Consider the following 57,671-nt stretch of genomic DNA (forward strand, 5'->3'; position numbering starts at 1 on the left):
CAATCGAGTAGGAGGTAATTAATTATTTTAATTACCGTCCTCTCACACCACCAAGCATACCGTTCGGTACTTGGCGGTTCATTAAGACAGTCTGAATTTCTCATACTGTGAAGTTAAACTTTTAAAACCATGATTAATCAGTTTCTGATTAGTTATGGTTTTATTTAGTATTGGACTTTTGGATATTCTCCAGTAGCTTTTCCTAGTGTTGGCATATTCCCATGCCTTACCTTTAGGAACTCCTAGTTTCATTAGGTTTTTAAATCTAGTTCTGACTAATTTCCATGTCTTCCAGACCACGGCTCTAAGTCGCCTCCGAATCCATTGGTCCAGCTCCTTTAGTTTGGTCTTCATATCTGCTAATTTAAAATAATTTACCCAACCTACGACTATTTCATTTAGTTTCTTAATTCTATGATTGAAATTCATGCTTACATTTCTGTTAGTTATATTTCTAATCTTTTCCTTAAGTCTGTCATAACTTTTGTCATGGACTCTAAATTTTATTCCACCTTTTCCATAGTAGAAACTATATCCTAAGAATTTTCTTTTTGTTGGTGAAGATACTGCCGACTTTTCAGTATTTACTTTCAGTTTTAGCTCTTTCTCTAGGAATTTTGTGATATTTTCGAGGGCTCTTTCTCCTGCCCTTTTGCTTTTAACATAAACATTACAATCATCAGCATAACGGCAGAATCTATGTCCCCTTCTTTCTAGTTCTTTGTCTAATTCATCTAGTAATATATTACTTAATAGTGGACTTAGTGGGCCACCTTGAGGTGCTCCTTCTTCTGATTTAACCTGCATACCTTTTAACATTATCCCTGATTTTAAATACTTTCGTATTAATTTAAGCACTCTTTTGTCTTCTATCTTTCTTGACACTAGATGCATTAAAAGGTCATGATTTATATTATCAAAGAATTTCTCTAAATCCATATCTATTACGTATCTGTATCCTTCATCGATATATTTCTGTGCTTGTTTTAGAGCCATATGTGTACTTCTTTTGGGTCTAAAACCATAGCTACTATCTGAAAACTCCTTATCGAATATGGGATTGATTACTTGGTTTATTGCTTGTTGAATCAATCTATCTATTACGGTTGGTATTCCTAGGAGTCTTACCCCGCCATTTGGTTTGGGTATTTCTTTTCGTCTTACTGGCTGTGGTTTATATTTTCCACTTAGCAGACTTGTCTTCAAAGTTTCGTAATGTTCTTGTAGGAAAGGTAGAAGTTCATCTACCTTCATTCCATCAATTCCATGGCTTCCTTTGTTAGATACTACTTTCTTGTACGCTTCAAAGATATTTCTCTTATCCACTATTCTTTCGAGTAGATGTTCAGTATTAAATTCCGACTTGGTTTTCAGATTTGACATCGCCGACAAATCACTGTACACTCCTTGTTTACCTCGAGTTTCCAACCCTACTTCCACAAGCCAGTCCAAGTCCTTGGTTTTCTGTATTCTTTTCATGTTTGTTGAGATTGCCAATCCTACTCACCTCCTTAATGTTCAGCCCTTCCAAGGTTATTCATGACTAACCTTGTACTATGGCTTCTGCTGACTTCTGATAGTTCAGCCACACATCACTGCATGGGTTACCATTTAGATATTTCATCTTTTAATGGTGTATCTACCAGACCTCCCCAGGTAAGAACGTAAACTTTCACTCCATATATCTGCTACATCTACTTTCCCTGTTTCGGATAGTTTTGGACTTTGACTTGTTTAGCAGCCTCATCCACAGGGTTAAGCCTCAAATGTAGTTCGTGTACCTCAGACCAGAGCTTTGCCGCCGACTTCCTTCAGATTCCACCTCACGATGGACACCCTTGTCTTGAGCTAACGGTTGGCACTATCAACCCCCGTATCGGACTTGCACCGACTAGTTTATGCCCATGCTGGGCGCACTAAGAAAAACTAAGACTAAGAATGTTCTTAGTCTTAGTTTATATGTTCTGTTTTAGATGTATTCTCTATTCACTCATGTACATTTCCTCATCCATCATTGGCATAATGGGGTACATTGAGTCCATAGGCATCATTGGATAAATTGGGTACATAGGATACATAGGATACATGCAGTCCCCTTCTTCTCCAGCCATGTCGTATCCCCAATTTGACATACACATCATCATGCATCTCATCATCATTGGATTATTCATTATAGGGCAAGTGCCCATTGGAGGATACATTGGATATGTGGGGCATTTTGGTTTTTCTGGATATGTTGGTTTTGGACACTCTTCTGGTTTTGAAGGAGGCATATATCGACCTCTTGGCCTTCTAATCAACTCAGTTCAACTCCTTTATTCTAAAATAAATTGCTTAGTATCATTATATGAACTATGTTGTTAACCGTTACTTTTTGTATACTAAAGTTGTAATCCAGAACTATCTATAGGCATATACTCTAAATATACCGAGCTATAAAGGACTCTTAACTATATAATTTTAAGCGATTAGAGGTAATTAATATGCTAAGCTATATTTGGTTTTTTTTAATATTCACAGGAATAGTAATTGGAGCTTTCACTGGTAATCTCCAGGCTATAAACACAGCTATTGTAGAAGATACCTCTGAGGCTGTTAAGTTTGTCATAGGCCTTATGGGTGTTATGTCTCTATGGCTTGGTCTTATGAATGTGGCAGAAAGGTCTGGATTGATTAAGAGTTTTAGTAAGCTCCTAGCTCCTATTACAGGGGTATTATTTCCCGGTATACCTAAAGGGCATCCAGCCATGAGCTCTATAGTCATGAATATGGTCACTAACATGTTTGGAGCAGGTAATTCTGCAACTGCAATAGGATTAAAGGCTATGGAGGAAATGAATAGCTTAAATAAAAATAAAGCTAAGGCAACTAATGCAATGTGTATGTTTTTAGTAATCAATATGTCTTCAATACAAATTGTTCCTCTTACAGTATTGAAAATTCGGGCAGATACAGGTTCAATGAATGTGACAGAGATCATAGGTACTTCTTTAATTGCAACTACAATATCAACTGTTGTAGGTATTTTAAGTGTTAAAATATTAGAGAAAAGGGAATGATTTTGCATGGTTGAAGCATTAAATCTATTATCTATTGCAATTATTCCAGCCATCATGAGTATAATATTAATACATGGCTACATAAAGGAAATAAATATTTATGATGCTTTTGTTCAAGGTGCTAAAGACGGTTTTAAGGCATCTTTAAGAATATTGCCTTATCTAATTGCAATTTTTCTGGCCATTGGTGTGTTTAAAAGATCTGGTGCAATGGATATCCTAGTTAGTCTTATGGAGCCTATTGCCAAGATTTTTGGAATACCAAAGGAAGTAGTTCCTCTAGCTCTTATGCGTCCTATTTCTGGAAGTGGCTCTTTGGTCATAGTTAAGGAAATAATCTCTGGGTATGGACCTGATTCTTTTGTTGGAAGGGTAGCTTCTACTATGATGGGATCTGCAGAGACTATATTTTATACTATGGCTGTATATTTTGGAGCTATTGGGATTAAAGATTCTAGACATACCCTATCTGCTGCTCTCATATCCCATTTAGCTTCTATTATTGCTTCTGTGGTTGTGTGTAGCTTTGTGTTTAGAGGATAATGGAAAATAAAATGGAAATGAAATATAAACCCTTGACATTTTTAAACTATTTATGTATAGTTTTTATTAATATAGTTAAATATATTAAAAAGCGATGCTGAGAAGAGTAGGCTTGTATGTCTATCTATAGAGAGCTAGATTAGGTGAAAGCTAGCGTTAGATGTTAAGCTGAATATGGTCTCGAAGCTATATAGCTGAGCTGAATAAGTTAGGCTATGTCGGATTTGTATCCGTTATATTTACAATGGTTTAAAAGAACCTACTAAGGTCTAAGTCGTGAGGCTTAGATAAATTAGAGTGGTAACACGAGGAAGCAGCCTTCGTCTCTATCTGGAGATGAGGGCTTTTTTTATTTAATTAAGCAATAACGATAGGGGAACGATGGTTTAACGATAGTTTAACGATAGTTAAACAATTGTTTAACGATAGTTTAACGATAGTTTAACGATGGTTTAACTACTGTTTAACAATTGTTCAACTACTGTTCAACTACTGTTCAACTACTGTTCAACTACTGTTCAACTACTGTTCAACTACTGTTCAACTACTGTTCAACTAACAACTAATAACAGGAGGTTTTAAATATGGGTAAAAAATTTTATGTGACAACGCCTATTTATTATCCGAGCGACAATCTTCATATAGGCCATACATATTGTACTGTAGCTGCAGATACAATAGCAAGATTTAAGAGATTGCTTGGATATGATGTAAAGTTTCTAACAGGAACTGATGAGCATGGTCAAAAAATTCAAAATGTGGCAAAGGAAAAAGGAGTTGAACCTAAGGAATATTTAGACGGGATTGTTTCTAATATAAAGGAGCTATGGAAAACTCTAGATATTTCTTATGATAGGCTTATAAGAACTACTGATGAGGATCACAAGGAAATAGTGCAAAAAATATTTAGCAAGCTTTATGAGCAGGGGGATATTTACAAAAGCCAATACGAGGGTCATTACTGTACTCCTTGCGAGTCCTTTTGGACTGAAAGTCAGCTAGTAGAAGGAAAATGCCCAGACTGCAATAGAGAAGTAAAGCTGGCAAAGGAAGAGGCTTATTTCTTTAAGCTTTCTAAATATCAGGATAGACTTTTAAAGCTATATGAAGAAAATCCAAGCTTCCTACTCCCTGATGCGAGAAGAAATGAAATGCTGAATAATTTCTTGAAGCCAGGACTAGAAGACTTATGTGTTTCAAGATCTACCTTTGATTGGGGAGTTAAGGTTCCCTTCGATGATAAGCATGTTATTTATGTTTGGATTGATGCTTTGAGCAACTATATCACAGCATTAGGTTATCTTACAGATAATGATGAGGAGTTTAAAAAGTACTGGCCTGCAAATGTTCATTTAGTAGGTAAGGAAATAGTGCGATTCCATGCTATTATCTGGCCTGCTATTTTAATGGCCTTAGATATAGATTTACCTAAAACAGTTTTTGGGCATGGATGGATATTGTTTGAAAATGACAAAATGTCAAAATCAAAGGGTAATGTAATCTATCCTGAGCCTTTAATAGAGCTATATGGAGTAGATGCTTTAAAATATTTCTTGTTAAGAGAATTTTCCTTTGGCCAGGATGGTTCTTTTTCTAAAGAAAAATTCTTGATTAGAGTAAACTCTGACCTTGCAAATGATTTAGGGAACTTAGTAAGCAGAACAGTGGCTATGATAGATAAATATAATGGTGGAATCATACCTGAAGGTAATGTGAGGGAGGATATTGATAATAGCCTAATAGAATTAGGAGTTTCTACAGCCAAGAAGGTAGAAAACCATATGGACAATTTAAGCTTTGGAAATGCACTTGAGGAAATATGGAAGCTTGTAGGTAGAGCTAATAAATATGTAGATGAAACTACTCCTTGGATATTGGCAAAGGAGGAAGACAAAAAAGGTAGATTAGATACTGTATTATATAATTTAGCTGAATCTCTAAGAATAGTATCTGTACTCATTAGACCTTTTATGGAAAAAACCTCTAATGGTATATGGAGTCAGTTGGGAATAGAGCTTGGTCAAGGAACAGATTGGAGTGACCTATGGGAATGGGGAAAATTACCTACAGGTGTCAAGGTTAAAAAAGAAAATCCACTATTCCCAAGACTTGATGTTAAGGTAGAGCTCCAAAAAATAAATGAAGCTAACGAAGCATTTATCCAAAAAAGATATGGAAAAACAGAAGAGCCTCAGGGTAATTCTAAGGAAAATGAAGAGCTCCAAGATTTTATTACTATAGAAGATGTAGATAAAGTAGATTTGAGAGTAGCTAAGGTAGTGTCAGCTGAAAAGCATCCTGATGCAGATAAGCTTTTAGTTCTTCAGCTAGAGGTAGGAGATGAAAAAAGACAGGTTGTCTCTGGTATTGCTAAGTATTATAAGCCTGAAGAATTAATTGGGAAAAATGTAATCCTTGTCTATAATCTTAAGCCTATCAAGCTAAGAGGTGTAGAATCTCACGGAATGATACTTGCTGCAGATAAGGGTAAAAGCCTTACTCTAGCTACCGTAATGGATGATATAGGTAGTGGAGCAAAGGTAAAATAAGGAGGAAATATAATGCTTATTGATAGCCATGCACATTTAGATGATAAAAGGTTTGATAAGGACAGGGATAAAATAATTAAAGATTTAAAAAATCATGGAGTGCAAATTGTAATAAATCCCGGTGCCGATGTTGCGTCATCTGTAAAGGCAGTATCTATGGCGAAAGAATATGAAAATATATATGCAGCTGTTGGTGTACATCCCCATGATGCTAAAACTATGGATAATACGACCATACAGCTGCTAAGCTCCCTTGCTAATAATGAAAAGGTTATTGCAATAGGAGAAATAGGCTTAGATTATCATTATGATAATTCACCTCGAGATGTACAAAAAGAATGGTTTGTAGAGCAAATACGACTTGCTAAAAAGCTCAAGCTCCCAATAATCATACATGAAAGAGAAGCAAGTCAGGATATGTATAATATTTTAAAGCAGGAAACTGATGAAAACTTAACAGGAGTACTGCACTGCTATTCTGGAAGCCTTGAAATGGCAAGAGAATACTTAAAGATGGGATATTATATATCCTTTGCAGGTCCTATAACCTTTAATAATGCTAGGATATCAAAGGAGGTTGCTAAAAGTATACCTTTAGATAGGATATTGATAGAAACTGATTCTCCATATTTGTCTCCAGAACCTAGAAGGGGTAGAAGAAATGAACCTCTTAACGTAAGATATGTGGCAGCTATGATAGCAGAGCTTAGAGGTATTTCATTTGATGAAGTAGCAAGGGTAACAAGTGCAAATACAAAAAAATTATTCCAGATTTAATATGTTGACTTTAAATGGAATATATGGTACAATTTAATTTGTAAATTCAAGTCGAATTTTGACATGTAGAATAGGAGGATGTAAAATGAAATCAACAGGAATTGTAAGAAAGGTAGACGAGCTAGGTAGAGTTGTTATACCAATAGAATTAAGAAGAACACTTGACATAGCTGAAAAAGATGCTCTTGAAATTTATGTAGATGGAGAGCAAATTATACTTAAGAAATATGCTCCTGCTTGTATTTTCTGTGGACAAGCTAAGAACATAACTGTTTTTAAAGGCAAAAATATTTGCCCTCAATGCCAAAACGAATTAAGCAAATAATTTCCCTATAGTATAAAATTGATTAAAGAGATTCTTTATGTAAGAATCTCTTTTTCGCATTTTAATTCATATTTCTATGCTTTCCTTATACACTTCATTTTTAGCTATTCCTCTCTCTTCAGCTACTTTTTTTACTGCATCTTTTTTTGACATGCCTTCATTAATATACATGTTCAAATGAGCCTTTATGGATATTTCCCACTCTTTTTCCTCTATATCTTCTTCCTTAGAGTTGCCTTGAATTATTACTACAAATTCGCCCTTTGGCTCTTCCTCATTATATTTGTCTATTGCCTCTTTTACACTTCCTCTAAAAACCTCTTCATACTTTTTAGTTAGCTCTCTACATAAGGCTATATTCCTATCTCCAAGGACCTCAAGCATAAGGTCTAACAATGCTTTTATTCTATATGGGGATTCATATAATATTATAGTTCTTCTTTCTAACTTTATATTTAATAATGCTTCTCTTCTTTCTTTACCCTTAGATGGCAAAAATCCTTCAAATACAAATTTCCCAGTAGGTAAGCCTGATAATACTAATGCTAAAATTGAAGCTGTAGCTCCAGGAAGTGCTGTAACTTCTATATTGTTTTCGATGGCTAGTTTTATCAAATCCTCTCCAGGGTCTGATATGCCTGGCATTCCTGCATCTGATACTAATGCAATGCTTTCTCCATTTAATATTTTTTGTATTATTACTTCTCCTTTTTCTCTTTTATTATGCTCATGGTAGCTAGTAAGAGGCTTTTTAATCTGGAAGTGATTTAGGAGCTTTATAGTATGCCTAGTATCTTCTGCTGCTATAAGGTCTACTTCCTTCAATGTGTTTAATACTCTTAAGGTTATGTCTTCTAAATTGCCTATAGGTGTGGGGCAAATATATAGTTTACCTATATCTCTCAAGGATGTCTCACCTCTTTTCCATTCCGTATATTTTATATATTTCTTCTGTATATGTACCGTCATCATTATATACATAAAGTGGTTTTTCAAATTTCAGCTCTGGTTTAGATGCTTTTACGCTCTTGATGAGTACTAGATTAGGCTTATCCTCTACTTTTGGATGTACAAATCTAATCTTCTTTGGTTCAAGCTTATATTCTCTTAGCAAGCAAAAGATGTCCACTATCCTATGAGGTCTATGTACCATAAAAAAGCTTCCATTATGCTTTAGTAATCTACTCCCTGTCCTTATGACATCCTCTAGGGTGCAAGTTATCTCATGTCTAGATATAGCCTTTTTATCTTCTGGATTTATTATACCTCCTCCTTGAAGCATGTAAGGGGGATTTGAAATTACTGTGTCAAAGATATTTATGCCTAGCTTTTCGGGAGCATTATTTAAATCCATGTTTATTATCTGGATACTGTCCTCAAGGTTATTCATTTCTACAGTTCTTTTAGCCATTTGGGCAACTTCTTCTTGTATTTCTATTCCATATATTTTTTTAACCTGATTTTTTCCCCATATGAGAAGTGGTATAATTCCAGTGCCTGTGCCTAAATCCACTATAGTTGCATTTTTTCTTATTTCACAAAAGCTTGACAACAGAACAGCATCCATTCCAAAGCAAAAGCCATCTGTGTTTTGAATTATTTTAAGCCCTTTTAATTTCAAATCATCTATTCTTTCATTTTCTTTCAATACTACATTTTTCATAAAACCGCTCCTCATTTTATCATTTGATAAACAATCTATATTAGTATTATATCATTTTACTTAATGATACAACAAAAGCTTCTATCAGAGTATTTGGTAGCAAAAAAAGACCCTTTCAGGTCTCTTTTTTAAGTATTTATTAGTCTGGTATTGGTGCGTCAACTGGGCAAACATTTGCGCAAGCACCACAATCAATGCAACCATCTTGATTTATTACGTACTTATCATCTCCTGCGCTTATAACGCCTACAGGACATTCTGGTTCACATGCTCCACAGCTTATACATGCATCTGTTATTTTATATGCCATAGGGTTCACCTCCTTAAGAAAATGACACTTCGTATATCCTTTAATATTGTACCACTTATCTTTTTTAAATAAAAGTACTTTTATAAATATTTAACATTTAATCTTCTTTCATAAGCTTTTCTAATTCTTTAATGTCCTCTACGTCATCTATTTGCAGGTTAATGTCATCTTCCTTAGGTAAAGCCGGCTTTTCTATTTCATTTATATCGTTGATTGAAAAAGGTATTAGCTCTTCTGTATTATCTGGTAACTTAACCTTCACCTTAGCCATCTCAAGAAGGGTATTTGTTTCTATAACTACACCTTTTCCTTGTGGTGTCTTTACTATTGAGCCTACACATGGAAGTCTTTCTAATATTTCCTCATAAACCTCATGCTCGTACTTTAGACAGCACATAAGCCTTCCACATATGCCTGATATTTTTGTTGGATTTAATGATAGGCTTTGTTCCTTTGCCATTTTAATAGATACTGGAGCAAATTCACCTAAAAATGTAGAACAGCAAAGTGAACGTCCACAAGGGCCTAATCCACCTATCATTTTTGATTCATCTCTTACCCCAATTTGTCTTAGTTCTATTCTTGTCTTGAATATAGCTGCTAAGTCCTTTACAAGCTCTCTAAAGTCAACTCTTCCATCAGCTGTAAAATAAAAAATTACTTTGTTATTATCAAAGGTATATTCCACATCTATTAGCTTCATATTTAGGTTATGGCACTCTATTTTTTTAAAGCATATATCAAATGCTTCTTTTTCCTTATTCACATTCTCTTGATGAGTATTTATATCTTCAGCAGTAGCTACCCTTAGAACCTTTTTCAGCGGAGGAACTATTTCCTCCTCCTTTACTTCTTTTATGCCAACTACAGCTTGACCAAACTCTATGCCTCTAGCAGTCTCTACTATTACATAATCATCCTTTAATATATCTATATTATCAGGGTCAAAATAGTATATTTTCCCTGCTTTCTTAAATCTTACTCCTACAACAGTTACCATATTTCTACCTCCTGGATTTTTAAAAGCATTACTTCGATTGCAAGCTGATAATTTACATTTGCATGAATATCATCTTTTGTTTTTACTACTGTATCTATTATATCATTAATTTTCATTCTTGATAGATTTTTACATTGTGAAATAATTATGTCAATTTTATCCCTATTAATTATAAAATCTATATTCTCAGTTTCCTTATATACAATTAAGTCTCTGTACCATATTAAAACAATATCCATGATTTCGTCAATATTTTCTTTGTTCTTTTCAAAAAAATCACTTCCAAAATAAACCTTTAGTTTATCTCCCTTAGTAACAGTATCTAAAATTTCTATTGTTTCATCTCTAAGGCTTTTAAAGCTGTCAGACTTTGATAATTCTATTGCTCTTCCAACAATTCCATTTGAAAATGAGGTTATAAATCTAGCTTGTTCTTCTGTTTTGTCATAAATGCTTATTAATGCCTTTTCTATTATGGTCTTATCTACTGAGTTAAATTTTATTAATTGACATCTGGAAACTATGGTAGGGAGCAGACTATAGCTGTTTATTCCTAGTAGTATTAGTACAGCATATCTAGGAGGCTCTTCTAAGGTTTTAAGAAAGCTATTTTGAGCAGATTGTGTCATCTTATCTACATGGTCTAAAATATAAACTTTCCTATCTGATTCTAACGGTATTTTAATGATTGATCTCTGAAGCTCGTCTATTTGCTCTTTTTTAAATGAATTCCCATCAGGATATTCTATATGAAAATCAGGATGATTTCCTGAATCAAACTTAATACAGGATGAGCATTTATTGCATGGGCTATCCCCACCCCTTTGGCATAATAGGGTTTTAGCTAGACTCTTAGCAAGTCTTTCTTTTCCAATGGATTTAGGTCCTTCAAAAAGGTAGCTATGAGATACTAAATCATTTCTTATTGCATTTTTTAAGCCCTCAATAATATTTTCATGACCTATTATATCTTCAAAATCCATAAAAACCTCCACTACATATATATATCAAGGATTAAACCTCTTATATCGTCTAGTCTCTTTAATATTTTAATATTATCCTTTTCTTGAGATAATACATCTTTAGTTAGTGCTTCTAGCTCCTGATCTACTTTTTTTATAATTCCATATACTCTATGTCTGCCTCTGCTGTCAAGAAAGCTGTCCTTCTTAAATTTGACCATGGAATCTACTGACTCTTTCATAAATTCAGAAATAAGCTTTTTATATGCTAAAACCTCTTTGATTGTAATATTTTTTGATAGGCGACTGGCCTGCTTGTCTATTCTTTGGAGCAGGTTTTCTAATCTCTCTTTTGCTGTAAGCTCGTCTGACCTCTTCATCTCTTCTGAAAATGTTAATCTAGAAGTGCCTTTCTTGTTCCCTCCCTGGTTGCTTAATATATCAACAGATTGGGTTGATTTGTTCATTATATCGTTTATCTTCATAATAGATCTCACCTATACTTTCTCGAATCTATTTATATCTACTACAAATATGGTTGCACCTCCAACCTGGACCTCCACTGGGTATGCCATGTATACTCCAGAAGACCATGCAACAGGAGGTGGTGGCGTAGTGATCATCTTTCGAGAGCTGCATAATTCTTCAATTATTTTAATCACATTATCTACTTCTTCTTTTTTTACACCTGTCAATATAGTTGTATTACCTGATTTTAAAAAGCCTCCTGTAGATGCTAGCTTAGTAACACTATATCCTGTTTTCATTAATTTATCAACAAGTTTTGAAGCATCGTCATCTTGAACTATGGCTATTACAAGTTTCATTGATTTGCCTCCCTTCACATTGTATTAGGATAACTTATTCTATATTCTTTCATACCTATCTACATCTAATATAAATACTGTTGCTCCTCCTATTTTTATATTATACGGATATGGAATAAATGTGTCTTCTACTACTGGAATTGTAGATACTGTAGCTGTAATGTCCCTTGGCTTACATACTTTTTCTATTATTTTAACCACATCTTCAACTCTTTCATCATCTACTCCTATTAGAAGAGTTGTATTGCCAGACTTTAAGAATCCACCTGTAGATGCTAGCTTAGTAACTCTAAATTCTTCTTCTGTAAGCTTTGAGATTAAATTGGTAGTGTCCTCATCTTGAATTATGGCTATTACAAGCTTCATGCTTTATTCCTCCTTCTTTTTTTCTAACAAATTGTCTACTATAGCTCTAACCTGTTCAAAGGTATTCTCCTTTGTTTTAGTAGCATCTATTACTTTAATTTTACCCTCATAGATTTCTATCAAACTTAGATATCCCTCATATACTTTCTGATGGAAATCTAGCTTTTCTCGTTCTAATCTATCGCCTTGGTTTCTTCTAGTTTTCCTTTTGAGTGCAATCTCTGGTGATATATCAAAAAATAATATTAAGTCAGGCTCTACTCCTTGGATAGCAAAATCGTTTATGGCTTTAATCTTATCTACTCCAAGCCCTCTACCTATGCCTTGGTATACAAGGCTCGATAAAACAAATCTATCACAAATAATTATCTTACCTTCTTCTATAGCTGGTGCTATTTTCTGTGAAACATGCTGTGCTCGTGAAGCAGCATACAAAAGTGCCTCTGTTACATTAGACATACTTGTGTTTTTGCTATCAAGTATAATCGTTCTTATGTCTTCACTTATTTTTGTTCCACCAGGCTCTCTAGTAGTGACTACATCCTGCCCCTTTTCCTTTAAATATTCTGATAGCAATCTGGTTATTGTGCTTTTCCCAGAACCATCAGGTCCCTCTAATGTTATGAAAATCCCTTTCATCTTTATCATCCTTTCCCTAAGCTCTTACACGTTGGTCTATTTAACTACCCTTATCTTCTCTCTATTATAATCTAAAAAGCCTAATATTTGCATATTATTTTTCTTTAAGGCCTGGATATATTGAATAATTTCCTCTGTTATAATCTCACCAGGACATAGTATTGGAATACCAGGAGGATAAGGTATGATAAAGTCCGCCGCTATTCTGCCACTGCTTTTGATTAGTTCTATTTCAGTTTTATCACTATAAAAGCCATCTTTTAAGGTTGTATGTAGCTTTGGTTTAATCTGCCTTATATCTATTTTATTCTGGTCTTCTTCAATATAGGAGTACCTTTTACATATATACTCAATAGAATATGCAAGTTTTTCTAGGTCCTCATCCTCGTCTAATACGGAAGTTAGTGCAACTCCATAATAATAATCGCTCATTTCTAGCTGTATATTATATTTTTCTCTTAACATATCTTCTACAGACTTTCCGGTGACACCATGAACCTTAAGAAGTATTTTTGTATTGTCAAAGTCATGGATTTCGTTATTCTTTGAGTCTTTGTTAAGTATAGTAAGGTTTTGAATATCCTTCATATATGATGTCCATTTTTCAATATTGTCCAGTAAGCATCCTAGCTTGTACTCTCCATGCATTTCCATATAGGCTACTGCAAAATCTATGGAGGACATAAGTATATAGGATGGACTTGTGGTTTGTAGCATAGAAATAAAGGTTCTTAATCTGTGAATGTCTACTCTATCTGAGCCTACATGTACTATGGAGCTTTGGGTAAATGCAGGTAAGGTTTTATGTGTGCTTTGTACTACTATGTCTGCTCCTGCTTCTAATGCAGATACAGGGAGTCTTTTGCTAAATTTTAAATGGCTTCCATGAGCCTCATCTACTATTAAAATCTTATTATGCTTGTGTACTATCTCGGCTATCTTCTTTATATCTGAGCATATTCCATAGTATGAAGGATAAGTAATTATTACAGCTTCTATTTCACTATCCTCTGTAAGCTCCTTTTCTATATCATCTGGATTTAGTGTTGTAACTATATTATATTCATGACTATATCTAGGATATATGTATTTTGGTGTTATCCCTCCAAGTATTAGTGCATTGTATACTGCTCTATGACAATCTCTTTGTATTAAAGCCTTGCCTCCTGGCCTAATGCAGGCCATAATTGCTGCATGTAATCCGCCAGTAGTTCCATTTACTGAATAAATGCTTTCCTTTGCTCCAAAAGCTTTTGCTGAAAGCTTTTGACTTTCATAGATTATGCCCTCAGGATTATGAAGATTATCTGTCCCTCCTACTTCTGTTACGTCTATATATGGTATTAGACCTCCTAAAAAGCTTAGACTATCTTTTCCCTTATGTCCAGGCATATGAAATCTTGTATTGTTTTCTAAAATATATTTTTTTAAACCATTTATAATTGGTGTGTTCATAGCATTCCTCCTGATGTATTATTTCTACTTTTAGAGTCAATTTCCTTTATTTTAATTAAGTAAAAAAGATATAGAGTCTGCCTCTATATCTTTTTTTGTTAACTGTATTCAATTATGTAATTAAGCCAAGTTTTTTTTATTATTGATTTGTAATATTCATATTCTATGTCATCTATATCTGTTTTTGATATTCTATTTAAACAATTCGTACATAAATGTGCTCCCAACAAGTTAATTCCGTCTTTTTCTATTCCATTGCATATCTGGCATATGTTAGGGTTCATTAGACCAACTCCTTAAACTAGTTTATCTTAATTATTGCCCTTATATTATATTCTATTCGCATTGCATGGCCATTGTTCTTGATTTTATTCATATGACCTAAGATTCTCTAAAGCTAGTACAGCTACAGGCTACCAAAGCTATACACATGGAACTAATATAAATAATTTACGTCTAAAATCATAAGAAAGTAGACTTATCCTATGGCAAATTATATTAAGGAGGTATTTACAGAGATGAAGAATAAAAAAATTATTGTGTTTTTCATGATAATGGCTCTAAGCATATCATTATTTACTGCTTGTTCAAGAGGGAAAAGCACATCTGCTACTATAGGAAATATTGATTTTGAAATGGTAGGTTCAGATGCTTTAACAGATAGCCAGCTGGAAGAATGGTTTAATGAAAATTACAAGAAGGAGGATTTATCTTCTTTTAATTTTAAGGATTACACTTATATCTTAGTAGGTGCTGGTGAAAAGCCTTCTGGAGGGTACTCTGTGGAGATTTCTTCAGTAGTAGGAGAAGAAGGTTCTATTATAATAAATGGTCAGGTTAATGCTCCTAAGCCTGATGAAATGGTTACTACAGCCTTAACCTATCCTAATGCCTTAATTAGAATTCCCAAGGATTCTAGAAGCATAAGCTTTGGTGAATTTACAAACACATCTATTGTAGAAGATTCTGATGAAGCTATGGAGGAAGAAGGAGTTTTTGTTGGTCTTGCAGATAGTAATTCCTGTGAGATAATTGTAAATAATGAACCTTTAGTTTATAGGCTGTCTGATGATGTTAAGGAAACGGTAGCAGAATTAAATCAAAATGACCAGGTTAAATTCTCTTACAACTTGAATGAATATGACCAGATGGTTATTATAAGTATACAAAAAATAAAAGGTGAGTAATTCACCTTTTATTTTTACTCTAAGCTTTTATTTATAACCTCTAGCATTTTTTCTGTAGGCTTGAAGATAAACCTATATTTTTTTGACTCCCTTTCAAATTCTCCTGCGTAGTACTCGTCATGTTCTCTAGAGCATACAAATTTGTAGGTCAATGCAATTTCTTTATCCTTTTTTTTCACTTCTTTATAAGGCTTTAAGCTAGTTATCTCGTCTAGCTTGAGCGTTAAAGCTATGTTTCTTTTTTTCCCTATTATTCTTTCAAATACTAGTGTATCCTCTTCTATTGAGTATACAAAATGTGACATTAGCTTCATGATTATTAGAGTACAAATCCCAATGGAAGCAATGAGTACTACTACACTTGCAATACCAGCATACTTTTCGCCTAAATAGTTACATAAGGTTATTAAATAGTTTATGAAGATTATTCCTAGTAGTATAGATAAAACGATCTGCCAAAAGGGTCTTTCTTTTTTTTCTACAACTACTATTGATGAAATTCTCATATAATTATTTCCTTTCTAACATAGATTTTTGTCATGTGTCAGTTTCTGATTCTCTATATTGAAAACAATTTAACTTATATACTATAATACATCCTTTCTACTATGCTTTTCAAGACTTAGTATAGTAACTACAATAAATATTTTACATTTTTCCTTATTATTAGTTCTTATTATCTATATAAAAACACATTTTTTATGATATAATGTAAAAACAAAGACTTATTTTATATTGTTTTGTAAATTTTTGTAATGGAGATGATAATATGAAGGTCATCCTATTGAGTATTTTGCTAATTCCTGTCTTAATATTTCAGATTTTTATTTTCGTAGATATTATTAGTACTATTAAAGTACCTACAAACTCTGCACCGGTAGGTATGGGAAGGATTCATTTTAACAATGAAAAATCTTCAAAGAAGTCTAGGATAAGAGTAGTTAAATAGTTATAGCCCAGGATAATCCTGGGCTATATTTTATTCTTCTTCTAAAATACTTTTTTCACTCTCATAAATAGGTACTTCTGTTTCTTCTTCAGGCTCTTCAACCTTACTACTAGCAGTTAAGGATACTATTACTTCACTTAGCTCAGTAAATATTTCATAGTTTTCATCTTTTGCAATATCAAGATCAGAAAGAACTATGTTTTGACCAAAATCAAGAGAAGATACATCTACTGCTACATATTGAGGTATATACTTAGGCAAGCATTGTACCTCTATTTCCATTAGCTGCTGCTCTACAACTCCTCTTGTTGCCTCTTCTACTGATTCTCTTCCTTGAATAGCTATTGGTACACGGATTCTAACCGGTACATCTGCTGATAGTCTTTGGAAGTCTGCATGTAATACTGTGGCCATTACTGGATCTCTTTGAACTTCTTTAATTAATGCAGATACTGCTTCTCCCTCTAGTTCAATTTCAATTCTTCCAGTTTCCCCATACCGGTTAAGAAGTTTGTTTAATTCTAGGGTTTCAAGCCTAATGGTTTGTGTGTCTTCACCATGGCTATATATAACTCCAGGTGTATATCCTGAAGCCCTAAGCTTTTTTGAATTTATTCCACCTAATTCTTTTCTGTTTTCCGCTTTTATTTTTGGTACTCCCATTAAAATTCCTCCTTTAGTTTTTATGGTATATATATATTAAACCAGAAATTTAAGAAAATTTCAAATGAGGCTAATTTCGGATTGTTTTTTTATGCTTTAGATATGTAATTCAGCTCTTACAATATCTATAATATATATTGCAATACGATAAGCAGAATAACCCCTGGAACTCCTAAAAATCCTGCTATAAGTGCTGTTACAGGATTAATAGCTACTGATATACCTACAAATCCTCCTAAAAGATTTACTAGCAGCAAAAGGATTCCTCCTGTTATTCCATTAATAATTAATTTTAATAAATATTTAATTGGAATTATAAGAAGCCATCCTAAGAAATATAAAAGGATTAGCCCACCTGCGTAAGCAAGTATTACACTGATTTCTATTCCCAATCCCATTTTCTCACCTCTATGTATGGAATATTAGCTCTTCATAAAAACAATAGGAATATTATCTTTCATAATATTCCTGTTGTATTTCTAATATATGGAGTTTTGAGGACAAATATTACAAGCTATTATTTAAATTTTCTGCTCTTATACCCTTTTCTCTTGCGTTCTTCAGTAAATAAAGATATTTTGTTCTAGAAGCCTCCATATTATGTATTGCGTAATCTATTAGTCCAGGCTCTACTACACTTTGAAAATACAGTTCTGCATTTTCCCATTCCTCAAGAGCTTTATTTAGTTCAGTTAGAAGCCTTTCATCTTCAGTTATTTCATTTGTTCCTAAATTATTTTTTAGTTTACTAAAAAAGCTATTAATATTTACATTCATCCCCATAGTCTTTACTGTTTTGTTTTTCGATTTATCCACATTCATACCCCTTTCTTTCAAGCTTTACGGTATGATTATTAACTTTTTGTGGATAAGTTATACATTTTTGCATATAGTCTATAGTATTTGATTATCTATCTTTGGGTATACATATAATGCATATATAAATTATAAAAGGAAGGGTATCCCTTCTTTTAATTGGAGAAAGGAGGTTGGCTAATGAATGAGCTTTCATCAAAAAAATGTATTCCCTGTAGCATTGGTGCTGAGCCTCTAACAAAAGATGAAATAATCCAGTTTCATAAATCTCTAGATAAGGAATGGAAGGTAATTGATTATCAAAGATTAGAAAGAAGTTATAAATTTAAAAACTTTAAAGAAGCCTTAGATTTTACTAACCAAGTGGGTGAACTAGCAGAAAAGGAAGGCCATCACCCTGATATTTACCTTTCATGGGGAAAGGTCCTAGTAAAATTGTGGACTCACAAAATAAATGGGCTCCATGAAAATGACTTTATTTTAGCTGCAAAAATTGACGAGCTTACTAAGGCTTAAGAAACAAGGGATAGAATACTACCTTTCAATCAAATAAGGAAAGCTGTTCTAATTTTAATGTAATAAGATTAGATGCAGTTAAACCTATTAGTCTAATATCTTGTGTTAATCTAATTTCGTCTAGAAGATTAACTGCCAGCTCAAATATATCATTATAGCTACTAATATAGTTGTTTAAGGTTTTACTTTTTGTTTGAGTTCTAAATTGGATATCCTTTATCTTTAATGTTATTGTCTTGGCTTGAAGATTTTTACTTTGTAGGGATGCTTCTATCTCTAATGCAAATCTATGAAGATAGTCTTTAAGTATTTCTTTATCCTTTGTGTATTTTGAAAAGGTACGTTCTGTCCCTAGAGATTTTCTTTCACGAGTTGTATTTACCTCTCTCGAATCAATACCACGGATTCGATTATATATTTCTATGCCTGATTTCCCAAAAAATTCTACCATAAATTCTTCTGAAAGCCTCATCAAATCTTCGACTGTATATATGCCTATGTTATTTAACCTTTTTGAAGTTTTTTTCCCGATTCCGTAGACAGATTTAACTGGAAGTGGTAATAAAATACTAGGCACCATGTCTTCTGTAATAATTTTTAACCCATTAGGTTTATTCCAATCTGAGGCTAGCTTTGCTAAGAACTTATTATAGGAAATACCTATGGACATGGTTAAGCCAGTTTTTTTCATTACCTCTTCTTTTATTTTTTGGGCTATTTCAATAGGATTTATTTCTATGTTTGAAACATCTAAATAAGCCTCATCTATAGATAAAGGCTCGACTAAATCAGTAATACCGTATAAAATATGGAAAACCTGTCTGGAAACCTCCTTGTACCTCTCCATTCTAACAGGCAGAAAACACGCCCTTGGACATTTTTGTTTAGCCATAAAAATAGGCATGGCAGAATGAACTCCGTATTTTCTAGCTATGTAGTTTGCAGTAGTTACTATGCCATGATTGCTTAAGCCTCCTACTATAATAGGTAAGCCCTTTAATTTAGGATTATCATGCTCTTCAACAGATGCATAAAATGCATCCATGTCTACATGAATAATATGGAGTTTCTCAGCTTGACCTAAGTATTTAGAAGTATAGATAGGAATCACTCCTTAATAAAGCCTATTTTATACTTATATTATAATAGAACATAAGTTCTGTGTAAAGCTTAAGAATAATTAAAGAGCCTAGAATAATCTAGACTCTAAAGCTAATCTTTTCGTGAAAATTCAACCTTCCATATACCATCTTTATTCTTTGCTAATCTAAAGTTAATTCTGCTTCCTGGTGAATTTGAAGGATCATTTTTTATTTTAATATCCTCCCATGATAATGTTGCTCTTGTACGGTCTCTAAAATAATCTATTTCTATATTTACGGGATTCTCAAAGTACCTACTAAAATCTATTTCCTCTTCTTTCTTACGCATGGCTATGTGTTCTTTTTTATCCCAGCCAAATTCTGTATCTTCTTTGGTGTATAATTCCCACTGTGCTTCAAAATTGCCTTCCTTATGGCAATGAAGATAAAGCTTTAATATACTTATGACACTTAGTCCATTTAGCTCTTTTTCATCAAAATTTTGTATAAATCTTTCATATGCTTCTTTTTCATTGTCATTAAGAACTAAAAAACCTCCCCTGCCTACAACTGGCAATGGTCTATAATCATCTATACTAATGTATTGAACAAGTCTATTGTCTACTCTATAGGATATGGTTATGGTATAATCCCCTGCATAATAATATGCCTTAGGATGAATATCCCCTTCTGGGTCCTTCCATTCCTCATCATAGACTTGCCATCCGTCAGGCTCACCTAAAACACCCATTACCATATCTGTAGTCATGGCTCCTGCTTTAATGCCATAGCTTTCTCTTGTATCTATTCTACCTATGGTTCCATAGGTATAGCTGTTGTCGTTTTTCATATATCCATCTGTATAAAATACTACATCCTCATATGCTAAATAAAGTCCTCCATATAGATAGCCTATGTCTAGTGGCTCTCCCCAATTTTTAACTACTTCCTCCGCTGGAGAATTTAGCCCAAATTCTACTCCATCTACAAAGCCTTCATATGCTGATTTTAGATTTTCATTATATGCATATCTATCATTACCAGGCTCTATAATCTCTATAGATTCCCTTATCTTAGAGGCTGCTTCAGTAGTCCTTTCATAGGATTTTTTTAGCTCCTCATTATCATGGGGATATGCTATATCCGTTGGATACGCCCACCCAAAATAAAACTTATTATTTTCGCCTATATATTCTAAATTATATATAGAATTTAGCTCCTCTAAATCATCTCTAGTAATTCTCTCCTTTTGATATGCTTCAATTCTAAATACTGTTCCTATCTTGTCATAAGGATAAGCTCCGTAAACATCTTTGTTGATGAAAAATACTCCACTGCTTTCCTCAAGGATTTTAAATTTATCAAATATTTTTTTATCCATAGTAAGTACAAATCCAAAGTTTTCATTTCTATATATTATCTGTTCTTTTTTATTAGTCAATGTGAATATAGTTGTAGCTCCTAGAAGTATAATTGCAATCGGTGTAATCAGAAGCTTTGGCTTTTTGAACTTCATAACATTTTTAACTCTAGCTTTGATGTTGCTTTCACCAAAGAAAAGAAAGTTTCCCTGCAATGTATGGCTTTGCTTATCTGCAATATTTATTAAAGAGCTAGCATAAGCTTTTCTAATATCATCTTCCCAAGCCTTTACTACCTTCTCGTCACAGGATAGCTCCATGTCTTCGTTAAAATACTTAGCAGATAGCCAAACTATAGGGTTAAACCAATGAATACAGATTGCAATAGACCAAATTAGCTTAAGTATATTATCAAATCTTCTAATATGATGTATTTCATGTGCTAGTATTTGCATCGATTCACTAGTATGGATATTATCTACCATGGAAGCTGGTACAATAACTTTAGGCTTTAGCAATCCATATACTAATGGGCTTTGAAGCAAATCTAATGAGTATATACTAATATTTCTATTAAGCTTCATACTTTTCTTTATATGGCTTATATCAATATCTTTGATTATAGTTGCTGTATCCAGCACTTTTGATGCATTATAATATCTTATGATGCTCCTTATGATTAAGAATATCATACCTAGAACCCATATAATGCTTGCACCTAGAAAAATTATTTGAAGCTGACTATTTGGAGTAACAGTTGCTGCAGCATTTCCTTGAGAGATAGTAGTGCTATTTGATACTACATTATTTATGTTATTTTGCATTGCCTCTGTTTCTATATTCCTGCTTACTCTGCTTATTATAGTTGTTGTATTAGGCATAAAGTTAAATAAGCTCAAGCTTGAAGAAAAATTTATAGGTAAAATCAGCCTAAATAATACAATGAACCATAAATAATATGAAAAGCTTTTCGGAAGATATTTTCCTAGAGCATTTCTGATTACACCTATAAATAATGCAATTATTGAAGCTATAATGCTCATGCTAATAATTGTAAAAAAAATACTCTCAAGCATGTTACATACCCCCTAATCCAATTTATTGACTATTTTTTTTAGCTCTTCTATATCTTCTTTAGATAGGTTTTCTTTTTGTAAGAAGCTTGCAAAAAATGATTTAATAGAGCCTCCATAAACTTTATCTATTAGCTCTTCTGTTTCTACTCTCTGGGCTAATTCTCTCCCCACTACTGCCCTGACAATTGAATCTTCATTTGAAATTATTCTCCTATCTACTAGTCTTCGTATAACCGTATATGTGGTTGATTTTTTCCATCCTAATTTCTCCCTTGCTAACTTAACTAGGTCCGAACTTTTTATAGGCTCGTTATCCCATAATATTTCCATAAATTTATACTCTGCATGGAATATTTTTATATCATCCATAAGATTACCTCCTTCGGTCTAACTCATTAAACCTATTTGTTTTAGTTTATTCTATTAGACCAAATTTGTCAACATTATTTTGAAGTTTTTGGTGATTTGTTAAAGGCAAAACAAAAACTAGGCAATATTACCTAGTTTTTATTTAACCAATCTATTGTGCCTTGCAATACAAGTGCTACTCCCTTCCACAGTTGACTTTCATCTATGTCGAATTTAGGATTGTGATGTGGGTAGTATTGCCCATCTATTTCTCTAGGGTTGCTTAAATAGAAAAAGGTGCCTGGGGCTTCCCTAAGAAAAAACGACATATCCTCAGCTCCCATTACGGGTGTTTTCATTTCTACTATATCTTCTTCGCTTACTATTTTTTTAGCTGATTCTACAAAGGTTTTTGTGAATTCCTCTGAATTTACCAAGGCTGGATAGCAATATTCGTATTTATATTCGTAGCTTCCTCCATGTGCCATGGTTATGCCTTTTACTATTTCCTCTATTCTCTTGGCGATTCTATGTCTAGTGCTTTCATTTAAGGTTCTTATTGTTCCTTGAATTTCTACTATATCAGGAATAATGTTATGATTAAAGCCTCCTTCTATCCTTGTTACGGATACTACTGCAGGCTCTACTGGATTAATTTCTCTACTTACTATGGTTTGTAGTGCTAATACTACCTCTGAGGCTATTACAATTGGATCTATGGATTGGTGAGGATAGGCTCCATGGGCTCCTTTGCCCTTTATTTTAATATGCATTACATCTACTGCTGCCATCATTGCTCCATAACATACGCCTATTTTCCCTGTTGGTATGCCTTTCCCTAGATTTCCTAGATGAAGTCCCATTACTGCATCTACCTTTGGGCTCTCCATAGCCCCTTCTTCTATCATAGGCTTTGCTCCTCCTGGATATTCTTCTCCTGGCTGAAACAACAGCTTTACATTTCCTCTAAATTTATCTCTATTTTCATTTAGTATCTTAGCTGCTCCAAGTAATATGGCTGCATGCCCATCATGTCCACATGCATGCATGTTTCCGTTTGTAGACTGAAAATCTAGTCCTGTTTCTTCTTTAACTGGAAGCCCGTCAATATCCGCTCTTAAGCCTATGGTCTTTCCTTTACCATTGCCCTTTATAAGACCTACTATTGCGTTACCCTTTACTAGTGTATGGTACTCTATCCCCATTTTATCTAGTTGGGCTGTGATATATTTTGCAGTCTGTGGCAAGTTTAGTCCTACTTCTGGTATTTGATGAAGCTCTCTTCTCCAATTTATTATTTCATTTTCTATATTTTTTGCTCTGTCAATTATATTAAGCATTTATGTCCTCCTTCTTTTAAATTATGAGTTTTTAAGGTATCTAGTACAAAATAACCCTTACCTTTGTATATATTTATAATATTACTGTAATTAATTCTCTCTTTTGATTGGATTTCCTTGTTTGCAAAATATTTTATTACTATGAGTAAAGAAATTTTGTGGCTATTACTAGATATAAAACAAGATCGATACCGAAGTACCGACCCTGCTTTATAAAATATAGTATTATAGTCTGAATCTATGAACTAATTCATCTAATCTCTTTATTGTTCTTGTTAGATTTTCAGTATTATTAGCTACGGTCTCCATTGTAGCCGCCTGCTCCTCCATAGAAGCTGATAGTTCTTCTGTAGAAGCTGCAGTCTCTTCAGTTATAGAAGATATACTTTGTATAGCTAATATCACTTCTTCTTTTTCTTCATCTACTTTATTTAAGTTTTCTCCTAACTTTTCTATAGCTTCCATTACAGATACAAGAGATGAATATATTTCTTCAAAGGCTTTTTTAGATTGCTCTAGGGATTCATTAGCATCCTTGAGGGCCCCTTCTGATGTATCCATATTGTCTTTAGTTGTGCCTACCTCATGCTGTATGGATTTTAATATATCCTCTATGCTTTTAGTAGCACGTCCTGTCTCTTCAGATAATTTTCTTATTTCCTCTGCTACTACTGCAAAGCCTCTACCAGCTTCTCCTGCTCTAGCTGCTTCTATAGCTGCATTTAATGCAAGAAGGTTAGTCTGCTCCGAAATATCCATAATTGTATTTAGTATATTCCCAATTGACTGGGATTTATCTAAAAGTGAATTCACATTTTCTGAAAGAATACGAGAGGACTTAACTGTTACATCAAACTTGTCCACCATACTATTCATAGCTTTTGAACCTTCTTCGTTTATCCTTTGTGCCTTCATGGAGTTCTCTACAACTATTCCCCCATGCTCTACTGCTATCTTTATTTCTTGAGCTAACCTATTTAATTTCTCTGAGCCTGTTTCTGCATCTTCAGCTTGTTCCATAGAAGCTTGAGCTAGCTCTTCTACAGTCTTAGCTACATCATTTATAGATTGGCTAGTTTCTGAAGTAGCTAAGTTTAGACTCTGAATGTTTTCTACTACGTCTTCAGTAGTATCATTTATAGTTCTTAATATTTTTCTTATCTCTTCCCTTAATACTGCAGTTGCTTTAAGTATAGAGCCTACCTCATCTTTTCTGCTTAATATAGCTTTTATTTCCTTAGTTTCTTCTATATCAGTTAAATCTAGCTTTGAGGTGGTATCTAATATTCCATTCACCAGAACTATTGGGTCGGAAATCCTCTTTCCTAATACAAATGATATGATTGTTGCTAAGAGAGCCGAAATTAATATAACTCCTATAATAATATATACAGTCATAAGCATATCTTTTAGTATTTCATGTCTAGGAATAGTTAAAATCAAAGTTTTTCCGTCTATTAGCTTTGAAAAAACCATTATTTTTCTTTCACCAGCAAATACAGTGTCTATTACCCCTGTTCCCTTTTCTTCTATTTCATCTACAATATAGCTGTATTGTCCATTGTTTATAGTGTTTAAATTGCTACTTTTGTCTAGAGTAGGATGAATTAGATAATCATAATCCCTGTTAAGCATGAATGCATATCCTGTTTCATATAGCTTTATATCTTCAACTCCCTTTATAAGCTCTCCTGCCTTCATGTCTGCACCTATTACACCAATAGTCGTACCATTAACTACAATTGGCATTGAGTAAGTCATTACATTTGAGTTTGCATTGTTGACATAAGGGTCTCCCCATGCTGCCTTTCCTGCCCTCACAGCATCGTAATAAAAAGATGCTGATGGATCATCAGGGCTTTTTCCTGCAATATTGGTAGGAATTGAATGCATAAGCTTACCGTTGTCATCAACTGCTGCCCATATCCCTTCGGATCTACCTGTGTATTTTGGATCAAAAACTATGTATAGTCCTGCACATTTGTCAGTCTCTCTAGCCATTCTTTGAATTATAGGGCTTAGAATTGTATTAGAATAAGTGGCTAAATAACCTGGTTCCCTTAATCTAGCTACCTCAATAGTTCCATCTACTATTTGATACATGCTAGATAAAGTGTTTTCGAGAATATGTAAATCTTCATTAAAACCTTTAGAATAAACATCCCCAGTTGCATAGAGACTAGTTTTAGCTTCTTTTTCAATTACTTCCATGCTTCTGAACATACTTGTCACTCCAACAAGCAGTGACATAGTAATAGAACAAATTAATACAGTAAGTACTATTCTTGTACTAATCTTTTTCATTTTTCCCCTCCTTAACAAGGTAATATTAATCATAATTCCACAGTTAATAAACAAACTATACTTTTTTCGACAATAAATGCTATTGTTTATAGAATTATTATACATCATAATAGAACAAAAAAATATATTTGTCAAAGAGATAACAAATATATTTTTCTATTATTGACAATACTTAAGCAATATTTTTTTTTAAAATGCATATGATGTATAATTTATGAAATATGCCATATATTTACTCTGTTTTTCCCTTGTTCTTTTGACTTGTATAGTGCATCATCTGCTCTCTTTAAAACATCATTGTAATCATTATCAGTATCTTTAAAATAAGAAAAACCTATGGAAATGGTTATGCTGAAAGTCTCATTTCCCGCTGGAATCTCTAATGAAGCAATTCCATCTAATAATTTTTCACCAAATTCCATTATATGCTCTTCTCTTAATCCTGGGAATATGCCTACAAACTCATCCCCACCCCAGCGAATTAATTGATCAGAGCTTCTTATAATATGATTTATTGTCTTAACAATTTCAATAAGGACAATATCTCCCGTTTTATGACCATAATTATCATTTATATGCTTAAAGCCATCAATATCAAGCATCATAATAGCTGGTTTTTCTCCTGTTAACCTATATTGCTTAAAAAGAGCATTTAGATTCATCTCTCCAAATCTTCTGCTAGATGCCTTAGTTAATGTATCTATGTTAATTTCTTTTTCTAAGGATTTAGTTGAATTCAATAAATGCTTCTTCTCTATTAAATAAAGTATTGTAAATCCTATTAATAAAACTATTAAAATGTATCTTAATAATCTTATTATAGACTCACTAGATAAGGAATGGATTTCATTATTTACTTTTTCTGTGTAAGCACCAATATCATCTAAATGAACACCCATGGCTACTATCCAATCATAATCCTTATAAAGCTTTGCATAAGTAATCTTCTCTGAAACTTGAGAACTATTTAACTTTTTAAAATAATAAGTAAAAAATAGCTCCCCATTTTTCTTTATCCCTTCTAGTTCTTCTAAATAAGGCAATTTACCTTTGATATCTTCCATATCTGTAGATAAATAAGTTCCCTCTGTGTCCCTTAGGTTTGGATGAATCCTTCTAATTGCGTAATCTTTCCCACCTCCATAGTTAATTACCTCGTTCACCCATATGTAAGAATCATTAGAAAATTCTCGATTTCTTATTGTGTCTCCAATTTCTTCTTTTACAATTTCATCTATATAAGACTTACTAACTCCAAAGATACCTTGTATGCTGCCTTTTTCAATTACAGCGTGAGAGGAGAGTAAGGACTTTAAGTCCTTCACAGTACTGTCTATGGTTTTTATATGTAGTCCAGCAGAATCATATAATACTTCTCCTGTTTTATTGTCCCATAAAAAGGCTGTCCACATTTTAGGATTTAAGTCGTCATTAAATCTATTTATGAAAAATTGTATGAATTCTTCATCTGATAAATCTAATTCTTCTTGAAACCGCCTTAGTCTAGCTTCTGTGTTTTTCTTATAATTTTCATGCTTAATTTCTCTTAATCTATCTATTTCAAAAAATATATTATTTACTGTATCTTTTAGAAAGTCTTTTTTCAAATTTATTATAGTCTTTTCAGTTTGCTCTAAATAGATTTCTTGAGTCTTTTCATGGGATAAAAGATGAAGATATATGACTACTAAACATATTATAGTAGCAGCTGCAAATGTAATTATTTTGTGTTTGTTTTTCAATTTTATCCATTCCCTCTTTATTTGTTTTTATTTTAGTACTAGGTTAATACTAATTATAATAAATTTGGGCCATAAATGCCATTTTTTTCGAAGTGTGTTATCTAATATTTAATAGCACCGCTTTCGCCAACATGTAAATAGCTAGCTTTGCTGGACACACTCCTAATCAAAAAAAATAAGCTAATTGATTAGCTTCTATAGCTGTTTCTTCAATGTCTATATCAATGTGTGTTCATCAAACAAACTCCTTTCCTTTTTCAAATAAAGTTCTATTAGAATTGAGGATTAAGGGAGAAGGTTTAAGGAGAATCCTATCCATTTCTCCTATCCATTTTCTTTTCCATTCAATCTTCCAATACGTCATCATCAACCGAAATACAATTGTACTTTTTAGGCCCACATTCACTATACCACTTATTTTCTTCAAAGAAATCTATTATTCCAAAGTCATGCTTAGCCAAACTATCACCCCTTGCAAATTTATATGGCCTTTCTTAATACATATTTTATAAATGATGTTCATCAAGCGGGAGGTCAAAGACCTCCCCTACAACCTCTAGTATCAATATGTAGGGGCTAGCTTTGCTGGCCCGTTACAACATCATATAAATCTACTTATGTGCATCATATTATATAATTCATCTGCCGATCTATCAACTAATAATCCCCTCTTATTCAATTTTCTTCTGTCAGCACCTAAATTACCCTCTGTCATCTATGATTTTAGTCCATTTTTAAGGGGCAAAAAACAGTGTTTTTTCACTGATTTTTGCCCCTATTTTTGTCCTTCAACCAATATCTAATGTGTCTAAACCCTATCATTTCTCCTCTAAACTGTAGTACGTTACCAGAATTATACTCTAAGTCGTAGCTTGCTGCCAATCACATCTTGCTCTGCTCGTGTTCTTGGGTAAGTCTGACATCGGGCGTAAATTGCTTTCTTCAGTCATTTCACTCCCTTCACAGTTCGTGTTACGATTTTAACGTGCCTTGAATCGATGATTATGATGTCGTAGAGAGATAGTAACCCCTTGGTGGTAAGATATATTTCACAATTTAAGTGATATAAAAATGAAGCTAATTAATTAGCTTCAACAACTGTTCCTTTAATATCTTTATATCCATATCAATAATTTCCCATATTAGATTTAAATTTACACCTTCATAGTCATGGACTATACGATTTCTTAATCCACGCATTTTGAACCAAGGAACCTCATGATGTTTTGAAAGATATTCTTTATCAAGTTTATTAACTAATTCACCTATTTGACTTAAATTAAACACACAAGCTTCAACCATCATACTATTATTTCTAAATTCAGTATAATCTACATCATTGGTATATTTTAATATAGAGTCGATATAGTTAATTATCTTTTGAATAATCTTTTGATTTTTCATATATAACTATACCTCCATTTTCTATTTCCTGCATTATTAAAGAATCTTGCTCAATATGAGACCTATCAATCAAATCTATATCTATTTCTAAAGCATTAACAAGTATTTCTAGTAATCCAACAAAATCAAGTCCTCTTAACTTTCCATTTGTATCAATGTATAAGTCTATATCACTACTTATTGTGACATTACCTTTTGCATAAGACCCAAATAGTATTGCCTTATTTATAGGATAATTTTCAAATATGGGAGCTGTTTTTTCCCTTATAGTTTCAACTGAAATGAAATTAGACTTCATAGTCCTAAGCCTCCTTAGTTATTTAACTATACATTATATACTGATTATATCATAATTTATTTATCAATTGAACATCTACTCAAAAATATGCTAAACTTAAATAACTTTTACATTTTTTACTTACTTCCTTTTGCTTCTATTGAAATATTTTTTCATGATATTTTCTCTGCCTAACTTTTCTGTTTTAATAAACTCTAAGACTTCATCACTCGCATATTTTTTATTTTGATACATACTCCCCTAAAAATGTTTCATCAGCTACTTGATGATAATATTCAAATTTATATAACCATTCTTTAAGATTGATTAATTCTTTCATTGACTTAGATTTTTCTTCAAAGGATGCAGAATGGAACTTTTCCATTTCTATCAGGTAAGACATTTGAAAATCTTTTATCAATACTGCCTTCCATATAAGAATTTAGCTTTGTTGTAATTTCCATTCCTAGATCATTAGATACTTCCTATTTCTCCTTTGTTGAAAATTTGGCACCATAACCATGAGCTGCTTTATTAACCCCAAGGATGTTCCATACATAAATAACTTTTACATTGTTCTCATGCTCTCTTTCTGGTTCTAGGCATAAAAAATGGCCAAGTTTATTTGGGTCTTTAATTACCAAAACTTCGCCAGCATACAGTCTATATTTAATTTTAATTTATATAAGAATAGATGTATTAGAATTTATTATATTCTAATACATCTATAATATTTATTTTGCAATTTCTTTAAGCATTACCTTATACTTATTGCTGAGTATAATAAACATAATATATCGAAAGAAGAATTCCAAATATAGTTTTATATCTTATAGATTCATAATATTTTTCCCTTATAAATCAAAGCTTTTTGGATAAAGTTCAATATTTAATTCTTTTCCTATTGCCATAGCCCATTGTCGAAAACCAAATGCTACAGATGTAATGATATTATCCGTCTTTAAATATTTTTCAGGTACAACTTCATCGCAGGACTCTTCCCATCCAATCATGTATTTCATGTCATCATCTGTAAAACCTTCCTCATATAGATCGGATTTTTCCACTCCTATCATAAAAGGTTTTTCTTTTAAATATCCAAGTTTTAAGAGTAATATTGGAGCAATCGAAATAGCACCAATTAATGTGCCAGCATCATAAAATTTACTTACAAATTCTTGAGACGATTCATCTTCTACCATGCCTTGAGCATCAGTAGCACCTGTTATCAAAAGTGAATCATATTCATCTACATTTAGCTGTTCAAAAGTATTATCTGCAATTACAAGCATACCTTCTTCTGTTCTAATTGGCTTTAATTCTTTTGCAAAATAGACTACAGGTTTTTCAGCCATTTTTAACATCTCTAAAGCTACAGTAAGTTCAAATAGGCAACATGTATCATATAGTAGAACCGCTGTTTTCTTCATACTCTTTTCCCCCTTAAAACAATATTTTTTAAGTAATTCTATTCCACATTACATTGTTAATGTTCATCTATAGTATATAATTTCCCCCCATTTTATCAACCAAATTCACCCATTTATCTTCTAAATATCTCCAGTTATTCAATGTCATCTGTTAAACACCCTATTTTCAAGTGTCAAAAAAGGGTGTTTTTTCACCGATTTTCGACCCAAATTTCACCCTTAAACCACTATATGTTGTGGTCAAAGTCTATTGTTCCCCCTCAGAACCACAATACGTCATCAGAATTGTACCTCCAACGTGGGTTGAGAGTACAATAATGATGTCGTAGGTTTATATTACCCCCTTGGTGATAAAGTGTGTGTTTCAATATATATTCTCTTGCAATATCTTACATTAGAATTAATCTATTTATAAATGTATTCATCAAACAAACTCCTCACCTTTTTCAAATAAAGTTCTCTCACCAACACCCCCCAAACCCTTGAAAACACTGACCTGTTTTTTCGTCCCTTATTTCCCACTTATGCCCTTTTCCCTTGAATCTGCTCTCTAAAGTCCTTACATTTTGAAGTTTTTAGGGCAAAAAATGAAAATAAAGTTCTATTAGGATTGAGGGTTTAGGGAGAAGGTTTAAGGGGAGTTTTATCCATTTCTCCTCTCCATTTTCTTTTCTATCTTATCTTCCAATCCATTGATTTATCTGGCTTTTAGCCTTACATCCTTTTTTTCTTCTAATAAAAATTCTAATAAAAAAACCATAGTTCCTAGGCATTCCTTATACCTTTTCCCTATGGTTTTATACAACAACTTTATTTACATTTTAAAATGAATTTGCATAATGATAGGACTTTATTTGATGGAGACATAGATACAGGAACAAGGGGTAAGAAGCAAGGGAATAAGGATACCATTATATACAAATTTATTGCTGATTTCAGATTATCTTTTATTTATATAGATTTTTATACCAGCATTCTTTTCCTTCCCGTTTTATTTCAATTCTATCATATTCAATTGATTCTCCGACTAAATATCTCCATACTTCAACATCATCAAGTATTCCATCGTATCTTCTTATAAAAGTTTCTACTAGACTTTCTCCTTTTTTATTAAAATCATCTTGGAAAACTATAACTTTTCTTTCAGCAATTATTCTAGAAAGATAAAAGACTGCTTCTATTGCAGTTGATATTTTAGCAGAAGGAAAATTATCATCCTTTGTCCAAGTATAACTTTTACATTCCGCCACAATGGAGTTGTCCAATGAAACCAAATCAAACTTATGAACTTTATTAGCACCTACAATTAATGGCTTTTCATAGAAACTATCCTTAAGTTTTCTATTTAAATATAATCCCACTCTGTTTTCAAATTCATCAAAAGGGAGCCTTGAAAAAACGCCATTATTATTTGTGTTTTGTAGATTCGAGCGATGATTCTGACTGTTTACTTCATGATTTACCACTTTGTTATTATACGTATGACCAATACCATTTACTATTTTAATCTTTTTACAGCATGAACATTCGCCTTTACAACGGTTTATCATATCTTGCTTAAATAATTTATTACAAACAGCATTAATAGTTTGACGTGGTTCGATGCTCAACAATTTTGATAAACAGTCATCACATAAATTTTTATCTGTTCTACCTAAATAATTTGTAATTACTTCACTGTACTTATCCATTCTATATCTCCTCTTATAGGATAATCTCTATTTTTTGAAATCTTAGTATATAAAAAAGTCTATTTATCAATAAGATAATGGAACAATAAAAAATATGTCTAACTAATAAGTAGGCTTACCAATGGTACTTTTTGCACTATCGCATAAATTATCATAATGCAGTAAAAGAATTTTATGCTTATCTACATATCTTCGTTTTTCTTTATATGTTTTTAGATTGAAAGCATCTCTTCTTCCAGCAACAACTGCATAGTGTATTCTTGTTTTATCAAGGCTAAAAAATTCATTAGGCAACTGTTCATTTGGGTTCTTATATTTTTGAAAAGTTTCTCTGAGTGACACATAATTTGACTCAAGCCATTCATCCCAATCAAATACCTGTTTTATACCTTTTCTAAAAGTATCTCCTAAATTTCCATCTTTTAAGGTGATTTTTCCATATGGATTTTCTAACTCAACAAAGACGAACTCATATCCACCTGAGTTTTTTCCTATGAGTAGGTAATCTACTTTGTATGAATTTCCCAACATAAACTCTGGTATAATAAATGCATCATGATGCCCAAAGTTATAATTTGATTTTAAAATAGAACCAATTATAAAATATGCTTTATTATTCTTAATAAACTTTGCAATATCACTCTCAATAATGTTTTCATTACTTAAAAAATCGTAGAAATTAGAAATACTAGTCTTAAGCATATCTTCATTTTTTAAATCTTCTATATCCAAGTAGTTATTAGGAAATATACTTAAATAATGTCTAACTGCTTTGGGATATTTCCTAAACATTGATTTTCTAATATTAAATTTTCCTGTAGTCTTTACCACTTCTTTTTTCTTAAGCATTTCCCATTCATTTATCTCATCTTCGGTTAATTTAGTATAATCTCTATCATAAATCCTCATAGTTACTCTCCCAATATAATCTTATATTAATTAGTTATATAAAGTACTAATCTATTGTTGTTTAAGATTTTAACTTTACTCAATTTCTAGATTAAAATTACTTCTATCAATTTGGGACTCTAAAATGTTATACATAAAAATAAGCGAAAATTTTACTCCATCTTTCTCAGTTAAAATATCTTTAAGAAAGATTTTTTTATTCATACTATATTCTGTAGGGAAATTAATACTTATATATGTCATTCTCTTATATTTTTGTTCCCAAAACCTATATTTAAACTCTTCTTTAAACTCATATTTCGTTAGAAATTGGTCTATAAACTGTGGTTTATTAGAATATAAAGTAATTAGCGATTTCATAACCCAAATATCATCCCATTTATCAAAGTATGGAAAATGCAGTAATACGTTTCTAATAAATTTAAACAAGGCTTTACCTACATCACTAAAATTTGGTCTTTTTTGATTTTTGATAATCCATTGTATAGGTGGATATTTCAATAGTTCAAAATACGTTGCAAATATTTCTTTTATTTTAAAAAGTCGATATTCATCTTCTTTAAACCAAAAATCATCATTTATCATTTCTTCAAACAAGTCATAAAACCTGTTATATCCTATGGTTAAAAATTCTTTTTCATCTTCATTAGGATGTTTCTTTACTTCCATTCATCTCCCCCCATATATAAAATGGATATTATGATTTTCTATCTTTCATCATTTGCTCAAATATCTTGCTATTTATAAACTCCTCTTTATTTTCTATTATATTTTTAACAATTTTCTCTTTCTGATGTGAATTTAACTTCAACTGTGATTCATTTATTTCTTTCATCCATTCAAAGAACTCTTGTCCAACTACACTTTTGATGTACTGATTTTTCGCTCTAATTATTCCCCTGCAATTATATATTTCTGTGTTCTCCCAATATTCTTCTGAATGCATTTTATATATTGTAATTAGAATTATTCCCATAAGGTTTGATATACTCATGTATGTTTTTCTTTTAGAATTATAAAACGTATGACCTCCTTCACTTCTGCTAAAAGCCACATGCGGATTCTGTTGTTTAAACTCTTTATACGCCTCTCTAATATCTCCAAAGAAAAATATATGATTTTTAATATTACCCATGTCATTTCTTTTTTTCATAAGATAGTCTCTCATAATCTTTTCACTATCTATGAGAACATGTAAATCATCAATTTGAATATCTCCGACTTTTACAAAATTAGTTATATCTAAATATAGATTTCTCCAACTTACTGATGTAATAAAATAATAAAGCCATTCATCATATTTAAATTCTTCTTTATTATCTATTAAATATGGATAGAAAACTTTGTTTGCAAAAAGTGTTTCTGCACTATTAAATCTTTCTTCGCAATCCTTACATAATAGATAGTATTTCTCCCCATCTTGCACAACCTTATTAGGATTATCAGTTCTTCTAATATTTCCAACAGATGTTTTCTTTAAATATCGGATTACAAATTTAGGAATAATGTGACTTAATTGGAGTTCCCTTTCCCTATAACATAAAGCACATTTACCTATCATATCTCTCTCATTCCCTTAAAACATTTTTTACATTTAAATAAAAGTTTTATTTATATCATAAGTATTTTATAGTAATACCTTCAGCGAGAACCCCAATCAAAGTTCAGTCCTATTATACCAAGATTTATAGAGAGTCCCGCATATCTATGGAATTTAATAATATTAAATATGTTATTTAATTTCATAAGACATCCCTCCTTTAGACTCATATTAGAGTTCATATGGTTCTCGCAAGGTCTATTAGAATCCTCGCTCAAGGTATTAATTCTGTGTGTTTGCAAATAGATTGTAAATCTACTTAAATCGCAACTCTATATTAAATCCGTTTCAACTTTACATTTTTCATACATTTTCATTGATAATATCTTTCACTTTGCTTTCAAATATTAGTCCAAAACGCATCTATATAAAATATTCGCCATTTACCCATAATTTCCTCCATTTACCTTCAAATAAGTCTATTATTTGGGCTTTATAAACAAAAGCCACATTAAGGAATTTTTTATCCTTATATGTGACTTTACCCTAAAATTTAAAATTGCAATCATATCCTCTGTTATTTAATATCTGCTTAATTTCCTTATAAATCCCTTCCATGTACCTTGGCTTAACACATGCTGTTTCTGCTATATTCCATAATGTTATTTCTTTTCCCTGCCTTTCTAATTCTTCAATGCCCCATTTTATTTTTCTTATATGGAATTCTTCTAGACTTTCTAATTCTGAGTCTATATATGCCTTTGTCAATGAGAGTTTCTCCTTCCTTTTAGAGAGCCAGCCGCTAATCCCTAACTTGCCTCCTATAGTTGACCATGTTATCCTTTCAGGCTTGCCTTCCTTCATTTCTTTTATCACTTCCTTAACTTTAGGAAGCAATTCAGCATCTCTTTTATCCCAATCAACAGTGTTAACTACTGTTTTTATTCTGCGATAGTTTTCTTCCATCCATTCACTATCATATCTTTTCAGCCATGCATAAACTCCATCGTTATTTTTACGAATTTGGCTACTACTTTTATCAGGATATTGAGCATGGAGTTCAAGCCACTTTTCCCTTAACCTTTCCCTTTTCATTCTAAATTCTTCTGTATCAGTAAACTTGCTGTGAAGATATTTTCCACCACCATTAAATTTCCAAAACTCTTCTACTCCTAACCTATCAATAGCCTTCCTAATTGTTTTTGTAGATGACTTTAATATATCTGATATTTCTCGGATTGATAGTCCTGACTGGGTAAGTTCTATCAACCTCTGGTCCCACAGTTCCTGATAAGCATCAATGTTTTTTTCATCTTCATTATTAGAGCCAAGTTTTGTATTAAATAAATCAGCCACTGGAATTCCGAGAAACCTCGCTAATAATAGATACCTTATTGAATAGGTTGTCCTATCATTATTTCTAACCATATCAGGTAGCCAACCTCCGCTATTAACTGATACAGGGGATTGAACAAGTGCCAAGTATTCATGACCATAGAAATCCACAAAGTCTTGTTTTAACTTCTTTTGGTGAATATAATTGTTCATCCTAGCATAGCCTTTTTCAATCAACTTAACTCGAAACTGATTTCTAAACCACTCAGTCTTCTTAAATCCAAATTGATTATTTAGAAGTATTTCTACATCTCCTGCCATCCAAAGCATCTTCTTCATCAAATAATTTGAATAACTTATTTCTTTTTCTACAATACAGTTCTTACAAGATGCGCTAATAAACCTCTGTCTATTTCCTGCCCTTATGAGTTCTGTGCTGTTATAAAGGGGTATCTTATGTTTTAAACATACAAATACCCCTGTAACCTGATGGCTTCTGTGCCAATATGGCTCTCCAAATCTTTCTATGTCCTCTTTAAAACACTCAGGACAAAATCGAAAGTATTTATTTAAATTGATAGAATTTGATATTAGACCTATCCTCATGTAGGAAACTGCCCCTTCACCATTTTTCATAGTTTCAATTATCTTTTCAGCCCTGTCTCGTGGGATAAATGCTGCAAGATAAGGAAATAAGGTATGCTTATAGATAAAATATTCTGCTGTATATTTTGTACTGATAGGCATATTTTCAATTAATGCATCTAATTGTGTAGACAGTTCCATAACTGCTATACAGTTCCTTGTTCCGAATAAATCCTCAAAATTATGGATTTCTTTTATATTACCACTTCGTATACAGTATCGTGCCAGCGTACTATATAATATTTCGTCTGGATAAGGTGTAGGAAAAAAGTTCACTATATCACCCCCTTGGCGAAAATATCATCTTCAAAACTTACAATATGTCCTGATTCTTTTATAGCCTCATACGCACTTTTATTATCCTTTTTGCCCTGTTCAACAATGCTTCGAATATCAAATGAGTTTACAGCATTTCGCCCTGATTCTCTTTCTTCCATTTTACCTGTTCCTTTTTTCCCTATCCCCCCTACTTCTTCATCCTTAAGTTGTTCTATCACACCTTTTACCATATCATCTGCACCTAAGTCTTGGTTTTTAGAAAACATAGTATCAATTATTTTTTGTGCCTTTTTAATATCTACACCTAACTCAACAAGTTTTATCAGTGCCTCTTTTTTTACCCCTATAGAGCCCTCTTGCCTTAGTTTTTTTTGTTCTTTCTTTATCTCCTTAGCCCGCAAGTCCAGGTTAATAGATTCTCTCGTCCGAGTTAAATAATCTGTATAATCAATATCCGCCATATAGATATCTTCATATTTAATAATTTCTCTCATATTATTCGTCTTTAATGCAGTAATCATTGGCTGAATTAGTTTTAAATTCTCTTTTGCTACCTTTTTAATAATTTGTGGAGTTATCTCTTCCTTTCCTGTTGATATAGCATGGGCTTGAGCAATAGCATAAACCTTTTTTAATAAATCAGGTATCCCCTGGGTTTCTTCATATAAAACATTACTTATTTCAGGGGTAAGGAGCGTTTCTTTCCTCATCCACTGGTAGTGCCATATAGAATCTACTAATAAGTCCCACACCCCATCTCTTTGAATCCTATCGCATACCATATCGCCACCGAGGCCTGACCCTCTGCGTGCCTGTCTGAAGTCTCCCTGAAGGACTTTGATTGCTTTTGGGGTTCCCACTAAAATAACTGGTACCCCTACATTATTTACGAGGTTTACAAAGAAATTTAACATCTTTTCACTTCCACCAGATTTGGCCATACTTAAATGTTGTATCTCATCAATAACTAAAATGCCTAGAGCACAATTTCTTACCACCTGATTCATGACGGTCATCATCACATCAACAGTTGGTCTTGTCCTCATTACTTTTTCATGATAATTGGTTCCAAGAAGCCTGTCTATTTCAGCAAAAAACTCGTATAAGAGTCCCTTAATTGAGCCGTCATGGGGGCATTCCAATTTCAGATATACTACCTGATACATCGAAAAAGGAATTTCTTGATATTCAGAATGCACAATTATCTGAGGATATAAAGTTAGTACCCTATTAAGAGAAGAAGTCTTTCCCAAACCTGATATTCCTATCAAAGAAAATCCTAGTGAAGTTGAATAAAAATCTTTATTATTTATTAGGTTACTAGTATTCTCATGATAATCTCTGTAAAACCCTTGAGCCAGTTTGCTGCTAAATGGATTCCGGGAAAGGTATCCTTGCCTTATTGCACGAGAAATCTTTCTTTCAAGTTCTATGCTCATAGGGAGGGGCTGAAAAACCTGAAATAATCTGTCTACCATATGAATACGATAGTGACTGTCCAGCAATCTTTCACTTTTATTAAATTCGGGATAAAAAGCCAATCTTTCAATTGCCTCTTGGGCGGAAAGGAGATTAGGAAGAGATTCAATAAATGGATTGCCTTTATAATCTGGAATTATCTGCTCTATATACTCTGCCTCTACTGCTATACTACCATTCGGTATTATCACTTCCTTCATCCATCATCACCTCTTTCTGTTTTTGAAACAGCAATTGCAGGGTATCCATCTCTTCGGTTTCTTTTTCTTCTTTGTTGGCTTTAAAATATTGATTATCATTGCCTAAATCAAAAGCCTCTTCCAGCCTTCTTACGGACTTTTCAGCCTTCCTATTCTCCCTAATGTTCTTTACTCTTTGTCTATCACTTCCTACTGTACTCGTCTCATTTTTATAGTCTTCTTCTGCTTGCTGAACTATGTCTTCTATTTCAGCAATTAACTGAGTCTTGGCTTGTGCTACATTATCTTTGCTCTTTTCCTGCTGCATTTTTTCTACTACTAATAAGTATTCTATTTCTTCAAATGCCTTATCTTTATATCTGCTGTTAGCATCTACCAAAAAACATTTCTCGTATTCATTAGGGTTATCATTATAGACATAGATATATTCCATATTACGTGGGTCATAACTTATTTTAATTTTCCGTGTTCCCTTGGTTCGTGCATCAGCAAACATTCCGTTTTTTAGCATAGACTTTGCTGCATAATACATATCTTTATACCTAATCCCTTTTGCAGTCACAGTGGCTGTATCAGAAGGCATCAGTGCTAGTTTTGCAGCATCCTCTGGAACTGTTCTAAGTGTCCCACCTCGATTTGCAATACCCCAGTTCCAAAGTTCTATTGGAATACAGGAAACATTATCTTCAACCATATCTTCATCACGCTTATAGTAATCCAAATGATAATGATTATTGTGGTATAAAATGCATTTTATCATTATCTGAGTAAATTGAAATAAATCCAGTTTTGCTTTTATCCTATAGTCTTTATCCCCTCGTTCCCTTCCATCTAAATCCACAACACCTGGCACAAATGGCTTTACTCGCTCATTTGTAAGTCCAAAGAACCTTTCAACTGCTGATTTCAGGTCTGCTCGATAAGGTGGTGTATTTTGAACTTTTACATTTAGAGTATTTATAAGGTTATCAATATTTCCTCCTTCTAGTTCTCCACGGTCTGCTATTATAGTTTCTGGAAGATGGTGTACAGGCCAATCCTTCTCCCCTATTTCAATACCATACTGCTTACAAAACTCCACTTTATTCATGGTTGCGTTTAAAAGCGCCATCATGGCTCCTGCATAAGAACCTGTTTCTAATCCAATATATAGACCGCATATTAGTCTACTGAACTTGTCAATTACTGCATAAATGGCTGGTCTACCTATAACCCAGTTTCTGTTGAATCTTGATACCAAATAAACATCACCCACCTGGCAATCTATTTCGAATTTTCCCGGCTGAAATACTCCATCTAAAGAACTGCCTATTATAGGTCGATACTGTTTTTGATACTTTTTATTGCTGTATCTGCTAGTTATCTCTTTTTTTATATTTCGCTCCTTCTCAAACCAATACCTAAACTGCCCAAAGGATGGAATTTCCGCCTGAGGCTTTATAATTGGTATCTTAACTCCATTTTCTTCTTTAAAACCATCCGAAAAATATTCTTTTCTCATGAGTTCATAAGTCAATGTTAAAGAATTTTTTGCTGTGGTATAGTAGTATTTATTTACAGCAATACGAAAGATTCTTTTTATTTCCTCAGTAACATTTACCCCTTCTCCTATAATAGACTGATTAGTTCTAGGTCTTCCTCTTTTCACATTTCCAGCCTTTCTCTCTTTGCCCTTTGCTCCACAGTTTCGGTAATCTGGTAATAAAGCGTTGCAAGTTTTTCCCCTTTTCCAGTACCTTTTTAAATATTCCAGAATCCATGATTCACTTAATCCACAGGTTTCGGAGGCTCTTTTAATTAACTTCCCTCTAAAAGCAGATTGAAAAATATCTGGCTCCTTATCTACCATATCCCTAATTACTTCCCACGCCCTATCCCTAATTTTCTTATGTTTTTCAGGTATATCTTGTTCCTTTAACACAACTATAAATTCGTCATCATCTTTTATTTCTGCCTTCCCTCCAGCCAATGCATCTTCTATATCCTTCTGTCTTCGAATATAAGGAACTTTATTTTTATTTACATCTATTGTGTAGGCTATTTCATCATCCATCCACAGAAGTCTCTCAATGTTAGTACTTTCAGTCCCATCTTTCCATTCTAGTAAGGAATTAACCGTATACCTTAACATCATTATTTCCCCCTTTGTCACTTATTTCAGGTATGTAAACTGATTTTCCTGTTTGGCTAAGATTTATAGGCTTATCCATATCTAAAACTATCCTTTTCTCTGCAACTAAACGTTTAAATAATAGTAATCCCATTCCGACATCCAGTGAATAGTCTTTTTCAAATCCTGCTATAATGTTCTTTATGCTCTGCTTATTATCAATAAATCTGTATAAAATACCGTCAAACAAGTCATCAAACTCAGCCTTAGAAAGACCGTTGCAGTCATCAGAATTCATCACTGAATGAACCCATTCTATATTTTTTGCCCTGACATCATTAATGTCCTTATTTGTCACAATGCCCCAATCAATTCCTTGAGCCTTCCAGTACCTCCTTTCAATTTCCAGTTTCTCGATTGTACTCTTTTTAGACAATTCCGAAGCATATTTTATGCTTCTTGCAGTAAAACTCTTTTTTCCATCAGAGTTCAATAGTGTAATCAAAAATGTAGTAGTTAGTATATAAGGCTCCTTGGTTTTCCTGTCTATAAACTTACCAAGTCTTAAATCCGATGTATCTTTTAACACTACTTCTAAATCTATAAGGGGATAATGCTCTCGAATATCGATAACTTTTTCTTCCCAATCTAATAAATAAAAATACTTTAATTGCGTATCTGAAAAAAAATGATGTATTCTTTGAGTTGTCCACCCAAAAACTCTTGTTACCCTGCCCATACTAGGGAAATCCTGCACAGTTAGCCAAGGCTTATATTCCTTCCCTTCTCCCTGACCCCTGCCTTCCTTTATCCATCTATTTAATTTGTTTGAATCCCAATCATTGCTTCTTTTAGCCATTGAATTACCTCCGATACTTTAAAATTGCAAATAAAAAAATGCCACTGACCTCAAGGCATCTTTAAGATGTCTGTGTCAATGGCATTTTAATCCATTCGTTCTGTGTACTTTAATTTTATCATATAACAACTTTATTTTAAACGTTAAAGTTTAATTTGAAATAGGTTATAGTGGCCAAGTAAAATTCTATGTATTACTTGCACAAGGAGGCATTTAAGTATCATGAAAGGAAGTATTTTTAGAACTATAAGATTGCTTATACTAGCAAACATATTCTTAATACCTTTTGTTGTAACCATTCAAAACATTGTTATACGCTTTGTTATAGGCTTATTCATAGGTTTTTCATTTATTGCATTACTGTCATTCACAAGTAAAATACAAAACTTATATGAAAAAGATGATTAAAGTAATGAGAAAGGCATTAGCAGGACATAATCCCCTAATGCCTTTTCTTATATTTAGCGGAGGGTGTAGCCTTTAATATTGAAATTTATGGTATAATCCTAAACCCCTTATCCTTTAAACCCTTTGCCACTACCCCTACAGTTCCCGCTGTTTTATTAAAGCGAAGAGACAATTTTATATAAGAGGTCTTCCATTTCCTTTTAATTTTTCATTAAACTTATCCATTACTGTTTTATACTTCTCTAAATTCTTTTGTTGCTTTTTAATATCTATACTAGAATTGTACATATATATATGTGAGAATAAAAAACTTATATCATCACGCTCTAACATAGCATAGTCTTCGTATAATTCCATATTATCCTTTATTACTTTTTTAATTCTCTTGCATTCTCTTCTACAGTTTTGGCCATCCTCTACTAGCCCCCATTCATTCTCATTCATAAGTTTTTCTTCATTTCCTTTTAAAAAACTTATGAATTCATCAAGGAAATTTATCAAAACCTCTACTTCTGTTCCATCCAAATATATCTTTTCTTTTCTATCTTTAATACAAAAACCGTCAGAGGATTTTTGCTTATGCTCAATCTTTTTTAATCTAAAATTGTCTAGGCTCACTATATTATTTTCCATTTTTAACATACCTCACTTTTTTATTTATTTACTTTTAGCATAACACGAAATTTTTCTAGAATTGCCAAAAGCGTAGAATAACATTAAGATTATGTTACAATTGTATTAATTCTAACTTATAAAAAAATATTGGCGAACAAATCGCCAACATTCCAAACCCCTATCAACTCAAAGCAGTCCTATTTTCTTGATAGTTATTAATGTAATCTCTATATTCCTTTATATCCTTTTTATTCAGCATAGAATATATGCTTTCTATTTGCCATACAAGGTCCTCATATTTCTTATTGTGTATGCCCATTAATTGTAAATTTAAGTGTACACACTCCCTAAAAACTAAAAATTCTGCTATATTTAGTTCAAGTATAATTTCCTTCCTATTGTACGGTTCAGCCATTAAAATAAGTAATTTAGTCATTATCATCTCTGTATTGGCGATATTTTCATGGATTGCAAAGTCATCTATAACTCCCTCTTCATATCTTAAAATTTCTAGATGCCTATTTATCTGCCGTAGCAATGATAATAACAATTCCTTGGGAATCTTAATCTTAATATTTACCTCATTAAACTTAGAATAAATTTCTTCTGGTTTTAAATGCATAGTATAAGCCCTCCCTATATTATAAAATTCCTATTTCTTAAACTCTATATAATATAAAGAGGGCTGCATATTCTTATCAAGTTTCATTTCATCTTTTATTATTAATTTAAAAATAGTTATGTTTTTAATCACACAAATTAATCAACTTAATATCAACACCACTCTAACATATTGGTTGATATAATCTTGGGTATCAAACCGACTCTACCATTGTTTGTAATTTTAATATTTTCTCTACCTCTATAATATTTATAATTACTTGTGTTCTCAGACGGTTTACAGTATGTAATTAATAATGATTCTACATCATCTAATTTCTTTGAGGAGAACTTTTTACCTGGTTCAAATGATAGCACTCCAAATCTAATAAACAGTTGTCCCCGATAAACATGTAACCAATCTTTAGCATGTTCATTGATTCGGTAAACAAAGGGTCTTTCAGTTTTCCCAATATATTGAAGTGTCTCATTATTACCGAATACTCTATATATTGCATAAATTCCTGTTTTATTTACTATACTATATTTATCAATATTATGTAGTTTGTATGGCCCATGCCAAGTTATCGTGATTTCTTCCATTTTTTGCTCACCTCGCAATTTATCCCTGATTGTTCTTAACCAATCTATTTTATTCAAAACAATCGCTTAGTGCGGTTTCTAATTCAGATATGATGTTATGTTTAATATAAGTTGTTCATTTTTTAGTCCCTAATAGATAGGGTAATAATAAATGTAGGTGTCGAGACACATACTTTTCATTTTCATCTGTCTACACTGGTAATATATCAGAGATAAAATATCATTGTTTACAGTGAACTAATCTTTTATTCTTATCTCATCCCTGGCTTCTTTTATAGCAACATACAATAAGTTTTCCTCTCCACCAATATGTCCACAATTAATTTGGTTAGCGAGTACTCATTTGGTGAACACAAAACCTAAATAATAATAAATATTATATAACCAATTTAAACTACCCAGTCAAATACTACTAATTTCTCTTTCACTCTGCTAAGTGCTACATAAAGCAAATTTTCTTCTTTATTAATGGCTTCTCTATCTATTAAATAGACATAATCAAACTCTCTTCCTTTTGATTGATGTACATTAAGGACATATATCCCTTTTAATTCTCTAAATGCCTTAAGATATTGATATTGTAAAAATATATCCATGATTTTATCTTCTGAGTAACTACTGAACTTTAAAACTTTTTTTACTAAAGACATCAAATCATAATTTATTTGCAATTCACTACCATTTATTAACTTTATACTATTGCATAGACACTTATAATAGTTATTATCTACCATTGCTTCCTCAACATAACTTCTAATAGTTTTAAGTATATCTAAACGTACTCTCTTTAAACTATTGAATGACACATCATCTAATTTATTACGATTAATTGAACCTATATTGCTGTCATCAACAACGGCAAAAATATATTTAAATATCTCCCTACATAACTCATCTTCGTTTATCTTACTTTGTTGTTTCCGCATAAATTCAATTAAATCACATACAACATTATGTTCATCTTCATTATTATTGATAGTCTGAGAATTAATATTAAACTCTTCCTTTAAGGCTTTCTTTAATAAATTTACTTGTTCATTCCCTCTACATAAAATACCTATGGATTTGTTTTTCCTATCTTTATACTTTGGTAACTCATGAAATACTCTATATTTTAAAACCGCAAACATATGATTTTTTATTTCCTTGGAATAAATATTTTTTCCTCTCACTTTGACTTTTATATACTTAATGTTTTCAGAAGAATTAAAGTTTTTTATGTTATGGGTTCCTTCTCTGACCTCTTTAAGTGTATTTTCTATATCCTTACGGCTTTTAAATCTCATTACTTCGAGAAGTTCTTTTTGTTTAATTTCACCCATATAGTTATTCAATAAATTATTTAATCTTTCCGAAGATGCACCTCTCCATCCATAAATCATTTGTTTAGAATCAGCAAAAAATATGGCGTTATTATTCATGCCAATCAATTTTTTTATTATCTTATCTTGTAAATCGGAAGAATCTTGGTATTCATCCAATATAATAAGATTATATTTATTTTGGATAATATTTAGCAGTGCCTGCGATTTTTGCAATAATTTCCACATATAATAGGCTATATCTGAAAAACCTATATAACCTTCTCTATTCATTTCTTTTATTATATCCTTGATATCTTCCTTGTAGGGAATAAGTTTTTTAACAGTAGGTTTCACGTTTCCCTTATAAGTTAAAGGTCTAAAATCTCCTTCTAGCAAAGACTCAGCCCATTCGTATTGTTCCTTATCATCTCCATCGTACTCTGGTATGAATGAAAGTTTATTCTTAAATGCCTCTCTCCGTTGTTTTGTTGACATAATAATTAAATTTTCTTTTAATCCTAAATATTGACTATAAGCCCATACATATTTTTGAAAAAAAGAGTGAAAATTAGTTATTTCAATATATTTATCCCAATTGACATCACGAGAACCCAATATATCTAACTGCTTTTCAATTTGCGCTTTTGCGTTTTTAGAAAAGGTTAATATTAATACTTTTTTATTATACAGGGGATTAGTTTTAATATTAAAATATGTATAATTTATAGCAGTTGCAACTGCCGTAAATGTTTTGCCAGTTCCAGGAGGTGCTTCAACTAGCAATACTCTATTCCTTGAATTATTCTGAGTAAAATAATTAATAATATATTCTTGCTCTGGGTTTGGTTTAATCATTTTATTCACCTCGCACATTCAGAATACAAGTATATCCTTCTCTAACGCTTGCACACTTTTTGCAAATATCATCATGTACGAGTGAAGGATTAACTACTTTATGAACTATACATTTTTTAGATTGTTTACAAACACGATTACTATCTACATATACGCCTATCAGTTTAAACATATTTTTAAATGCTACAGGCAGAAAATCTTTAATTTTTCTATCTTGTGCTTCACATACTAAATATGAAGCAACATATTTAGCATTAGATACACCTGCAAGATTAATATGTAAAAACTCTCTTTGAAATTCTTTAATCTCATTATCGTCTAAAAAACTAATCATTTGTCCCAAACTCTTAGATTTCTTTATCGCTTCTATATTATTATATTTACCTTTAAGAACATCACTTTTTGATGAATCTGACGTGAATGGTTTCAAATAATTATCTTTATAATCTTTGAATTTATAAATTCCTTCAAAAAGTTCCTCCCAGCAATCCTGAAAAACTTGCATACTTATTATTGAGGTTTCATAGTCTTTTGGTAAAATTAGAATTAAACATTGAACCTTATTTTCTACAAAATCATTTAGTAAACGTTCAATATCATCATCGTTATCAATTAGACATATGCAAGGAATATTGCACTCACTAAAGAATTTTGCATATTTATAAACTTCATTCTTCCCTCCTCCTCTGATTAAATCCACTCCATTATATTCTAAACCTTTACTATATTCTTTTGAAAATATCGGAAGTCCTAATAATTCTGAATCACCTTCCACTAATAAAACACCTTTGGAAAATAAACCTGATATTAACTCTCTTTTAGCAAACCTCTCAATTTTCCTCTCAAATGCATTATCAACACATTGTGATGAAGGAAGACAACTAATTTTCCCATCTCTCATTAAAAAAATATCCTCAAACTCATGCATTTTTGCTACTTCAATTGAATGAGTCGTTAAGAAGATTTGACCTTTTATAGTATCAGTAACATTTTGGATTATTTTCCGTTGCATAAAAGGTTCAAGGTTTTGCTCTGGCTCTTCTAAAAATAATATTCCTGTTTCTTTTAACAATTCTCCTAGAGCAATTAACAACATTAAATTTTTAATGCCTCTAGACTGATATTTAATTGGTATGTATTTTGTTGCATTCTTATTTTTAAAAACAAGGCTAAATGCTTGTAAAGTTTTTCTTTCAGTTAATTCAGTGGCTTCTAGACTTATAGCCGCTTCTTCATCTGATATCAAATTAAAATCAGCAAAATCCTTACCCAAATTATCCAATGCCGTCTTAAAATCTGGGTCTTGCATTAAGCAAGGAGCAGTAGTATCATTAAATTCTTCAATTGCGTTTTGTATTAACACATTCAAATTATCATGATACATAAACCTTGATAATACTGAATTTCTAACGAAAGAAAGTTCTTTAAGCGGGTCTCTATCTGACTCTATGTATTTAAAATTAATCAAACCTTTATGTGCTTGTCTTAACGGATGTTCTCTCCCATTTGAAAAAATACTATGTATTGCTTTCTTATCAGGTCCAGCCTTAAACCTTGTAATTAAAACTAGTTCTTGTCCATTTTCACTAAAGTTATCGTTTTCATCAACATGTTGAAAATATAATTCTCCATCATCTTCAATGAATTCTTCCAAATCCTTGAACCATACTTCAATTAAAATAGAATTAGATGTGTCCCTATCATAATATTCTATTTCTGATAATGCTTTATTGTACCATTGAATATATGGATTGAGTAAATAGTCTAATGCCGTTGCCAATGTTGATTTTCCGCACCCATTAGGACCTATTAGCACATTAACATTTTTATTTGGTTTCCATTCTAGCCTTTTAATATTCCTAAAATTTTCAATTATTATTTTATATATATACACCTCTATCCCTCCAATGAATATTTAATTAATGAGTCCGCTAAACCAGTTACGCAAATCAGGAAACTGTTTCATATTACCCTAACCCCACAAAATATATTTATAACTTATATAAATTATAGGACAAACTTCATAATTTTTCCACAAAACTTGTCAACAAAATATAAGTTCTTTTTCCAGTTCTCTTTAAATCTAAATAAAAACACCCATATAATCGTCCATTATCCCATAAAAAATTGGAAACAAAACTTTAACACTCTCTTGAAACCCTTATCCAATATATTTTATAGTATTAAAAACTATAGGAAGGATGTTGATGATGGAATATAATAAGGGATTAACTGAAAGCAATTTTTATATTGATGAATTTGCCACTTATTTGATGAGCATAGACAAGTCTGATTCCACAATAAAAACTTATATCGAGCATGTGCAGGCATTTGCGAAATGGTTTAAAGAAACCAATGACATAAATTTTGACCCTATTGTAGTAACTGAAATTGATATCAGAGATATGCGTTCATATCTACAGGGAACAAGGCATTTGAAAGAAACAACCATTAATTTAAGATTGGCCAGTCTGAAAAGTTACTTTGAATTTCTTGAAGGAGAAAAATATATAAAAAATAATCCTGCCAAAGCAATTAAAAAAATAAAGATTCAATCACCTGCTACACCCAAGTCTTTGGATGAACAGACCTACCGTGCCTTACGCCGTCATATATACCGTGGGGGTAACAAGGCTCATATTGCCATGTTTGAGATTTTTACAAGATGCGGGGTTAGAAATTTTGAACTCATAAATATCCGTATTACTGACATTGATATAACTGAACGAAAAGGAAACTTAAAAGTAATAGGAAAGCAAAATAAAGTGCGTCATATCCCCTTGCATAGGGATGTTCGGGATGCAATTAACAACTGGATGGCAATAAGAAAAAACGTTAAAACAGAATGTGATAATCTGTTCATATCCGAACGCAAGACCCCTTACACTAGGTCAGGAATCTGGAAGATTTTCAAAAAATACTGTGCACAAATAGGGATTACTGATGTAACTATTCATTCTTTTAGGCACTATTTTTGCAGAACACTTCTCAAAAATGGGGTTGATATTTCTATAGTTGCTCAACTTGCAGGTCATGCTTCTGGTTATGTTACGGCACAAGTATATACTATTCCAAGGCAAGAAGAATTGGAGGCAGCAATAAAAACATTAGTTTAGGATTTAAAAAGCAGGCATCATTTGCCTGTTTTTTAAATCTATAATACTTCTTATTTTCTATTATCATATAGATTGTTACTATTGCAAAAGGTATTACTGCTAGCCATCTATACCTGCTATTAAGCAGTCCTTTTCTACTTGCTTCATAATTTCTAAAAGGAGAAACAATAAGAACCTAACTATGCGTATAGGTTCTTATTATTTCTCCTTTTTATAAAAAAGTCTATGTAAAAATTTGATTTCAATAGCACAACAAATATAATGCTAAAAAATAAACAATGGAGTCGCTAATCAAGACGGGAAACACCTTATTAAAAACGGAGAGTTATAAAAATACTACGGAAAATGCCTCAATGTAAACGGAAAACATAATATCTAGTGACTCCTCTGAAACGGAGGAGTTTTGATGAATTCAAGAATTAACTATGAAAATCGTAAAGCATTAGGCATAACAGATTTTGAATTTTTATCCCTATTTAAAAAGGAGAATGAAAAAATATACTTTAGGCTCATTCAGGAGGAAAAGCATATAGCAAAGAACTTTGACTGTCTTCTTACTTTAGATGAGGAGTTAGAATACCCTCTTATGCAAAAAATAATTCAAAAATATCAGAGACAAGGCTATGGAGTCTATTTTGTAGTAAACAGTGGTGGACAAAAAACAGATTCTATTAAAAGGGTAAATGCACACTTTATTGATATGGACTTTGGAAAGGTTCCAAAAATTATTAACGGAGAACTCTTTAAAGATTCTGAAGGAAAGATTGTATATGAATATAGGAACAAAGAAGAAATAGAGAAATATAAGATTGCTTTTCTGAAGAAATTAGAAAATTTTAAACTAATTCCAAATGCTATTGTAGAAACTAAAAACGGCTTTCATGTATATTGGCTGCTTGACCCTGATAAGCCAGAAAGTTTAGATGTTTTTACTCCACTCCAGGAAAAACTTATTGACTATTTCTCCGCCTTTGAAGAAAGAAAAGAGCATGCTGATAGCAGTGTAAAGGATATAAATAGAGTTTTAAGGCTAATAAATTATAAACATTTAAAGAATCCAAAAGACCCATTTACTATAAAATGTATATACCTAAATACAGAAATAAAATATACTCAACACGATATTGCAAGTGCCATAGGTTGTAATATCATTGAGTTGATTAATGATGCTAAAAGTCTTGAACTAAAACCCGCTGCTACGAGGGCTAAGACCAGCAACTTGCAAAAAGGAAACCATAAAGTTCATTCTACTCCAGTCTTACAGTATGAGGACTTGATTCCATTTTTAAAACAGCAGGACTTAATAAGTTATCTAGGTATTGATGCAAAATCTAATGCGAACTTTAAATGCATATTCCATAACGACAACAACCCCAGTGCTGTCATAAAAAATGGCGGTGGATATTACAAGTATTTTTGTAATTCTCCTACTTGTATTTGCCATAATGCTGGGAAAGGCATGGATATTATTGATATAGTTAAAATTAGAGAAAACTGCGACACTTCAACTGCTATAAGAGAGTTAATTGAATATTTTCATATTAAATTGAAGGATTCAACTTGGATAAATAAACAGAATAAAAGATTTGAAAATAACATTATGCTTTTAAGTCAACTTTATGAAAGAAAAAACGAATTTCCAAACCTAAACCGTATCATTAGGTTTGGTTACCCTCTACTATTAGATATTCTTGAAATTGGTAAAAAAAATATTGTTAACCGTTTCTTTAATGCAAATGGAGAAAGCATATTTTTCTTTTCTAATCGATATCTTGCAGCAAAAAGGAATAAAAGCGTCGTGAATACAAATAAATACATTAACTTATTTTGCACCTTAGGATTACTCAACAAAATCCCATATAGCCATGTAAATAAAAACTTAAGAGCAACTGCTATTCAAATTTCCAAAGATAATAGTCAAAACGGAATTTCTTTCTATACTATTTCTGACTATAATGAGGCTTTTAAAACAGCAGATGAAAGAGCATCCATCATGCTTAAATATAAATTTAGCATCATGGGTATGAGCAAAAAATATTTGGAAAACTGTTTTGGAGAAGAGTTTGCAAATAAAATCTATCATGTAAATGTGAAAGATACCGAGAAAAGCAAAAGCATAAGAGATGCCATAGAAGTATTCATACTGCAACAAATCAAAACCTATGGTTACTTCACCAAAGATATGGTTATGGATTATAAACTAAAAGTGGACAACCATTATATAAGGCGTGGAGCAAAAGAATATGAATTTAGGAAGGTTTTACCTGATGTCATTCAAAAATACGACCTGATATATGTGAAGGCTAATAAAAACATTAATCAAAAACTAGGTATAGACACTAAGAAATATCTACTTATTCAAAATAGCCTATTAGACAAATAATTGCTAAGAAGAGAAACAATAAGAACCTAACTATGGGGTTGGTTCTTATTGTTTCTCTTTTTGATAAATTCATCATACATGATTCCATAGCCTTAACGGCAGTTATTTCACCCGATTCCCATCGCTTATATGTTTTTTCAAAATTATCATCCATCTGTACACTATTAAAATATATTGCAAAATATAAATTCAACCTTTTGAAATGCTATTTAAATACCTTATTACACAGTTTCAAAAAGTACACTTTTTGAAATATGAAAAATATGCTATTTCCTTCTACACATGAACCAAATAGAGGCAATGCCAGCAACGGTAACACAAAAAATCATGGCAATTGTTAAATACATCAATTCGCCAATCCCCCCTAATAAAATAGAGATAAGGTTTCCCCTATCCCTGCTGTTTTATCATTTTCCACTCTTTTCTATTTTCTATGACGATATAACCTGTTACTATTGCAAGAGGTATTACTGCTAGCCATCTATATTCGAAAAACATTTTTTGATATAAATAGAAAATCAAGAAAAACGTTGCAAATCCAATTGCTGTAGGTATTAATATATTAAAAATTATATTCAATTGTTTCTTCATCCTAAATCATCTCCTTACCTTTTTATAATAATTGTAGCGCGCATAGAAATATTTGTCAGGTCCCTTTTAATAAAATGTAATTTATTTGTAACAATCTTATTAATTTTTGTCTCTTCAGTTTACTTTGAATCCCTATATACATGAGCCTTTGGCCTTTTTAACTAATATACATATATAATAGGGATTTAGAAAATAAAGGATTATAGGGTAGTAAGAGAAATATGGTTTAATGGAATACTTTTGGTCTTAAATGATATAACCCCTAACCTTGATTTCGTCGTCTAAATTTTCTTTCAAAAAAATAAAAAGCACATTCTCCTTTAATAATGCCAGAATAAACCCGCCCGTATAAAGAGAATATGCTCTCCGTCTGTGTCACTAATGCTATTGTAGCGAATATACAGAAGAAAACTATTATATTGTAACAATTACCATTTTCATCCGACCTAATTCCTTTAACCCATATCCCTTATTACATATACCTTCCCCTATATGCCCAAATATTTTTTCCAACCATTTCTCTCAAATCTTATAAAGGCCTTTCCATATTGGTCTTCAAAGGTATCCCCAGTCGGACGAGTTAAATTATCATTAATTTGATTAAAAATATCTTCTGCCTCACTTTTTGTAATCTCGCCAAAATACACACATAAAGCCAAAATATTATTGTGTGTCAGGGTAATGAACTCATCTAGCCACTTAAATTCAGTATAATTATCTGATATTATTATTGGAATTCTCAACGCCTGAGCATATCCTGCACATTCACTTTCTCCTGGACCGATTACCTTTTTCTTATCTTCAATAATACCTCTTGCAAGTATATTTACAGATATATCTTTCTTCCTATCTACTACCTTAAATATGCTCCCATCTTTATGAATGGCTTGATTAATTACACCATAACACTTGCCTGCATTTTTCTTTATTTCAATATCATACACAAATTGTGGAATGATGATTTCCTCAAATAAAAGTTCTAAAACATCCAATCTGTTAACTCTGGCTAAATTAATTAAAATATCTGCATCAGAAATGGCTCCTACGTACCTCATTCTAATAATCCTCTTCTAGGGGATACTCATATCCGAATTGCCCTGGAGTCAGTCCGATAAATTCAAGACTATTTTTCATGTTCTTATATGAAATATTCCCTCTTTCGTAATTACTCTTTACAAATTCTATATATTCTGTAGGTACATACGTTTCTTTTGATGGAATTATCAGTTCAATGCTATAGCCTTCCCGCTTGGTTAGAGATTGGAGTTGCTCCATGTTTTCCAGTGAGCAGATATCTACAAGTTCCTCATATTTGTTAATAGAGCATAAATCAAGTTGGATAAGTCTTTTTAACATAGCCTTATAACTTACTTTAAAATAATTGTGCATTCTAACGATATGCCTTGGTAAAATACTGCATTTATCTACATTAACAATTTTATAAAATACTTCTTTTACATAGTCTTCAGGCATTAAAAATTCAGAAGCAAATACATTTGCTTTCATATCTTCTGCTTTATGCTTTTCATCATCTAAAAGAATCTTTTCTTTTTTCAGGATATCGGCATTATAAATAAGATGATATAATTCATGGGCACCAGTATAACGTTCATGTCCCAAAGTAAAATTACTATTTAAATAGACAATAAACTGTTCCTCAAAATAAGTGCTAAACCCTGATAATTCATCTGTATCCAAGGGCTTTCTTATCAAAAATGCAGCCTCCGATAGAATGTCAAATATATCGGAAAGCCCTTTTCTAGCAAACTTTATTCTCGTTTCTTCTGCTAAGTCTTTAATTTGCAGTCTGAAGGATTCTTCTGGGAGATTCAAATTATTCTTTGGCAATCTTAACACTCCTCCCATAGTGGCTTTCTCTCTTGTGGTTTAAACTCCCCAGCATATATTTTCTTTTGATAAATAAACACCTTTACCATATCCTGAAGTTTTTCTACTTCTTTAATCGTTTTCTCTGAAAAGTTTTTCTTCCTGAATAATGTAACCAAATCATCATCATCTTCAAAAAGGATGTTTATATCTATATTCAGAACTTTGCATAGAGCATTTAACTCCACAGCCGATACAGTCCTGTTGCCGTTTTCTATTTTGCTTAATGTTTCTCTGCTCATATTAACATCTTGTTTAGCAAGTCTCTCTACCACTTCTACTTGGCTTAATCCCCTTGCTTCTCTAACCGCCTTTATTTTTAATCCAATAGGAATATCCTTTGCCATCTTTAAATCCTCCTTTGTAATATTATATTACATTAGTATTTGTTTAGTGTCAATATCTTATCCATTTATGTAATATTTTATTACTATAATATTGAGTTATACGCCATGAATTATTTTATTAATTTTAAAACTTTTACCTCAAATAATTTGATTTCTCGTGTACCTATGGCTATAATGCTTCAAATTTCCGTAAAGGGGTGGCGTAATAATGATAAATCTAGAAGTTTTGAGATTGGAACTAAATTACCTACAACAGATTGTGAATAGGATATTAGGAAATATGGATGCGAGGAAATTAGGTAAAGCAATCACAGCATTAGTCACTTGTTTTCTTAACCCTGCTTCCTATGATTCCTTTTCCCTGTCCCATCTCCAAACAATTGAACAATATCTAAATCAGATTCAGCAAACCCTAGATTTAGATGATTATCAACTCCTGATAAATAATATTCCTACCATTAGAACCTTTATTGAAAAAATAAAAACTGAAATCCCAAAATACTAAAAACATGAGGCTTTGCAGGATATCTAACCTTATCCCCAAAGCCTTTTCTTTTGTCCTAATTTTCCTATTTCCCTTGTCCCTTTTTTATAAATTCGTATAAATCCGTATTATCCATCTTTTCAAAAGCGATAGCCTTTTCAATATTAGTTAAAACTACCTGTTTGCTCTTGATTTCACCAATCAAAGTATACCGAAAGTCATCATTGTATGCAATAATAAAATCCTCTATTCCTTTATCTATTTCCATAGACTGTAACTGTTTCAGGATGCTATCTCTATTTAATTCATATTTATCAACCAATTCGGCACATTCAATTATTACCTTATTCATATTACCATATCTCCTCTTCCACATATTACATATCTTATTATATTATATGAAATTACTATCTCTAAATCAAATTAGAATAAATCTTTGTGATTTCCTCTATAACTATACTTAACCCTTATTCCTTCTACTTCTTAATATACTGTTAAACAAATGCAATATCAAATTTCCCATCTTTATATTGATATACTTTATCTGAGACCTTATTCGGGTCTTTATCTACCATAATTAGTGATTCCATAATTTTTATATATTCAGGTTGATATTTAGCCACAACTAACGCAGTTGAAGAAGGAATTGCAAAGAGATAATCCTTCCCTACTTTCCTTTTTATCTGTTTTTGTAATGAATCACTAAGTAAAAATGATGCATTATAATCAGTAGAATATCGCAAGCAAAATATATTGAGCGTATCATCCAGTCGTACCAGTATGTTAGAAAGTTTATTTAGGTTCTCCCATGCTCTCTTTTTTATTTTATCAAAATCCACATCATCACTTTCCAGCACAAATCTAAACACTTCCCCTTCGTCTGATACATATAGTGTATCTATATCGGTAAAGGCTTGCTCCCTACAAAACCTTAAATCCTTTTCGCCTTTCCCGAAATCCCTACTTTTAAGCAAAGGAAATACATTATTATAATCAACCTTAAATTTATATTGATTCAATACCTCGTATGCAATATCTATATATAACTTCTTTACACTTTCATAATCCGCAACCTGATATTCTTTGTACATGCTTGCAATCGGTAATTCTGCATGGGTTACCCCTGTACCCAAGCGAATATATTTTTCTTTTACTTCCACCTCGGGAAATTCCATCTTAAAATCTCTTGTAATTTTTTCTGTAAACTCCTCAATTCTAAGCACATTATCCCTCCTTAAATCATATTCCCTTAATCCTTAATCTTGATAAACCAAAAGGCATACCTTCCTTTACGTTTAATTCCAGTTATGAAACTGGCCGTAAAGGAGATATGCCTCCATTAGTGTTTTTTCTTCTATAAAATAACTATTCTACGATATATTATTTCTTCTACTTGATTTGAAATATCGTGCTTTTCTAAATAATCTTCCACGTCTTGAACTATCCAAATGCTCTCAGAAGCCTCTTTTAATATGCTTCTGTCCATTGATGGTATGTAGGTGAATATATCTTCTACAGTGCCATCCATAAAAATTTGTGTGCAACATGTAGTTTGGGGTCCTAAGTACATTCCACGCCTAAAGTATCCTTCTGTGTAAGGAACATTTCCTTTGTTATATAATTGTCCTTTACCATGAGCATGAAGTCCCCATATTCCCCCTATATATTTAACATCCCCATTTTTATAGGGTATCGCTACAGTTGGAACCACTCCTCCATAAAACTCTTTGTTAAACTTTCTGCATGCTAGAAAAAATTCTAACTGCTCATCTGTTACTTTAATACTAAGACCATTCCTACGTTTTGCACAGTCGCCTGATAATACTTTGTTAATCCCTAGCACCTTATCACCTATTTTTTCTTTCATCATCTAAATCTCTCCTTTTAAAAATACTATGTTTTCAATTAATATGGAGTCAATACCCTCCATATGTACTTTCTGTTAAAGGAAAGTTGATTACATAAATAGGTCAAGGTCGCTATGGATATAAGTTTGCTCTAACTTGTCGAGACCGTGAAAGATTTAGTTATCAAGGTTCTTAGTTTCTTTTGTATATACAGTAACAAGAAAATATTACCATAGTATTCTATGGTATGCAAGTCTCTAGGGGGTATTTGTTGTTAACTTGTAATATTTTGAAATAATGGATTATACATTTGCAAATGCAACGCTACCCCTTTTACCCTTAGAACCTATGATTCCCTCATAATCCCGTATTATGTCATTTTCCTTGCATTGTTTTCTCTATTTCTTCAACTAACTCACTTTCAACAAGTTCTAAATTTGTCTTACCAATATAACCAAATTTAATATTTTTATTTCTTATATGGTTTATAAATCTATAGTAAGTTCCATGATTCATATAGCCAGTAAAGAAGAAAATAAAATCAATATTTTTTAAAGTATTAATATCAAAGTTCTCATTGAACCCATCTATTGTTAAAATCTGAGGATATTGCT

61 protein-coding genes and 1 other annotated feature (1 of these 62 running past the window's edge) are annotated in these 57,671 nt (G+C 32.1%); of the genes, 12 read left to right on the forward strand and 49 right to left on the reverse strand.

Features of this window, described 5'->3' with window-relative positions:
• Positions 1–81: 81 nt before the first annotated feature.
• Both ltrA and BLV37_RS06945 read right to left on the reverse strand, forming a co-directional pair.
• A complete protein-coding gene (ltrA, locus tag BLV37_RS06940; RefSeq protein WP_244270456.1) occupies positions 82–1,497 on the reverse strand; it encodes a group II intron reverse transcriptase/maturase in 1,416 nt (471 codons plus the stop codon).
• A gap of 485 nt (positions 1,498–1,982) precedes the next feature.
• Positions 1,983–2,300, reverse strand: coding sequence for a hypothetical protein (locus BLV37_RS06945; protein WP_143031490.1), 318 nt, complete (start codon positions 2,298–2,300; stop codon positions 1,983–1,985).
• A gap of 183 nt (positions 2,301–2,483) precedes the next feature.
• Here BLV37_RS06945 and BLV37_RS06950 point away from each other — a divergent pair, with 183 nt between their 5' ends.
• The 5 genes from BLV37_RS06950 (at position 2,484) to BLV37_RS06970 (ending at position 7,253) form a co-directional block, all read left to right on the forward strand.
• A complete protein-coding gene (locus BLV37_RS06950) occupies positions 2,484–3,059 on the forward strand; it encodes a nucleoside recognition domain-containing protein (RefSeq protein ID WP_091729199.1) in 576 nt (191 codons plus the stop codon).
• Positions 3,060–3,065: 6 nt separating this feature from the next.
• A complete protein-coding gene (locus BLV37_RS06955) occupies positions 3,066–3,602 on the forward strand; it encodes a spore maturation protein (protein WP_091729202.1) in 537 nt (178 codons plus the stop codon).
• Between the two features lie 85 nt (positions 3,603–3,687).
• Positions 3,688–3,933, forward strand: a binding site (T-box leader).
• A 253-nt stretch (positions 3,934–4,186) separates the two neighbouring features.
• Positions 4,187–6,151 (forward strand): methionine--tRNA ligase, encoded by a 1,965-nt coding sequence (metG, locus tag BLV37_RS06960; RefSeq protein WP_091729204.1) that lies wholly within the window; start codon positions 4,187–4,189, stop codon positions 6,149–6,151.
• A gap of 12 nt (positions 6,152–6,163) precedes the next feature.
• A complete protein-coding gene (locus BLV37_RS06965) occupies positions 6,164–6,928 on the forward strand; it encodes a TatD family hydrolase (RefSeq protein ID WP_091729207.1) in 765 nt (254 codons plus the stop codon).
• Between the two features lie 85 nt (positions 6,929–7,013).
• Positions 7,014–7,253, forward strand: coding sequence for an AbrB/MazE/SpoVT family DNA-binding domain-containing protein (locus BLV37_RS06970; RefSeq protein WP_091729209.1), 240 nt, complete (start codon positions 7,014–7,016; stop codon positions 7,251–7,253).
• Positions 7,254–7,319: 66 nt separating this feature from the next.
• On the opposite strand, the gene rsmI is transcribed toward BLV37_RS06970, so the two are convergent.
• From rsmI to BLV37_RS07025, 11 genes are all read right to left on the reverse strand, one after another.
• On the reverse strand, positions 7,320–8,150 hold the full coding sequence (gene rsmI / locus BLV37_RS06975; RefSeq protein WP_483145409.1) for a 16S rRNA (cytidine(1402)-2'-O)-methyltransferase: 831 nt from the start codon (positions 8,148–8,150) through the stop codon (positions 7,320–7,322).
• Between the two features lie 16 nt (positions 8,151–8,166).
• Entirely contained in the window at positions 8,167–8,916 is a 750-nt protein-coding gene (locus tag BLV37_RS06980) for a tRNA1(Val) (adenine(37)-N6)-methyltransferase (RefSeq protein ID WP_091729213.1), read from the reverse strand.
• 139 nt (positions 8,917–9,055) lie between these two features.
• Positions 9,056–9,226 (reverse strand): DUF362 domain-containing protein, encoded by a 171-nt coding sequence (locus BLV37_RS06985; RefSeq protein WP_091729232.1) that lies wholly within the window; start codon positions 9,224–9,226, stop codon positions 9,056–9,058.
• Between the two features lie 97 nt (positions 9,227–9,323).
• Positions 9,324–10,226 (reverse strand): PSP1 domain-containing protein, encoded by a 903-nt coding sequence (locus BLV37_RS06990; RefSeq protein ID WP_091729234.1) that lies wholly within the window; start codon positions 10,224–10,226, stop codon positions 9,324–9,326.
• Positions 10,220–11,209: a DNA polymerase III subunit delta' gene (holB, locus tag BLV37_RS06995; RefSeq protein WP_091729237.1), complete on the reverse strand. Its 990-nt coding sequence runs from the start codon at positions 11,207–11,209 to the stop codon at positions 10,220–10,222. The genes BLV37_RS06990 and holB overlap by 7 nt, the downstream gene beginning before the upstream one ends.
• An 11-nt stretch (positions 11,210–11,220) precedes the next feature.
• Complete coding sequence (locus tag BLV37_RS07000) at positions 11,221–11,673, reverse strand: YaaR family protein (protein ID WP_208975222.1); 453 nt, start codon at positions 11,671–11,673, stop codon at positions 11,221–11,223.
• A 12-nt stretch (positions 11,674–11,685) separates the two neighbouring features.
• Positions 11,686–12,015 carry a cyclic-di-AMP receptor gene (locus tag BLV37_RS07005; RefSeq protein ID WP_091729240.1) on the reverse strand — a complete coding sequence of 110 codons (330 nt, stop codon included), beginning with the start codon at positions 12,013–12,015 and terminating at the stop codon, positions 11,686–11,688.
• 39 nt (positions 12,016–12,054) lie between these two features.
• Complete coding sequence (locus BLV37_RS07010; RefSeq protein ID WP_091729243.1) at positions 12,055–12,381, reverse strand: cyclic-di-AMP receptor; 327 nt, start codon at positions 12,379–12,381, stop codon at positions 12,055–12,057.
• 3 nt (positions 12,382–12,384) lie between these two features.
• Positions 12,385–13,020, reverse strand: a complete 636-nt coding sequence (gene tmk, locus BLV37_RS07015) for a dTMP kinase (RefSeq protein ID WP_091729245.1) — start codon at positions 13,018–13,020, stop codon at positions 12,385–12,387.
• A gap of 36 nt (positions 13,021–13,056) precedes the next feature.
• The gene (locus tag BLV37_RS07020; RefSeq protein ID WP_091729247.1) at positions 13,057–14,475 is read right to left on the reverse strand and encodes an aminotransferase class I/II-fold pyridoxal phosphate-dependent enzyme; all 1,419 of its coding nucleotides are present in this window, start codon (positions 14,473–14,475) and stop codon (positions 13,057–13,059) included.
• Between the two features lie 98 nt (positions 14,476–14,573).
• Positions 14,574–14,759 (reverse strand): sigma factor G inhibitor Gin, encoded by a 186-nt coding sequence (locus BLV37_RS07025; RefSeq protein ID WP_091729249.1) that lies wholly within the window; start codon positions 14,757–14,759, stop codon positions 14,574–14,576.
• A 234-nt stretch (positions 14,760–14,993) separates the two neighbouring features.
• On the opposite strand from BLV37_RS07025, the gene BLV37_RS07030 reads away from it, so the two are divergent.
• On the forward strand, positions 14,994–15,662 hold the full coding sequence (locus tag BLV37_RS07030) for a protease complex subunit PrcB family protein (protein WP_176967906.1): 669 nt from the start codon (positions 14,994–14,996) through the stop codon (positions 15,660–15,662).
• Between the two features lie 14 nt (positions 15,663–15,676).
• On the opposite strand, the gene BLV37_RS07035 is transcribed toward BLV37_RS07030, so the two are convergent.
• Positions 15,677–16,168 carry a hypothetical protein gene (locus BLV37_RS07035; protein WP_091729253.1) on the reverse strand — a complete coding sequence of 164 codons (492 nt, stop codon included), beginning with the start codon at positions 16,166–16,168 and terminating at the stop codon, positions 15,677–15,679.
• Between the two features lie 263 nt (positions 16,169–16,431).
• Here BLV37_RS07035 and BLV37_RS07040 point away from each other — a divergent pair, with 263 nt between their 5' ends.
• Complete coding sequence (locus BLV37_RS07040) at positions 16,432–16,611, forward strand: hypothetical protein (RefSeq protein ID WP_091729256.1); 180 nt, start codon at positions 16,432–16,434, stop codon at positions 16,609–16,611.
• A gap of 30 nt (positions 16,612–16,641) precedes the next feature.
• Here the strand turns inward: BLV37_RS07040 and BLV37_RS07045 are convergent, their stop codons facing one another.
• From BLV37_RS07045 to BLV37_RS07055, 3 genes are all read right to left on the reverse strand, one after another.
• Positions 16,642–17,274 carry a 50S ribosomal protein L25 gene (locus tag BLV37_RS07045; RefSeq protein WP_091729259.1) on the reverse strand — a complete coding sequence of 211 codons (633 nt, stop codon included), beginning with the start codon at positions 17,272–17,274 and terminating at the stop codon, positions 16,642–16,644.
• Positions 17,275–17,399: 125 nt separating this feature from the next.
• On the reverse strand, positions 17,400–17,672 hold the full coding sequence (locus BLV37_RS07050) for a pro-sigmaK processing inhibitor BofA family protein (RefSeq protein WP_091729262.1): 273 nt from the start codon (positions 17,670–17,672) through the stop codon (positions 17,400–17,402).
• A 109-nt stretch (positions 17,673–17,781) separates the two neighbouring features.
• On the reverse strand, positions 17,782–18,090 hold the full coding sequence (locus BLV37_RS07055; protein ID WP_208975223.1) for a YaaL family protein: 309 nt from the start codon (positions 18,088–18,090) through the stop codon (positions 17,782–17,784).
• A 180-nt stretch (positions 18,091–18,270) separates the two neighbouring features.
• Here BLV37_RS07055 and BLV37_RS07060 point away from each other — a divergent pair, with 180 nt between their 5' ends.
• Positions 18,271–18,606: a 4a-hydroxytetrahydrobiopterin dehydratase gene (locus BLV37_RS07060; RefSeq protein ID WP_091729264.1), complete on the forward strand. Its 336-nt coding sequence runs from the start codon at positions 18,271–18,273 to the stop codon at positions 18,604–18,606.
• 25 nt (positions 18,607–18,631) lie between these two features.
• Here BLV37_RS07060 and BLV37_RS07065 read toward each other — a convergent pair whose 3' ends face one another.
• The 19 genes from BLV37_RS07065 to BLV37_RS07150 all read right to left on the reverse strand — a co-directional run bounded on the left by BLV37_RS07065 (position 18,632) and on the right by BLV37_RS07150 (position 42,017).
• A complete protein-coding gene (locus BLV37_RS07065) occupies positions 18,632–19,717 on the reverse strand; it encodes a DNA polymerase IV (RefSeq protein ID WP_280140121.1) in 1,086 nt (361 codons plus the stop codon).
• Between the two features lie 101 nt (positions 19,718–19,818).
• A complete protein-coding gene (locus tag BLV37_RS07070; RefSeq protein WP_091729267.1) occupies positions 19,819–22,125 on the reverse strand; it encodes a M56 family metallopeptidase in 2,307 nt (768 codons plus the stop codon).
• Between the two features lie 12 nt (positions 22,126–22,137).
• Complete coding sequence (locus BLV37_RS07075) at positions 22,138–22,494, reverse strand: BlaI/MecI/CopY family transcriptional regulator (protein ID WP_091729269.1); 357 nt, start codon at positions 22,492–22,494, stop codon at positions 22,138–22,140.
• A 131-nt stretch (positions 22,495–22,625) separates the two neighbouring features.
• Positions 22,626–23,813, reverse strand: coding sequence for a M20 metallopeptidase family protein (locus BLV37_RS07080; RefSeq protein ID WP_091729272.1), 1,188 nt, complete (start codon positions 23,811–23,813; stop codon positions 22,626–22,628).
• 225 nt (positions 23,814–24,038) lie between these two features.
• Positions 24,039–26,117, reverse strand: a complete 2,079-nt coding sequence (locus BLV37_RS07085; protein WP_176967907.1) for a methyl-accepting chemotaxis protein — start codon at positions 26,115–26,117, stop codon at positions 24,039–24,041.
• A gap of 212 nt (positions 26,118–26,329) precedes the next feature.
• Positions 26,330–27,859 carry a sensor domain-containing diguanylate cyclase gene (locus BLV37_RS07090; protein ID WP_244270495.1) on the reverse strand — a complete coding sequence of 510 codons (1,530 nt, stop codon included), beginning with the start codon at positions 27,857–27,859 and terminating at the stop codon, positions 26,330–26,332.
• 1,077 nt (positions 27,860–28,936) lie between these two features.
• On the reverse strand, positions 28,937–29,263 hold the full coding sequence (locus BLV37_RS07095; RefSeq protein WP_091729277.1) for a HepT-like ribonuclease domain-containing protein: 327 nt from the start codon (positions 29,261–29,263) through the stop codon (positions 28,937–28,939).
• The gene (locus BLV37_RS07100; protein WP_091729279.1) at positions 29,229–29,561 is read right to left on the reverse strand and encodes a nucleotidyltransferase family protein; all 333 of its coding nucleotides are present in this window, start codon (positions 29,559–29,561) and stop codon (positions 29,229–29,231) included. Before BLV37_RS07100 ends, BLV37_RS07095 begins: the two co-directional genes overlap by 35 nt.
• Positions 29,562–29,781: 220 nt before the next feature.
• Positions 29,782–29,925 (reverse strand): hypothetical protein, encoded by a 144-nt coding sequence (locus tag BLV37_RS15040; protein WP_176967908.1) that lies wholly within the window; start codon positions 29,923–29,925, stop codon positions 29,782–29,784.
• 100 nt (positions 29,926–30,025) lie between these two features.
• Positions 30,026–30,184, reverse strand: a complete 159-nt coding sequence (locus BLV37_RS15045) for a hypothetical protein (protein ID WP_176967909.1) — start codon at positions 30,182–30,184, stop codon at positions 30,026–30,028.
• Between the two features lie 210 nt (positions 30,185–30,394).
• The gene (locus BLV37_RS07110) at positions 30,395–30,970 is read right to left on the reverse strand and encodes a DJ-1/PfpI family protein (RefSeq protein ID WP_091729283.1); all 576 of its coding nucleotides are present in this window, start codon (positions 30,968–30,970) and stop codon (positions 30,395–30,397) included.
• A gap of 947 nt (positions 30,971–31,917) precedes the next feature.
• Positions 31,918–32,661, reverse strand: a complete 744-nt coding sequence (locus BLV37_RS07115) for a hypothetical protein (protein ID WP_208975224.1) — start codon at positions 32,659–32,661, stop codon at positions 31,918–31,920.
• Positions 32,662–32,763: 102 nt separating this feature from the next.
• Positions 32,764–33,570: a Shedu anti-phage system protein SduA domain-containing protein gene (locus tag BLV37_RS07120; protein ID WP_091729286.1), complete on the reverse strand. Its 807-nt coding sequence runs from the start codon at positions 33,568–33,570 to the stop codon at positions 32,764–32,766.
• A gap of 75 nt (positions 33,571–33,645) precedes the next feature.
• A complete protein-coding gene (locus BLV37_RS07125) occupies positions 33,646–34,239 on the reverse strand; it encodes a hypothetical protein (protein ID WP_052221604.1) in 594 nt (197 codons plus the stop codon).
• Between the two features lie 28 nt (positions 34,240–34,267).
• Positions 34,268–35,131, reverse strand: coding sequence for a hypothetical protein (locus BLV37_RS07130; RefSeq protein ID WP_052221605.1), 864 nt, complete (start codon positions 35,129–35,131; stop codon positions 34,268–34,270).
• 525 nt (positions 35,132–35,656) lie between these two features.
• Positions 35,657–37,366 carry a TnsD family Tn7-like transposition protein gene (locus BLV37_RS07135; protein WP_244270496.1) on the reverse strand — a complete coding sequence of 570 codons (1,710 nt, stop codon included), beginning with the start codon at positions 37,364–37,366 and terminating at the stop codon, positions 35,657–35,659.
• On the reverse strand, positions 37,366–39,048 hold the full coding sequence (locus tag BLV37_RS07140) for an ATP-binding protein (protein WP_091729291.1): 1,683 nt from the start codon (positions 39,046–39,048) through the stop codon (positions 37,366–37,368). The genes BLV37_RS07135 and BLV37_RS07140 overlap by 1 nt, the downstream gene beginning before the upstream one ends.
• Entirely contained in the window at positions 39,020–41,179 is a 2,160-nt protein-coding gene (locus BLV37_RS07145) for a Mu transposase C-terminal domain-containing protein (RefSeq protein ID WP_176967910.1), read from the reverse strand. The genes BLV37_RS07140 and BLV37_RS07145 overlap by 29 nt, the downstream gene beginning before the upstream one ends.
• Positions 41,160–42,017 carry a TnsA endonuclease C-terminal domain-containing protein gene (locus tag BLV37_RS07150; protein ID WP_091729293.1) on the reverse strand — a complete coding sequence of 286 codons (858 nt, stop codon included), beginning with the start codon at positions 42,015–42,017 and terminating at the stop codon, positions 41,160–41,162. The genes BLV37_RS07145 and BLV37_RS07150 overlap by 20 nt, the downstream gene beginning before the upstream one ends.
• 222 nt (positions 42,018–42,239) lie before the next feature.
• Here BLV37_RS07150 and BLV37_RS07155 point away from each other — a divergent pair, with 222 nt between their 5' ends.
• Complete coding sequence (locus BLV37_RS07155) at positions 42,240–42,425, forward strand: hypothetical protein (protein WP_091729296.1); 186 nt, start codon at positions 42,240–42,242, stop codon at positions 42,423–42,425.
• A 174-nt stretch (positions 42,426–42,599) separates the two neighbouring features.
• Here the strand turns inward: BLV37_RS07155 and BLV37_RS07160 are convergent, their stop codons facing one another.
• The 5 genes from BLV37_RS07160 to BLV37_RS07180 form a co-directional block, all read right to left on the reverse strand.
• A complete protein-coding gene (locus BLV37_RS07160) occupies positions 42,600–43,058 on the reverse strand; it encodes a hypothetical protein (RefSeq protein ID WP_091729298.1) in 459 nt (152 codons plus the stop codon).
• 163 nt (positions 43,059–43,221) lie between these two features.
• On the reverse strand, positions 43,222–43,662 hold the full coding sequence (locus BLV37_RS07165; RefSeq protein ID WP_091729301.1) for a hypothetical protein: 441 nt from the start codon (positions 43,660–43,662) through the stop codon (positions 43,222–43,224).
• Positions 43,663–43,814: 152 nt separating this feature from the next.
• Positions 43,815–44,243, reverse strand: a complete 429-nt coding sequence (locus BLV37_RS07170; RefSeq protein ID WP_091729303.1) for a GIY-YIG nuclease family protein — start codon at positions 44,241–44,243, stop codon at positions 43,815–43,817.
• 389 nt (positions 44,244–44,632) lie between these two features.
• Positions 44,633–46,402, reverse strand: coding sequence for a UvrD-helicase domain-containing protein (locus tag BLV37_RS07175; RefSeq protein ID WP_176967911.1), 1,770 nt, complete (start codon positions 46,400–46,402; stop codon positions 44,633–44,635).
• 1 nt (position 46,403) lies between these two features.
• A complete protein-coding gene (locus tag BLV37_RS07180) occupies positions 46,404–48,296 on the reverse strand; it encodes an ATP-dependent nuclease (RefSeq protein ID WP_176967912.1) in 1,893 nt (630 codons plus the stop codon).
• Between the two features lie 313 nt (positions 48,297–48,609).
• Between BLV37_RS07180 and BLV37_RS07185 the strand changes: the two genes are divergently transcribed.
• On the forward strand, positions 48,610–49,518 hold the full coding sequence (locus BLV37_RS07185; RefSeq protein WP_244270497.1) for a tyrosine-type recombinase/integrase: 909 nt from the start codon (positions 48,610–48,612) through the stop codon (positions 49,516–49,518).
• Positions 49,519–49,924: 406 nt separating this feature from the next.
• Complete coding sequence (locus tag BLV37_RS07190; protein WP_091729312.1) at positions 49,925–51,901, forward strand: hypothetical protein; 1,977 nt, start codon at positions 49,925–49,927, stop codon at positions 51,899–51,901.
• A 390-nt stretch (positions 51,902–52,291) separates the two neighbouring features.
• Here BLV37_RS07190 and BLV37_RS07195 read toward each other — a convergent pair whose 3' ends face one another.
• From BLV37_RS07195 to BLV37_RS07210, 4 genes are all read right to left on the reverse strand, one after another.
• Complete coding sequence (locus BLV37_RS07195) at positions 52,292–52,492, reverse strand: hypothetical protein (protein WP_091729314.1); 201 nt, start codon at positions 52,490–52,492, stop codon at positions 52,292–52,294.
• 488 nt (positions 52,493–52,980) lie between these two features.
• The gene (locus BLV37_RS07200; RefSeq protein WP_091729318.1) at positions 52,981–53,547 is read right to left on the reverse strand and encodes a PIN domain-containing protein; all 567 of its coding nucleotides are present in this window, start codon (positions 53,545–53,547) and stop codon (positions 52,981–52,983) included.
• 1 nt (position 53,548) lies between these two features.
• On the reverse strand, positions 53,549–54,340 hold the full coding sequence (locus BLV37_RS07205) for an ImmA/IrrE family metallo-endopeptidase (protein ID WP_091729321.1): 792 nt from the start codon (positions 54,338–54,340) through the stop codon (positions 53,549–53,551).
• 2 nt (positions 54,341–54,342) lie between these two features.
• Positions 54,343–54,726, reverse strand: coding sequence for a helix-turn-helix domain-containing protein (locus BLV37_RS07210; protein ID WP_091729324.1), 384 nt, complete (start codon positions 54,724–54,726; stop codon positions 54,343–54,345).
• Positions 54,727–54,934: 208 nt separating this feature from the next.
• Between BLV37_RS07210 and BLV37_RS07215 the strand changes: the two genes are divergently transcribed.
• Positions 54,935–55,231, forward strand: coding sequence for a hypothetical protein (locus BLV37_RS07215; protein WP_091729326.1), 297 nt, complete (start codon positions 54,935–54,937; stop codon positions 55,229–55,231).
• Positions 55,232–55,295: 64 nt separating this feature from the next.
• On the opposite strand, the gene BLV37_RS07220 is transcribed toward BLV37_RS07215, so the two are convergent.
• The 4 genes from BLV37_RS07220 to BLV37_RS07235 all read right to left on the reverse strand — a co-directional run.
• The gene (locus tag BLV37_RS07220; protein ID WP_091729329.1) at positions 55,296–55,562 is read right to left on the reverse strand and encodes a hypothetical protein; all 267 of its coding nucleotides are present in this window, start codon (positions 55,560–55,562) and stop codon (positions 55,296–55,298) included.
• Positions 55,563–55,704: 142 nt separating this feature from the next.
• A complete protein-coding gene (locus BLV37_RS07225; protein ID WP_176967913.1) occupies positions 55,705–56,433 on the reverse strand; it encodes a DUF1444 family protein in 729 nt (242 codons plus the stop codon).
• A gap of 131 nt (positions 56,434–56,564) precedes the next feature.
• Positions 56,565–57,080: a hypothetical protein gene (locus tag BLV37_RS07230; protein WP_091729332.1), complete on the reverse strand. Its 516-nt coding sequence runs from the start codon at positions 57,078–57,080 to the stop codon at positions 56,565–56,567.
• Positions 57,081–57,432: 352 nt separating this feature from the next.
• Positions 57,433–57,671, reverse strand: the end of a protein-coding gene (locus BLV37_RS07235; RefSeq protein ID WP_091729335.1) for a hypothetical protein. The gene runs 1,288 nt beyond the window's last position; 239 of the gene's 1,527 nt are visible here — the last part of the coding sequence; its start codon lies beyond the right edge, outside the window; the stop codon is at positions 57,433–57,435.

This window comes from Proteiniborus ethanoligenes (assembly GCF_900107485.1).
Classification (GTDB): domain Bacteria; phylum Bacillota; class Clostridia; order Tissierellales; family Proteiniboraceae; genus Proteiniborus; species Proteiniborus ethanoligenes.

Coding starts and splice junctions, on each gene's coding strand:
- BLV37_RS06950 (WP_091729199.1), top strand. CDS start 2,484: ATGCTAAGCTATATTTGGTTTTTTTTAATATTCACAGGAATAGTAATT.
- BLV37_RS06955 (WP_091729202.1), top strand. CDS start 3,066: ATGGTTGAAGCATTAAATCTATTATCTATTGCAATTATTCCAGCCATC.
- metG (WP_091729204.1), top strand. CDS start 4,187: ATGGGTAAAAAATTTTATGTGACAACGCCTATTTATTATCCGAGCGAC.
- BLV37_RS06965 (WP_091729207.1), top strand. CDS start 6,164: ATGCTTATTGATAGCCATGCACATTTAGATGATAAAAGGTTTGATAAG.
- BLV37_RS06970 (WP_091729209.1), top strand. CDS start 7,014: ATGAAATCAACAGGAATTGTAAGAAAGGTAGACGAGCTAGGTAGAGTT.
- BLV37_RS06980 (WP_091729213.1), bottom strand. CDS start 8,916: ATGAAAAATGTAGTATTGAAAGAAAATGAAAGAATAGATGATTTGAAA.
- BLV37_RS06985 (WP_091729232.1), bottom strand. CDS start 9,226: ATGGCATATAAAATAACAGATGCATGTATAAGCTGTGGAGCATGTGAA.
- BLV37_RS06990 (WP_091729234.1), bottom strand. CDS start 10,226: ATGGTAACTGTTGTAGGAGTAAGATTTAAGAAAGCAGGGAAAATATAC.
- holB (WP_091729237.1), bottom strand. CDS start 11,209: ATGGATTTTGAAGATATAATAGGTCATGAAAATATTATTGAGGGCTTA.
- BLV37_RS07000 (WP_208975222.1), bottom strand. CDS start 11,673: ATGAAGATAAACGATATAATGAACAAATCAACCCAATCTGTTGATATA.
- BLV37_RS07005 (WP_091729240.1), bottom strand. CDS start 12,015: ATGAAACTTGTAATAGCCATAGTTCAAGATGACGATGCTTCAAAACTT.
- BLV37_RS07010 (WP_091729243.1), bottom strand. CDS start 12,381: ATGAAGCTTGTAATAGCCATAATTCAAGATGAGGACACTACCAATTTA.
- tmk (WP_091729245.1), bottom strand. CDS start 13,020: ATGAAAGGGATTTTCATAACATTAGAGGGACCTGATGGTTCTGGGAAA.
- BLV37_RS07020 (WP_091729247.1), bottom strand. CDS start 14,475: ATGAACACACCAATTATAAATGGTTTAAAAAAATATATTTTAGAAAAC.
- BLV37_RS07025 (WP_091729249.1), bottom strand. CDS start 14,759: ATGAACCCTAACATATGCCAGATATGCAATGGAATAGAAAAAGACGGA.
- BLV37_RS07030 (WP_176967906.1), top strand. CDS start 14,994: ATGAAGAATAAAAAAATTATTGTGTTTTTCATGATAATGGCTCTAAGC.
- BLV37_RS07035 (WP_091729253.1), bottom strand. CDS start 16,168: ATGAGAATTTCATCAATAGTAGTTGTAGAAAAAAAAGAAAGACCCTTT.
- BLV37_RS07040 (WP_091729256.1), top strand. CDS start 16,432: ATGAAGGTCATCCTATTGAGTATTTTGCTAATTCCTGTCTTAATATTT.
- BLV37_RS07045 (WP_091729259.1), bottom strand. CDS start 17,274: ATGGGAGTACCAAAAATAAAAGCGGAAAACAGAAAAGAATTAGGTGGA.
- BLV37_RS07050 (WP_091729262.1), bottom strand. CDS start 17,672: ATGGGATTGGGAATAGAAATCAGTGTAATACTTGCTTACGCAGGTGGG.
- BLV37_RS07060 (WP_091729264.1), top strand. CDS start 18,271: ATGAATGAGCTTTCATCAAAAAAATGTATTCCCTGTAGCATTGGTGCT.
- BLV37_RS07070 (WP_091729267.1), bottom strand. CDS start 22,125: ATGCTTGAGAGTATTTTTTTTACAATTATTAGCATGAGCATTATAGCT.
- BLV37_RS07075 (WP_091729269.1), bottom strand. CDS start 22,494: ATGGATGATATAAAAATATTCCATGCAGAGTATAAATTTATGGAAATA.
- BLV37_RS07080 (WP_091729272.1), bottom strand. CDS start 23,813: ATGCTTAATATAATTGACAGAGCAAAAAATATAGAAAATGAAATAATA.
- BLV37_RS07085 (WP_176967907.1), bottom strand. CDS start 26,117: ATGAAAAAGATTAGTACAAGAATAGTACTTACTGTATTAATTTGTTCT.
- BLV37_RS07095 (WP_091729277.1), bottom strand. CDS start 29,263: ATGAAAAATCAAAAGATTATTCAAAAGATAATTAACTATATCGACTCT.
- BLV37_RS07100 (WP_091729279.1), bottom strand. CDS start 29,561: ATGAAGTCTAATTTCATTTCAGTTGAAACTATAAGGGAAAAAACAGCT.
- BLV37_RS15040 (WP_176967908.1), bottom strand. CDS start 29,925: ATGGAAAAGTTCCATTCTGCATCCTTTGAAGAAAAATCTAAGTCAATG.
- BLV37_RS07110 (WP_091729283.1), bottom strand. CDS start 30,970: ATGAAGAAAACAGCGGTTCTACTATATGATACATGTTGCCTATTTGAA.
- BLV37_RS07115 (WP_208975224.1), bottom strand. CDS start 32,661: ATGGATAAGTACAGTGAAGTAATTACAAATTATTTAGGTAGAACAGAT.
- BLV37_RS07120 (WP_091729286.1), bottom strand. CDS start 33,570: ATGAGGATTTATGATAGAGATTATACTAAATTAACCGAAGATGAGATA.
- BLV37_RS07125 (WP_052221604.1), bottom strand. CDS start 34,239: ATGGAAGTAAAGAAACATCCTAATGAAGATGAAAAAGAATTTTTAACC.
- BLV37_RS07130 (WP_052221605.1), bottom strand. CDS start 35,131: ATGATAGGTAAATGTGCTTTATGTTATAGGGAAAGGGAACTCCAATTA.
- BLV37_RS07140 (WP_091729291.1), bottom strand. CDS start 39,048: ATGAAGGAAGTGATAATACCGAATGGTAGTATAGCAGTAGAGGCAGAG.
- BLV37_RS07145 (WP_176967910.1), bottom strand. CDS start 41,179: ATGTTAAGGTATACGGTTAATTCCTTACTAGAATGGAAAGATGGGACT.
- BLV37_RS07150 (WP_091729293.1), bottom strand. CDS start 42,017: ATGGCTAAAAGAAGCAATGATTGGGATTCAAACAAATTAAATAGATGG.
- BLV37_RS07155 (WP_091729296.1), top strand. CDS start 42,240: ATGAAAGGAAGTATTTTTAGAACTATAAGATTGCTTATACTAGCAAAC.
- BLV37_RS07160 (WP_091729298.1), bottom strand. CDS start 43,058: ATGGAAAATAATATAGTGAGCCTAGACAATTTTAGATTAAAAAAGATT.
- BLV37_RS07165 (WP_091729301.1), bottom strand. CDS start 43,662: ATGCATTTAAAACCAGAAGAAATTTATTCTAAGTTTAATGAGGTAAAT.
- BLV37_RS07170 (WP_091729303.1), bottom strand. CDS start 44,243: ATGGAAGAAATCACGATAACTTGGCATGGGCCATACAAACTACATAAT.
- BLV37_RS07175 (WP_176967911.1), bottom strand. CDS start 46,402: ATGATTAAACCAAACCCAGAGCAAGAATATATTATTAATTATTTTACT.
- BLV37_RS07185 (WP_244270497.1), top strand. CDS start 48,610: ATGATGGAATATAATAAGGGATTAACTGAAAGCAATTTTTATATTGAT.
- BLV37_RS07190 (WP_091729312.1), top strand. CDS start 49,925: ATGAATTCAAGAATTAACTATGAAAATCGTAAAGCATTAGGCATAACA.
- BLV37_RS07195 (WP_091729314.1), bottom strand. CDS start 52,492: ATGAAGAAACAATTGAATATAATTTTTAATATATTAATACCTACAGCA.
- BLV37_RS07200 (WP_091729318.1), bottom strand. CDS start 53,547: ATGAGGTACGTAGGAGCCATTTCTGATGCAGATATTTTAATTAATTTA.
- BLV37_RS07210 (WP_091729324.1), bottom strand. CDS start 54,726: ATGGCAAAGGATATTCCTATTGGATTAAAAATAAAGGCGGTTAGAGAA.
- BLV37_RS07215 (WP_091729326.1), top strand. CDS start 54,935: ATGATAAATCTAGAAGTTTTGAGATTGGAACTAAATTACCTACAACAG.
- BLV37_RS07220 (WP_091729329.1), bottom strand. CDS start 55,562: ATGAATAAGGTAATAATTGAATGTGCCGAATTGGTTGATAAATATGAA.
- BLV37_RS07230 (WP_091729332.1), bottom strand. CDS start 57,080: ATGATGAAAGAAAAAATAGGTGATAAGGTGCTAGGGATTAACAAAGTA.